This window comes from Shewanella sp. SM32, from assembly GCF_025654235.1.
Classification (GTDB): domain Bacteria; phylum Pseudomonadota; class Gammaproteobacteria; order Enterobacterales; family Shewanellaceae; genus Shewanella; species Shewanella oncorhynchi.
On the sequence record NZ_JAKKRO010000019.1, the window covers coordinates 1 to 57,671 of the forward strand.

Below are 57,671 nucleotides of genomic sequence, written 5' to 3' on the forward strand. Positions count from 1 at the left end.
GTCGCCGCGGGAATTGTTGGGATAACGCACCAATGGAGCGTTTCTTTAGAAGTTTGAAATCTGAGTGGATACCCGCTAGTGGTTATGGGAATTTTACAGAAGCAGATAAAGAGATCACAAATTACATCACTGGATACTACAGTGAGACCAGACCCCATCAATATAATGGTGGGTTAACGCCAAATGAGTCAGAACGTTTATATTGGAATGACTCTAAAACCGTGGCCAATTTTACTTGACCACTACATTAACGCCAAATGAGTCAGAACGTTTATATTGGAATGACTCTAAAACCGTGGCCAATTTTACTTGACCACTACACTCTTAACTAACATCATCAATGAGATAGAGTGAGATAGAGAGGAGATAGAGAGAGAGATAGAGAGGACAGCCATATCTTTTTGTGTTTTCTTGCCCTCTAGACTAGGCTTTAAGTTATCCTAATTTAGCCAGTACGGTGACTTGTGATGACTTCGGCTAGAAGACAATTAATTGATGCCAATGCAACGCCTTTCTATCATGTGATAAATCGCTGTGTTAGAAGGGCTTTTTTGTGTGGTGAGGATAAACTCACTGGTCGCAGTTACGAGCATCGACGTGGCTGGATTGTTGATAAAATCAAAGTCTTGTCCGCTATTTTTTGTATTGATATTTGTGCCTATGCGGTGATGAGTAATCACTATCATTTAGTGCTTAAAATTGATGTCGACAAGGCGAAATCGCTAACGCAAAAAGATATTATTCGCCGCTGGTGTCAAATCACTAAAGGCCATGCTGTCGCCACTAAGTATATGAATGGTGATGCTTTAATCGACGGTGAAGCGATGTTACTTGATGCATTTCTCGCCGAGTGGCATGAGCGACTGAGCAGTATCTCTTGGTTTATGCGCTGTTTAAATGAAGAAATTGCCCGTAAGGCCAATCGTGAAGATGAGTGTAAAGGTGCTTTTTGGGAAGGCCGTTTTAAGTCACAAGCCTTGTTAGATGAGCAAGCACTGCTGGCGTGCATGATGTATGTCGATTTAAATCCTATTCGAGCAGGGATTGCCGACTCTTTGCAATCCTCTGATTTTACATCGATTCAGGAGCGCGTGAATGCGCTTAATCCTCATAGCAACGCGCCCCAACTGGCCAAAACTACCGCAGATAACCTACAGCAAATACCACATAAAGCCCTCGCAAAATTTGATGGTTCAACACTTCAGAATCAGCAAACGGGTATTCCGTTTCATTTTGCTGATTATCTTGAGTTAATAGATTGGACGGGACGAGCCATTCGCCTTGATAAAAAAGGTTATATTGATAATCAGCTGCCAAAACTGCTCGATGAATTAGGCATTTCGTCCGATGCATGGCTCACTTCAGCCAAAGAGTTTCGCCGTCAATACAGTGGCATAAGTGGTCGATGGGATAGTATGTGCGAGTTTAAAAAGCAGCACAACAGCGGCAAATGGTGTAAAGGTAAAGCCTCAAGCCAAGCGTTACATCCTTAAGTTCATCGCTGCCCACGATTCAGCGCTTAGAATTATTTTTGTTTATCCGGAATGCAGAGAATTCCGTGCAAAACATAGCTCATTTCTGCCCAATAGAGTGGTGTCTATAATCGTTAAGATTAGATCTAGCCTTTAAAACCAACAGGTTACGCAAGCACTCGAAAGGCGTGCCATGATGATTAGCGAGACGACCGTCCGCCCCATGGACGGGGCGGTCGAGCATCCACGGATGGACTGGCTGCGAGTCGGTGAGTGAATGCCATGACAAGCCATTATGAATGGCTTGCAGCAACAGCTAAACATACAAAAGACTAAATTAACTGGTCATCCAACTCAATTTTCATAAAAAAACCAAATAAAAAGGCGGCCAGCGAAATTCGCCTTGCCGCCCCTATCCTTTATTACTTTCTAGCTTCAAGATGGCTTCTCAAAGTCTTTTATATTGCTAGAGATTTCAAGGCTATTCACTTCGAAAGGCATAACTAAACTTAAAGCCGTCTTGCCTCGATCACACTATCGACTTGGGTCAGTTTAGATAACACTCGCGATAAACCATCGAGGTTATAAAGCTCCAGTTCCAACTCAATCGCGGCGGTCTGATTTTTAGTGTCAGATGACGAGCTCATGGCTAATACATTGGATTTTTCGGCCGCCAGCACTGAGGTTAAGTCACGCAATAAACCACTGCGATCGTGGGCCAATACCCGCAAACGCATCCGATAACCGCCGGAGTAATTTTCGCCCCAGACCACATCGACACCGCGCTCTGGGTGAACCCGCATTAACTCTTTAACTTGTTCACAATCAGCGCGATGCACAGAAATGCCACGGCCTTTAGTGATAAAACCTAAGATTTCATCTCCGGGAACTGGCTGACAACAACGGGCGATATGGTTAAGCAAGTTACCCACACCGTTGACTTCAACCTGACCACGGCCACTGGAGGTCGGCTTATGTTGGCCTTTCTTAACTAATTCTTCGACCGCATCTTCTTCTGACACTTCGTCGAGTCGCAGACGGCTTTGAATATGGTTAACCACTTGATGCAGACGCACATCACCGCCGCCAATGGCCGCCAGTAAGTCATCCATGCTCGCCATATTAAAGCGCTCGACCGCGATGGCCGCGTCTTTAATTTTAAGGCTCACCCGCGCGAGTTCGGATTCAAGCATTTCTTTGCCGGCGACAATATTCTTGTCTCTGTCCTGCTGCTTAAACCAATGCTGGATTTTCGAACGCGCCCGCGAGGTACGGATATAACCTAAGTTAGGGTTAAGCCAGTCACGCTTAGGGTTGGGCTGTTTCGAGGTGATGATCTCGATACGCTCACCCGTTTCAACCTGATAGGTGAACGGCACAATACGGCCATCAACCTTAGCACCAATACATTTATGCCCCACTTGAGAGTGAATGTAATAGGCAAAGTCGAGCACGGTTGAGCCCAGTGGCAAGTCGACGACTTCACCGCTTGGGGTGAACACATAGACTCTATCTTCAAACACTTGGCTGCGCACTTCTTCGACCAAGTTGCCACTTTCGACCACGTCTTCCTGCCATTGCAGAATTTTACGCAGCCAGTTAATTTTTTCTTCGTAGCCGCTTTGCTTACCGGAATGATTGCCTTCTTTGTATTTCCAGTGGGCGGCCACACCCAGCTCTGCATCTTCATGCATGTCTTGGGTACGAATTTGAATTTCAACGGTTTTGCCCTCAGGCCCCACCACCACCGTATGAATCGATTGATAACCGTTAGGTTTTGGGTTAGCGACATAGTCGTCAAATTCCCGAGGAATATGGTGCCAAAGCGTATGCACCACACCTAACGCGCCATAACAATCCTGCAGACGTTCAGTCACGATACGCACGGCGCGCACGTCAAACAACTCATCAAATTTAAGGTGCTTGCCCTTCATCTTGCGCCAAATACTGTAGATATGTTTCGGCCGGCCGTAGACCTTAGCGCGAATTTGATCTTCATCTAATCTTTGTTGCAACTGACTGACAAACTTGTCGATAAAAACTTCACGATCCAGTCGTTTGCCATCTAATTGCCTAGCAATGTCTTTATAGGTATCAGGATGCAGATAGCGGAAAGAAATATCTTCCAGCTCCCACTTTAATTGACCAATACCCAAACGGTTAGCCAGCGGCGCGTAAATATCGGCAATTTCACGGGCCAGCAGCACGCGAGTTTCTTCGTCGGCATTTTTCACCGCCCGTAGTAAACACACACGCTCGGCAAGCTTAATCACCACAGCGCGCACATCTTCAACCATAGCCAATAACATGCGGCGGATATTGTCGATTTGCGGCTCGGTTGAACGACTATTAGGATTGATTTTCAAGGCGCCAATCGCGTTCATGGTCACGACACTCGCGACTAAACGCGCCAGCGGCTCACCAAATTTCTCTTGGATGGCTTCTTCGGTCAGTAACCCAGCATCGAGCACCACAAACAAAATTGCCGCTTGCAGGGTTTCAATGTCCATGTTTAGCGGTGCGAGGATTTCAATCATCTCTCGAGCACGTTCGAGCAGTTCTCTCTTCGCCGCAGGACTCTTGGCGGGTAAGGCGTCAATCTGCCCTATCAAAGAGAGTAGCATCTGCGCTTCATCGGCATGACCAACATAGCGAGCTACCCAATCTTCTAAGTGAAAATCGGGATCATTAAAGTGCGCTTCGCGAACAGAGACCATCTAATTTATTTCCTTATCCGTGCTCAGAGAGAAAGTGGGCACCACTTCAGCTCTCCTATCTTCAGCATTGGCGCGAACTTGTCAAACCCAACCGACGTAATAATCACATTTTTTACGTTATTCAAACGCTTTGCTTACTTTGCCAGCGCAAATTACTTGGTTAATTCAAACAGTGCCATGGCTTCGATATGGTGTGTTTGTGGGAACATGTCGATAAGTCCCAATTGCTGTAATCGGTAACCGCGCTCTAACAGTACTGCGCTATCGCGGGCCAAGCTTGCAGGATTACAAGATACATACACGACTTTGCGCGGCTTCATCTTCTTAAGCCATTGCAAGCTTTCAAATGCCCCCGCACGAGCGGGATCGAGCAGTAATTTATCAATCTTGCCCATCCAAGGCTCAAGGGATAAATCCGCACTTAAATCGCCGTGGTAAAAGGTCAGTTTATCCAGATTGTTAGCTTTCGCGTTCACCCGTGCCTGAGTCACCATTTCGGCAACCCCTTCGACGCCAATCACATCCGCGCCCATTTTCGCTAAGGGCAAACTGAAATTACCCATGCCGCAGAACAAATCCAAAATGCGCTCATCTGGCGCTGGCGCTAACCAATCCATCGCTTGAGCGACCATGGCCTTGTTAATCTGTCCGTTCACTTGCACAAAGTTACCGGGTGTGAAACTTAAGCTCACCGCATCCGACTGCGCATTTTCATCTAACAGTTGATAAACAGGTAACACTAACTCAGCGCCGACGCCTTGGAATAGCCCTTCGTTGTCCTGCAGACAAATATGGATCTGATGCAGCTCAGCAAAGGCTGACAACTTTGCGAGATCTTTATCGTTTAACGCCTTAGTGATCCGCAGCACAGCGAAGTGACCATTATCGGCGGCAATCAACTCAAGATGGCCTAAGCTGGCTTTAGCCGACAATTGGTTCAGTAACTTAGCAAAGGGTACGATCAAGTCCGATAACGGCTTAGCTAACACCAGACATTGACTGATTGGCACCACACTACTGCTACTGGCGGCGCGAAAGCCTAAACTTAAGTGCTTGGTATTTTTATCAAATAAAGTTGCAAGACGGGCGCGGCGACGATAATGCCAACCTTCACCCGTTAATGCGGGTGATAACGTGCCGCCTTCGGCACCGGCAAACTTAGCCATAATATCCAGCAACGCGGCTTCTTTATGCTCACGCTGACCCGATAATGACATATGCTGTAAGTCGCAGCCGCCGCAGGTGTGGTAGTGTGGACACTCAGGCTCAACGCGCTCAGGACTTGATGAATCGACTTTAATCAACTTGGCACGGGCATAATTTTTCTTTTGCTCGGTGAGCTGTACCGTTACGGTTTCATCGGGCAAAGCGCCAGGGATAAACACGACTTTACCTTGATGTTGTGCTATACCAGCACCTAAGTGATCGAGCTGTTCTACGCTCAGCGATAACTTAGCCGACAACTGTTTGGAACTATTTGGTTTTGCTTTAAAAAATTGCGCCATTTCGGCCTCTAAATCAATAAAATACTGGCAAAGACCGCCCTCTTTCTGGCAGTCTTATAAAATTATCTTAGTCTCTGTCACAGGAAACACCGCCGCTGCTATGAACCCTGTCAACAACATGACCAAATACAGCCTACGTTCTTGGGTTCTTGTGCTGGCGCTCGCGCCAACAATCTTGGTCGGTATCCTTCTGGGCAGCTACTTTACCATAAACCGTTTTTATGAGCTCGAAGATACGCTCGTCGAACAGGGCAGCAATATTATCGAGCCACTGTCGATTGCCAGTGAGATCGGCTTAGTGGCGAATGATCGCGAGGCGACCAAACGCTTACTCGCGGCGGCACAGCTCAACAAATCCACCTTAGTAAAATCCATCGCGATTTTCGATGCTAATAATCAACTCTTTGTGACCTCCCACTATCACAAAGACTTTGAGATTATGCGCTACAAAGAAGCACTCAACACGCTGCATAAAACCGAAATTGAACATGTGGACGACAGCCTTATTTTACGGACGCCCATTTTTGCCACAGGCCCCATTGCTGCTCCCGCTAATTACGATATCCAGACAGACGATGGTCATCTTTTAGGTTATATCTCGATAATAATCAATAAAGAACGCGCCTTGTTAGAGCAACATAGAGCCGCAGTCGCCGCCTTTATTATCGTGTTGATCGGCGTGCAGTTAAACCTGCTATTTACTTTCCGGCTAGTGAAAAACGTCACTCAGCCCATTACTGAAATGGTGCGCGTCGTCGCTAAAATCCGTGAAGGTAAATTGGACGCCCGCTTAGATGGCAACTTGATTGGTGAGCTGGACTTACTCAAACGCGGCATCAATGCCATGGCAGGTTCGTTGTCAGAATACCATGATGAGATGCAGCAAAATATCGACCAAGCGACGTCGGATCTGCGGGAAACCTTAGAGCAGATTGAAATCCAAAACGTCGAGCTGGATTTAGCTAAAAAACGCGCCCTAGAAGCCAGCCGAATTAAATCTGAATTCTTAGCGAATATGTCCCACGAGTTACGTACGCCGCTCAATGGCGTTATCGGTTTTGCTCGGCAATTAGTCAAAACACCATTGCATTCGAGCCAAGTCGATTACATCAAGACCATAGAACGCAGCGCCACTAACCTGCTGGGTATCATCAACGACATTCTCGACTTTTCTAAACTCGAAGCCGGTAAAATGGTGTTAGAAAACATGCCCTTCGGCCTTAGGGAAACCATAAGCGATACGATTACCTTGATCTCCGGCAGCGCCCAGGCCAAAGGCCTAGAACTCGTCGTCGATATCGCCCCCAACGTGCCCGACAATGTCAATGGCGATGCTATGCGCGTATGCCAAATCATCAATAACTTGGTTGGTAACGCGATTAAATTCACTGACTCTGGCAGCGTGATGGTCAAAATCGAACTGCAGAGCCAATCGGATGAACAAGTGGTACTGCGCTGTGATGTGGTCGACACAGGTATCGGCATCGATGAAAGCCAGCAGGACTTTTTATTTCAAGCCTTTGGCCAAGCAGACTCGTCGATTTCGCGCCGCTTTGGTGGCACCGGCTTAGGTTTAGTGATCACTAAACGTTTAGTGAATCAAATGGGTGGCCAAATCGGCTTTACTTCATCCCCAGAAAAAGGCTCAAACTTCTGGTTCAGTTTGCCGCTCGGCTTAGGTCAATTCCAAATCGGTGACTCACTGCCGCTCGAAAAACTCAAAGACAAAACCATACTGTTTTACGAACCGCGGGTACTCACCCACGCAGTATTAAGCCGCCAATTGAATCAATGGGATACAAAAGTCACCCATCATCAGCATATTCCAAGCTTGTTGACTACGCTCACCACGGCCGAAGCGCCATACGACTATGTTCTCTTGAGTTGCCATGGGTTTAGCGATTCAGCACAACTGGTAAGTACACTAAACTTAGCGAAGACCAAAACAGATTGCCTTATAGTGCTATACGATTGCCAAGAACAGGATGCCTTAACCCAATTTATTCGCCCGAATGCCGATGTGGTGTTGTCTCTGCCAGTCAGTGAGCATCAGCTTGCGCGCAACTTACTCTATCCACCGATGGAGTACGACATCATAGCCCCTGCGACAATATCAACGCCGGTTGCGCGCCAATCTTTAACCGTGCTCGCGGTAGATGATAACTTTGCCAACTTAAAACTGATTGATACTTTACTCAGCGAATTAGTGACGACTGTGGTTGCCGTCAACAGTGGTGATGAGGCAGTTAAACAGGCGAAGACTCGCACCTTCGACTTGATCTTTATGGATATCCAAATGCCTGGCACAGATGGCATTAGTGCCACGAAGCAAATTCGCCAAGGCTCGATGAACCGCAACACGCCGATAATTGCCGTGACAGCCCATGCCATTGCCGAAGAACGCGAACTGATTTTAGGCAGTGGTATGGACGGATATTTACCGAAACCTATTGATGAAGCGGCGCTCAAAGACATTATTCATCGCTGGATCACTCGACCTAAGTTCACCCATTTTGACCTGCATACGCTGAACTGGGATTTATGCTTAACCCAAGCCAATCACAAGGCCGATCTCGCCTTAGATATGCTCAGAATGTTGCTCGACTCATTGCCGCAAACCGTGGCGACGATTCAAACGGCGCTAAGTCAAAACGATCACCCTGTCATGCTCAGTACTATCCATAAGCTGCATGGTGCGAGCTGCTACTGCGGCGTGCCCACCACACAAAGGTTATGCCAAGAAATTGAATCAGCACTAAAACGTGAAACATCGGTTGAAGATCTCGAACCCGAAATACTAGAGTTACTTGATGAGTTAACTAAGGTAGAATCTGCGGCAAATCAAGTGATATCACAGCTATCAGCGGAAATAACAGATGACCAAAAAAACGGGCTTCTTTAAACGTCTCAAGGCGTTAACACTGCCACAAAAACAACTCTTTGCCACTGCACTTTGCCAACGTATGTTGCCCAACTATCAACTGTTTTCCGAAGTTTGTGAGTTTGGCGATCCTACTGTGTTGAGTACCGCATTAGAACTATTGTGGCAATCCCAGTACGACTCCAAGCTCAAATTCAATGTCGATGTGCATCTGCAACGCTTGGAAGATAACACCCCAGATCCTGCTGATTTTGAAGCCTATGGCGTCTACCCTGCTATGGATGCAGTGGTCGCCATATCGACCTTACTGGGTGCGATTCAAGGCAAAATTGAAGAAGACATAGTCAATATCAGCAAATTGTCATCCAGCACAGTGGCTAACTACATCGAAGCGATCAGCGATGTCGATTTGGTGGATGAAGCATTAGATGATTTCGTTTTCGCCCATGAAGTCATGGAAGAAGAGAAAGAATTACAAAATTCTCTGCTGGAAATTATTGAAGAAAATCCGAAGATCACTGCAGAACTGGTCAAAGGTTTACGCAAAGACATTATCGAAGCTGGCGTATCAAATATCGGTATCAGCGTCGCTTAATTGATAGGGGTGCTTGGGGTTACTCAAGCACCTATTATCCATGCAGAATAAGAAAGGGATCATCGTTTTACACCCTCACCAACGAATCCCGTCAAAGATATCCAGTTGCTATAAATAGCATCAATAAAGATTGAGTTATTCCAATGAGAAAGATTGTTTATCAAGGATTTATCTTAACCAATAGCGAAGGACGCACCGACAGTTGGAAACTGACCATCAAAGATCAACAGCGTATCGGTTCTTTATTTGAACTACGGCGTTTAGTGGGATACTTCTTAGAACTCGGCATACTGCCCGCGACACGCTCCAGCCTGCAAGACGCAAAACAAACGCAAAACACCATGAGCAAAAACACCGTAAAACCTAAAAGACGCTAAAAATCAGTTCCCTTATTAAAGAATAACTCGGTTAAATCAACGCATAGAGAATAACTCTGGCGCCTTTGACTGCATAAACTCAATAAAGACTCTTACCTTTAGCGGCTGCTGGCTGCGCTGATGATATAAAATCGAAATTCGCCTCTGTTCGCCAATCCATTCAGGCAGTAATACTTTGAGTTTTCCCTCTTTAATCTGCTGTTTTACAAATAGTTCAGGACCATACAAGATCCCGCCATGGCCTAAGGTCGCCTGAATCGCTCCGTGTAAATCCGTGAGGGTGAGCTTAGTCGGGCCATTAAAATAAAAAGACTCGCCGCTTGGATGCTTTAAATGCCAATTAAACAGCGGCCAGACTTTTATCAGTTGATGGGCTTCAAGATCATCGGGATGCTCAAGTTTAGGTGCCTGAGCCAAATATTCTGGTGTGGCAAACAGGCAATAGTCGAGCTCGCCTAAGGTACTCGACACCCAAGAAGAATCAGGCTGAGCACCGCCAACAATCGCCACATCTATGCCTTTGTCGATCAAATCGACTAACTCATTGCTCTGGGAAATGTGCAAACGGATATCTGGATACAAACGGCCAAACTCATTCAATGCCTGAATAAACACAATGGAAATAATCGAAATCGGCGCGGCGATGCGTAAGGTTCCCTCGGGTTTATCACTGCCTAAACCACTTAGTTCATCAAATTGAGCAACCACACTCTGGTAGCGTTGAAAGAGCGCCAGCCCTTCCTCTGTCAATCGTAACTTGCGGGTGCTGCGCATAAAGAGCTGTTTATCGAGCTTCTCTTCCAACTTCGCTAACTTGCGGCTCACAGTGGCGATGGGCATATCGAGCTCCTTCGCCGCCTGCGAAAAACTGCCCGCATTGACTAAATGCACAAAAAGATAGACAAGTTGTAGTTCAGCGCCTAAATCATCACTCATTGCATATCCTAATTTCACATATTGGGTATTGACGTTAAAACGCTAAATTCACTAAGTGATTGTGTTTTAAATCATTGAATTATTCACTTATACGACCATAGCGCAATAGCCTTAGATTGAAATGGTATGTTATTTTGTGGCGAGTTTTACTGCGCTGGCGCTAAATCTGGCTCTAAAGTGACATAAAAAGAAGCAAGTGCTGTAACTCTGTCCACCAAGAATCATAGCGACAGTAAAATGACGACGGTGGGCGAGTTTATTCAAATTTAATCGTAAGGATGAGTGAGGGAAATGACCATTTTAACCCCTCTGTTTGCCGTCTTCGGGATCATGTTGCTCGGTACACTAGTGCAAAAACTAAAACTCTTGCCCGTCGATACGGATCAAGTGCTAAACCAATATGTCTACTATATTGCGTTCCCTGCAATCATGCTTATCGCCCTCGCCCAGCAGCCGATTGACGAGATTTTGCAATGGGGATTTATTGCGGGCTACAGCACAGCTATGGTAATCACTTATCTTGTCTGCCTTGGGCTATCGCTGATCGCTAACCCTAAACAGCATGCGGTTGCCGCTATTCGAGCCCTCAATGCCACCTTTGGTAATACGGCATTTATTGGTATTCCACTGCTCATCATCCTCTTTCCGCAGCAACAAAGTGCCTTAGTCGCCGCCGCGATTGCCAGCTTATTATCCGTGCTGATGTTTGCCGTCGCCTTAGTCTCGATGGAACTGGCCACTAACACCCAAAGACAACACCACGCCTTAGTCATAATGGCGATGGCGGTCGGTAAAAACCCTATCGTTATTGGTAGCTTAATTGGCGTCGGCATTTCGGCGCTAGAGATAAAACTGCCGTCAGGGCTGGCGCTAATGATCCAGCAAATAGGCAATACCTCAAGCCCCTGCGCCCTATTTGCTATCGGCATGGTACTCGCCAAAGCGATGCGCTACCAGAAAGATAGCAGCGTATTTAGCCCCAAGAATTTTATCGAACTGAGCCTTATCAACCTCTTCAAGCTGGCTATCCAACCTGCACTCGTCTACTTTATGCTTAACCGTTTTGGAGTAAGTGGTGACTACCTGATCATGGGCGTGATCTTGAGCGCACTGCCCACCGCGGCTAGCGTGTACTTACTTGCCCAGCGTTATAACACTCAGGCTTCAACCAGTGCTCAAGGCATTCTATTTGGCACCTTAGTCACTTTCTTCAGTTTACCTATCTTAGAAAGCTTAGTAAGAACCTATGCATAATCAGTTAATTAAAAATATTTACTACCGATAATGCCGATTATTTACCCAAGCCACTTTACTGTATATAAAATCAGTATATACTGTTTATCAATACAGTGGTTTGGTATGTTTTTCGACAGGAATTCACTATGCTTTGCCAACTCAGCATTAATAACTTCGCTATCGTCCGTTTTTTAGAACTGGATTTTCGCCCCGGTATGACCAGCATCACAGGTGAAACTGGTGCGGGTAAATCGATTGCCATCGATGCGCTAGGCCTATGCCTAGGCAATCGCGCCGATGCCAGCAGTGTTCGTCCCGGAGCCAATAAAACCGAGGTCAGCGCCCGCTTTTCCTTGGATGATATTCCATTGGCGAAACGTTGGTTAGAAGATAACGATCTTGAACTCGATGATGAATGCATACTACGTCGGACCATTGGTAGCGATGGCCGTTCACGCGCCTACATCAATGGGAATCCAGTGCCGCTGACGCAACTCAAATTACTGGGTCAGTTGCTCATCGGTATTCACGGCCAACATGCGCACCATGCGATGTTAAAAAGTGAACATCAACTCACCCTGCTCGACAGTTATGCCAACCACAGATTACTTATCGATACGGTTGCCGCCAGCTTTCAACGCTGCAAGCAAATTGAGGCTGACCTAAAACAACTCGAAGCCTCACAGCATGAACGTATTGCCCGTAAGCAATTAGTGCAATATCAAGTAGAAGAACTCGATGAGTTTGATCTTAAAGTTGATGAGTTCGATGAAATTGAGCAAGAGCACAAACGCTTAGCCAATGGCACTGAGTTGATTGACACCTGTCAAGCGAGCTTAGATATACTCACTGAAGGCGAAGAGAACAACATAGAGTCGTTGCTCAATCGAGTCGTTTCCCTCGCCGAAGATCTGCAAAGCTACGATCCTGCATTAAGCAATATCAACACAATGCTCAATGATGCCTTAATCCAAGTGCAAGAAAGTGCCGGCGAATTACAGCACTATTTGAGTAAGCTTGAACTCGATCCAACCCACTTTGCCTATTTAGAAGAACGGCTATCAAAAGCCATGCAACTGGCGCGTAAGCATCATGTTAGCCCGAATAAACTGGCCGAGCATCATTTAGCATTAAAGGCTGAGCTAAGCACCTTAGACAGTGATGAAAGTAAACTTGAAGAAATTCAGCTTCAAGTCGAGGCAAGTAGAGCCGCTTATCTTAGCAATGCGCAAAAGCTCAGCCAAAGCCGTGCCCGCTATGCTAAAGAACTCGACAAACTGGTGACTCAGTCAATCCACGAACTGAATATGCCTAAGGGTAAATTTACGATCGAAGTCAATTTCCACCCCGAGCAAATGTCAGCCAATGGCAGTGACAATATCGAATTTATGGTAACCACTAACCCTGGCCAACCTTTGCAACCGATTTCGAAAGTCGCGTCTGGCGGTGAGCTCTCACGGATAGGGCTAGGGATCCAAGTGATTACCGCGAAGAAAGTTGCCACACCGACATTAATTTTCGATGAGGTGGATGTCGGGATTTCCGGCCCCACCGCAGCAGTGGTGGGCCGCATGTTACGCAGCTTAGGGGAATCGACCCAAGTACTGTGCGTGACTCACTTGCCGCAAGTTGCGGGCAATGGTCATCAACACATGTTTGTCGATAAATTTAATAAGGCAGGCAGTACTGAGACCACAATGAAATCGCTCGATCGTGAGCAGCGTATCCAAGAGCTTGCAAGACTGTTAGGTGGCGATACTATCACCAGCAATACCCTCGCGAACGCAAGGGAACTGCTGCAATAGTAGTATGAATCAGATAACGAATGAGATCGCTAACCGCTTGAATCTACACACTCTATATCACAAGCTAAGGGGCTATATCAAAGCTAAGAATTAGTTGTTGGTCATGCTAACTAACATGTCAGGTTAACTATCATGTTAGGTTAGCGATAATGTTAGCTAACACACCAGACTAGCCCTTGCAGACAAATAAACGAAAACACGCCCGCTAAGACATCGTCAATCATAATGCCAAAGCCACCATGAACTTTGGCATCGAGCCATCGAATAGGCCAAGGCTTGATGATGTCGAAAAAGCGAAATAGACCAAAGCCGACTAACAACCAACCCCAACCTGCTGGTGCCGCTATCATAGTGATCAGTAGCCCAACCACTTCATCCCACACAATCGCACCGTGATCGTGAACACCCATATCTTGAGCGGCTTTACCGCAGATATAAAATCCCGCAAATGCGCTCAATAAGGTTAAGCCGATATACCAAGTGAGCGGTAATGGCGCCATCAATAAATAGAGGGGAACTGCGGCCAAAGTACCGAAGGTGCCAGGCGCTTTAGCGGCGAGCCCGCTACCGAAACCGAGTGCCAAAAAGTGGACAGGATTTTTTAATGACAGGCGCGTTAGCACCTGATCCTTTGACAACCATTTCATTAACATGCTCTTCGCTTAAAAGTGCTCGAAACCGTGATACGGCGGCGTAAACGGCTCACCATCAAGTTGCAACTTGAGCTTACTACCTGCACAAATTTGTCCAACGCGAACAAACTTTGCTCCTGCATGGCTCAACGCTGTCTCAAGCGCACCTTTTTGCGCTTCAGGAACGGTGAACAGCAGTTCATAATCTTCGCCCCCCGTAAGCGCATAACCTAAGGCATGCTCCTCGCTGACGGTATCTTGCATCGCGCGTGAAAGCGGGATGCAATTAACATCCACCACAGCACCAACTGCCGAAGCCTTAAGCACATGACCGATATCCGAGATAAACCCGTCGGAAAGATCGATTGCACTGGAGGCAAGCGAACGCAAAGCTTGACCCGCTAAGACTCTTGGTGTTGGACGATAATGGCGATTAATCAGGAATTCTTTATGCTCGGCTCTGGCCTGTTGCGCGCCGCGAATGATATCCAGACCTAAGGCCGAATCTCCGAGCGTGCCCGTGACATAAATCCAATCACCCGCTTTAGCACCATGACGCGTGAGTGCCTTACCCTGTGGGACTTGGCCGTGCACTGTGATATTAATAGCCCGTGGACCACGAGTCGTATCGCCGCCAATTAAGGCGATGCCATAGTAATCGGCCGCTTCAAATAAACCTTCACTAAAACCACTTAGCCAAGTCTCATCGACTTCGGGTAGTGTTAAGGCAAGCGTCATCCACGCGGGTTCAGCGCCCATGGCAGCCAGATCAGATAAATTTACCGCTAAAGCTTTGTAACCTAAGGCAGCGGGAGGCATATCGGGGAAGAAATGGACATTTTCAACTAAGGTATCACAGGAGATAGCGATCGACTTGTTTTCTGCAGGTTGCACTAAAGCGCAATCGTCACCGATGCCAAGCTTCACATCACGGCGAGTGGGGCCGCGGTTGCTAAAATAACATTCAATTAATTGGAATTCTTTCACTGTACAGTTTGGCACGACTTACATCGGCCACCTTTGTTAGCAATGAAAAACGGTATCCTAAGATACCGTTTGTCTTTATTACTTGCGTGCAACCAGTTTGTCGAGCAGTCCGTTCACAAACTTATGACTCTCGTCCGCACCGAAAGCTTTTGCCAACTCAATCGCTTCGTTAATCGCGACCTTGTATGGCACATCTTTACGGAAAGTCAGCTCATAGGTCGCTAAACGAACTATGGCTTTCTCTACTGGAGACACTTCATCAATCGGGCGTTCCAGATGCGGGATGATCAGCTCATCCAATTGGGTTTTCTTCGTTGCAACGCCTGAAAATAGCTCACGAAAATAAGCTACATCAACACCGTCGAGACTTTGTTCAGTTAAAAACTCATGCTCGACATCGGCAATATTATTCCCGCTTAGTTGCCATGAATAGATGGCTTGAACGGCTAAACGGCGGGCCTTGCGGCGCTCAGAAGGCTTCATTATTTTTCCTACTATAACAACTGTTGTTCAAGTTCTTGCAGAACATTGACCATTTCAAGCAGGCTTAAAGCAGCTTCGCCGCCTTTGTTACCCGCTTTGGTACCTGAACGTTCAATCGCTTGTTCAATGGTATCAGTGGTCAAAACACCGAAAGCAACAGGCAGATCAAATTCTAAAGCAACTTGAGCTAGACCTTTATTACATTCGCCTGCAACAAAATCAAAATGAGGAGTACCACCACGGATCACCGCACCTAATGCGATAATACCGTCGAATTTACCACTGGCAGCTACGCGACGCGCAGCTAGCGGCAACTCAACCGCACCTGGTACACGGACAACAGTGATATTGTCGTCGCTGACTTGGCCAAAACGTTTCAGCGTGTCAAGTGCACCTTCAAGCAAGCTCTCAACTAAAAAGCTGTTGAAACGCGAAATTACAATCGCAACTTTGGCATTTTTCGCTTCGATATTACCTTGAACTACGTTCATTATCTTACCTAATTTAGCTAAAGCACCCAGCTCGGGGCGAAAAGTGGCGACATGATATCACAGCCAATTGCCCAGAGCCCTATGCAAATTATCAGAAATTGTTAATTTTACTTCAGTGTAACTTTGGGTTTCAGTCCGCCACATACTCAGTCACTTCAAGGCCAAAGCCTGAAAGTGAATGGTAGCGTTTAGGCGAGCTGAGCAGACGCATCTTAGTCACGCCAAGGCTAGCGAGGATTTGCGAACCCACACCCACACGGCGCGACGTCCCCTGCCATTTTGCAGAAGCAGGCGCTTGACCTTGATCTTCGGCTTCAAAGGCTTTCACCTTAGAAAGGATTTCACAGGGATGTTCTTGATTCCCGAGTAAAACCAATACGCCACCTTCTGCAGAAATACGCTCCATCGCCTTTTCGAGTGGCCAGCTGCGTTGCTGATCGCGCTCTGAGTGGAGTAAATCGTTGAAGGTATTTTGCAAATGCACGCGCACCAAACAATCTTCTTTCACCTCACCTTTGACTAAGGCAAAGTGCAGTTGATTGTCGATAGTGTCTCTGAAGGTCACCATGTCGAACTCACCGAAACGGGTCGGTAATTTGCATTTAGCTTCACGCACAACCGTGGTTTCTTTGGTGTTGCGATACTCGATTAAAGCCGCGATAGTGCCGATTTTGATGCCATGCAACTCGGAGAAAATCTCCAAATCTGGGCGACGTGCCATAGTGCCGTCTTCGTTCAAAATCTCAACGATAACGCCCGATGGCTCAAGTCCCGCAAGACGGGCTAAATCACAGCCTGCTTCAGTGTGGCCTGCGCGGGTTAATACGCCGCCGTCCTGCGCCATTAACGGGAAGATATGCCCAGGTTGCACTAAATCAGACGCTTTAGCCTCTTTAGCCACTGCCGCTTTCACCGTTACAGCGCGATCGTGGGCCGAAATACCGGTAGTCACACCCTCCGCCGCTTCAATAGAAACCGTAAAGTTAGTCGAGAACTGGGCGTTATTATTCGTCACCATTAAGGGGAGATTTAACTGCTGGCAACGGGCTTTAGTCATGGTCTGGCAAATAAGCCCACGGCCATATTTCGCCATAAAGTTAATCGCTTCTGGCGTGACCATTTCGGCCGCCATGATCAAATCACCTTCGTTTTCTCTGTCTTCGTCATCCATCAAAATAACCATTTTGCCTTGACGAATATCTTCGATGATCTCTTCTATACTGTGCAGCGCCATTGTAGGACCTTATGATTTTGCTGTTATTATGAAATTCTATACCTAAATAACCTAAGCTGCCGATAAGCTTAAGTGAAATAATCTGCTCCTGTGCACTAACGCACAAAGCCGGCACGGGCTAACATTTCCATGGTGACGCCACCGCTCTTGCTGTCCTTGCCATCATAATTCATCAAGCGTTCAAGATAACGGGCGATTAAATCCACTTCGATATTCACCTTATCGCCCGCTTGCAGGCCGATTAACGTGGTTTCACCTGCGGTATGCGGCACTATGGTCAAGCGGAATCGACTGCCGTCCACTTCGTTAACCGTCAGACTCACGCCATCAATGGTGATGGAACCTTTATGGGCAATATAACGCCCAAGCTCTGCGGGTGCGGCTAACCAAAACTCGATGGCTTGACCACGCACTAGGCGTTGCTCAACTATAGCAATACCGTCTACATGGCCGCTGACCATGTGTCCGCCTAGGCGTGTGGTTGGGGTGACGGCTTTTTCAAGATTAACCTTAGTGCCCACTTTGTAGTGAGCAAAGCCGGTTAGACTCACGGTTTCGGCAGAGACATCAGCCACATAGCCGTCGGCTAATTGCTGCACAACCGTTAAACACACACCGTTGGTGGCAATACTGTCGCCTAAACGCACATCGTTTAAATCCAGTTTGCCGCTCGCGACGGTAAGGCGAATATCATCGCCTTTACGCTCCAGTTTTCGCAGGGTGCCAACGGCTTCAATAATCCCAGTAAACATGGTTAACTCACTTAATTAAATAAAGAAGTAATAAGGCATAAGACTCAAGGTTAAACGGTTATCTTGCTCCAATTCGATTTAGATAAAGAGGTATCAAGCATAACGCTCAAAGTTAAACGGGTATCTGGCCCTAATTTGCGCTCATCTACCAAAATTAGTGCAGGAATGTGTGCCATGGTTTGATAATCGGGCAATTGCAGCAGATTACGCCCATACCCACCGAGGATTTTCATCGCTTGGTACAGCACTAACTCATCGGCAAGCCCCTGCGCTAAAAATGCGCCCGCTAAGGTTGCACCCGCTTCCACCAGCACGTGATTACAGCTTTGGCCTAAATAGCTTAATAGTTCAGGCAATGAGACGCGACCTGCAATTGCAGGTAACACGAGGCAACTCACATGGGAGGGCAATTGTGCTTGAAACTCTGCGGAATAAGCCACGGTCGAGACCAAGAGTATGGGCGATACGATAGCCAAGCAGGCGGCCGATAACGGCAAACGGGCGCGACTGTCGAGTATCACTCTTAATGGCTGCAGTAATTGCGCCTCGGTTACACTGTCTTTTAAGCTGCCAAGTTCCTGATAACGCACATTGAGTGAGGGATCGTCCGCCAGTATGGTTTCAATTCCCGTGACCAGTGCACAAGAACGTAAACGTAATCGCTGCACGTCGCGACGAGATTCTGGACCGGTTATCCATTTAGACACACCGTTAGACAGCGCGGTTTTACCATCGAGACTCGCAGCCAATTTTACTGTAACTCTGGGTAAACCCGATTCCATCCGCTTCATAAAGCCTAAATTCAAGGCATAGGCTTCATCGCGATGTAATCCCACATCCACTTCAATACCGGCGTCACGCAGCATTTGAATGCCACGACCACCTACTTGCGGATTAGGATCTTCCACCGCGACCACCACACGTTTAACGCCAATATTGATCAGCGCCAAGGCGCAGGGCGGCGTGCGGCCATAATGGCTGCAGGGCTCTAAAGTGACATAGGCCGTTGCGCCGCGGGCGCGTTCGCCAGCCATACGTAGCGCATGCACTTCGGCGTGGGGTTCACCCGCTTTTTGATGATAACCTTCACCGATGATTTGATTATCTTTAACGATAACGCAGCCCACACAGGGATTGGGTCTTGTGGTGTAAAAGCCTTTGCGCGCCAATTGAATCGCGCGGCTCATCATTTGGGTATCGAGTACGGACCAACTTATGTTCAAGCTCATGTTCAACCCTGTTGTTAAAGGTTTCGGCTTTCACCAGTCTTACAAACCTGTCTTTTAAATTTGTGCTTTCACGCCAATCGCTCGTACACGTCTGCCTTGTCGGCGACAAAACTCAATGACTACTTTTGCAGCTTGGCGATGGCTTCGCCAAATTCAGACACGTCTTCAAAGGCGCGGTACACAGAAGCGAAACGAATGTAGGCGACTTTATCTAGGCTCATCAATTGCTCCATCATTAAGTTACCCACCATTTCTGACGGCACTTCCCGCTCGCCAGTGGCGCGCAGAGTAGACTTGATTTTGCTGAGTGCTTGCTCTATTTCATCCATAGATACGGGGCGTTTTTCAACGGCGCGCAACATGCCACCTTGGAGTTTTTCTTCATCAAAGGGTTGGCGTGAACCATCGCGCTTAATCACCCTAGGCATAACTAATTCGGCGCCTTCGAAGGTGGTAAATCTTTCATGACATTCGGTGCATTCTCGGCGACGGCGCACTTGGTGGCCTTCTGCCACTAATCGGGAATCGATGACTTTAGTATCTGTCGCGCTACAAAATGGACAATGCATTGAGCCTCCTGCCAGTGAATGGTGGTAAAGCGTTAATGGCTTTACCTGTTAAATCTCAGCCAAACACAATGGATTTAAGCCTAAGATTTTACCAATAAAAATGGCCGCTAAATGCGGCCATGGGATTTTATCCTATTTATGGGCTGAGGTTAACTACCTGAGCTTAACAACCTAATGTTAATTACTTGATGTTAAGTACCTGATGCTAAATACCTGATGTGATAAGTATCAAGTCTGTCGGCGGTCAATCTCGGCCATTCATCTACTAAACGTAGATGCATAGGCAAATTAGCCGTAAACAGGGAAACGTGCGCAAAGTGCCAATACTTGGCCTTTAACACGCTCAATCACAGCAGGATTGCTTGCATCATCAAGGATGTCACAAATCCAGCCCGTCAGCTCTTTCGATTCCGCTTCTTTAAAGCCGCGGCGCGTAATGGCTGGCGTACCGATACGCACACCAGAGGTCACAAAGGGTGAACGTGGATCGTTTGGCACTGAGTTTTTGTTCACAGTAATGTTAGCGCTACCTAAGGCGGCATCGGCTTCTTTACCCGTTAAGTCACGACCAATCAGATCAACTAGCATTAAGTGGTTGCTGGTTCCGCCAGAGACGATTTTGTAACCGCGCTCAAGGAACACTTCAACCATAGCTTTAGCGTTGTTAACCACTTGCTGTTGGTAAACTTTAAATTCTGGCTCTAGGGCTTCTTTGAACGCCACCGCTTTACCGGCGATAACGTGCATCAATGGGCCACCTTGACCGCCTGGGAATACCGCAGAATTCAACTTTTTGTACAAGTCTTCATCGTCAGCAGCAGATAGGATCACGCCACCACGAGGACCCGCTAACGTTTTGTGGGTCGTAGATGTCACAACGTGCGCGTGTGGTACTGGGTTTGGATAAACGCCCGCAGCAATAAGACCGGCAACGTGCGCCATGTCGACAAATAAATAAGCACCGATTTTGTCTGCGATTTCACGCATTTTTGCCCAATCAACGATACCTGAATAGGCAGAGAAACCACCGATCATCATCTTAGGCTTGTGTTCTATGGCAATACGTTCCATTTCGTCGTAGTCGATTTTGCCAGACTCGTCGATACCGTAAGGAATGATGTTGTACAGTTTGCCAGAGAAGTTAACCGGTGAACCGTGGGTCAAGTGACCACCGTGGGCTAAGTTCATGCCCAGTACGGTATCGCCAGGTTTTAACAATGCCATGTAAACCGCGCTGTTTGCCTGTGAACCTGAATGAGGTTGTACGTTAGCGTAAGTTGCGCCAAACAGTTCTTTCGCACGTTCAATCGCTAAGGTTTCAACTACGTCCACATACTCACAACCACCATAGTAACGCTTGCCTGGATAGCCTTCAGCGTACTTATTGGTTAACTGTGAACCTTGCGCTTCCATCACGCGTGGACTGGTGTAGTTTTCAGAAGCAATCAGCTCAATATGCTCTTCTTGACGCAGAGTTTCATTCTGAATTGCCTTAAACAGTTCCGGATCATAATCTGCGATATTCATATCTTTTTTCAGCATTGCTTACTCCAGCTGCCAATTCTTATAGGTAGGGTTGCGCGGTATTCTACTCGGAACGCGGTCACAATCCCAGTATTTGAAACATGAAATTCCTGCAGATAGTGCTTGAACTTGGCTCATTGTCGAGTTGAGTTCGGCGCGCAATCGAGTAGAATTAGCCGCATCATTAGTCACTTAAGATAGAGAAAAATGGCTCAGTTTGTTTACAGCATGCTGCGGGTGGGTAAAATTGTTCCGCCTAAGAAGCAGATCCTTAAAGATATTTCTTTAAGCTTTTTCCCCGGCGCCAAAATTGGCGTACTCGGCCTCAACGGTTCAGGTAAGTCGACACTACTACGCATTATGGCGGGTATCGACACCGAAATTGAAGGTGAAGCGCGCCCAATGCCAGGATTGAAAATCGGTTACCTGCCGCAGGAACCTAAACTCGATCCGAATCAAACCGTGCGCGAAGCGATTGAAGAAGCGGTAGCAGAGGCAAAAAATGCCCTGACTCGCCTCGATGCCGTTTATGCCGCCTACGCCGAGCCGGATGCCGATTTCGACGCCCTTGCAAAAGAGCAAGGCGAACTCGAAGCCATTATTCAAGCTCAAGATGCCCATAACTTAGAGTACGTCCTTGAGCGCGCCGCCAACGCACTGCGTCTGCCAGATTGGGATGAAAAAATCGAAGTGTTATCCGGTGGTGAACGTCGCCGCGTAGCGATTTGTCGCTTGCTGCTTGAAAAACCAGAAATGCTGTTACTGGACGAACCCACTAACCACTTGGATGCTGAATCTGTGGCGTGGCTTGAGCACTTCCTGCAGGAATATGCTGGTACTGTGGTCGCGATTACCCACGACAGATACTTCCTCGACAATGCTGCTGGCTGGATTTTAGAACTCGACCGCGGTGAAGGTATTCCGTGGGAAGGTAACTATTCTTCATGGCTTGAGCAAAAAGATGCCCGTCTGAAGCAAGAATCGGCTACCGAAAGCGCTCGCCAAAAGACCATTGCCAAGGAATTGGAATGGGTACGTCAAGGCGCGAAAGGCCGCCAGTCTAAAGGCAAGGCCCGTATGGCACGCTTTGAAGAGCTGAATACTAACGATTACCAAAAACGTAACGAAACCAACGAGCTGTTTATTCCGCCCGGACCTCGTTTAGGTGACAAGGTTATTGAAGTGAATAACCTGACCAAATCTTATGGTGACCGCGTTTTGATCGACAACCTGTCGTTCTCTGTACCTAAGGGTGCGATCGTCGGTATTATCGGTGCCAACGGCGCGGGTAAATCAACCCTGTTCCGCATGTTATCCGGCGCAGAAAAACCAGACAGCGGCAGTATTGAGCTAGGTGAAACTGTGCAACTGGCCTCGGTTGAGCAGTTCCGCGATTCGATGAATGATAAGAACACCATTTGGGAAGAAATCTCCGGTGGTCAAGACATCATGCGTATCAACAACATGGAAATCCCGAGCCGCGCCTATGTGGGCCGCTTCAACTTCCGTGGTGGCGATCAGCAAAAAATCATCGGCACTCTGTCGGGCGGTGAGCGTAACCGCGTGCATTTAGCCAAACTGCTGCAAGCGGGCGGTAACGTCTTATTACTCGACGAACCCACCAACGACTTAGACGTTGAAACCCTGCGCGCACTGGAAGAAGCGATTCTGGAATTCCCAGGTTGCGCTATGGTGATTTCGCATGACCGTTGGTTCCTCGACCGTATCGCGACCCACATTCTGGATTATCGCGACGAAGGTCAAGTGAACTTCTACGAAGGTAACTACACCGAATATTCGGCATGGTTGAAAAACACCTATGGCGCCGATGTGGTTGAGCCACACCGCTTGAAATACAAGCGGATGATTAAGTAAATCTAGAATCTAGACAAGTGTAAATCTGAGGAGTTTAGCTCGAAAGGGTTAAGCTCCTTTTTTATGGCATTCAGTTACGCTATGAGTGCCGTAGACTTTGGCGCTATTTCAAAGGTGCTATTTCAAACTGACACTATTTCAATTCAAGCTGGCAAAGTAGGCCACCAGCATGTCCATCATCACCCTAAGTGCAGGTTGCATGTGTTTGCGGGATTGATACACGCCATACACACCGAGGGACTGAGGTTTAAACTCAGTTAATAAAGGCACTAGCTGACCCGAGTCTAAATAGGGTTTCGCCGCCCAAACCGGCTGCATAGCAATTCCCTCACCAGCCAGCGTGGCATTGAGCACCACCATAGAATCATTGGCGCTGAAATTACCATTCACAGGCACGTTAAATACTTGACCTTGGTTTGACTTAGGATCGGAGTTCAGCGCTTGAGCCTGTTTCGCCCCTACATCGGTTTTATAAAAGCGCCACATCACATCGCCAAAATAAGAATAGGTTAAACAGTTATGCTGAGTTAAATCCTCGGGATGCAGCACGGCGGCGCGCGCGGCAAGATAACTCGGTGCGGCGCACACCACAGACTCACACTCCCCTAAGCGCCTAGCGATAAGATTGGGATCGAGTTCATTGGTGATGCGAATAGCCAGATCAATACGCTCGGCGACTAAATCGACGGTTTGGCTGCTCACGTGGAAATTCACGCTCGCCTGCGGATAACTGGCTAAATATTGCTGTACCACGGGCGCTAAAATCTGATGCGCCAAAAACTGGGAGCAGCTAATACGCAATAAGCCTCGCGGAATCGCCACAGCGGCATGACTGACCGCCGGCACTTCGTTAGCCAGTTCGAGCAGCCGATGGCAATAGTCCAGCACTTGCTCACCCGCTGGCGTTAAGCTGAGGCTACGCGTCGAGCGATGCAACAACCTAGCACCAGACCATTCTTCCATTTCGCTCAAGTAACGGGTCACCATAGAACGCGACATATCTAAGGCATTGGCGGCGCTGATCATGCTGCCGCGTTCAACAATAGTCACAAACACCTTAGCCGCTTCGAGTCTGTCCATGATTTATCTCCACTCTCGTTCAATCACTCACTTTCAATCATTCGAAGGCTCAATGACATACTCGCGTACCCACATAACTAAGTAACTAGTAATTAAGAATGCAATAGTACACGCAGCTATTCGTCCGATTAATGCAACAAACATGGGCAGATACTCGCATTTATCTATTGATTATTGCAACCTATACTTAACTCACTTTTGCAGCAGCTGCAAATCAATGAATGCTAAATCGAACCTTTTACTCTTTCACCCTGTGACTATAAGTGAGCCCCAAATGAACACATCGACCTATGCAATACGTAACACAGTTAACGCCACATTGAAGGCCTCGTCTAAAATCAGCCTAGCCGCCACCTTGTTGCTGGCGGGACTTAGCGCGGTCAATGCTGCGCCATTACAAGTGAGTCATTTTAATCCGGGCGAAAACAGCATCTTTGCCGTGTCATCGAGCTTTATCAGCGGCGAACACGAAATGATGCTAGTCGATGCACAATTTCAAAATAACGATGCCCAAAAATTGGTCGACACCATTAAGGCCAGCGGTAAAAAGCTGACTCAGGTGTATATCAGCCATAGCGATCCTGATTTCTATTTCGGCTTAGCCGTGATTAAAAAGAATTTCCCCGATGCACAAATCGTCGCGACTCAAACCACTGTCGATGCTATTAAAGCCTCAATGGAAGGCAAACTCGCCTACTGGGGGCCGATTTTAAAAGATAATGCGCCAAGCGAATTAGTGTTACCTAAGGCGATTCACAGTGACACTTTTACTATCGACGGCGAGCAAGTGATTATCAAAGGTTTTAATGATAAACACCCTAAACACACTTTCCTGTGGGTGCCATCGGCAAAAACTATTACAGGTGGCGTGGAAGTATTTGATAAAACGCATGTTTGGATGGCTGACACTCAAACTGCCTCTGAGCGTCAGGAATGGTTAACCCATTTAGATGCAATGGAAAAACTGCTGCCGACCACAGTGATCCCAGGGCACTATTTAGGCGAAGCGCGATTTAATACCCACGCCATCGATTTTACCCGTGAATATGTAAAAGCCTTTGAAATCGCGGCAAAAGCCTCGAAAGATTCAGCCGAATTAATCCAAAAGATGCTGGCACTATACCCACAAATGCCAGCTGATGCAGGACTTGAGATCAGCGCCAAAGTTTACATGGGTGAAATGACCTGGCCTATGTAAGCCCAGCCATATCTATCTCGGCGATTAGATACAAGCATTTAAGTGCAAATAGTTAAAGACAGGCACGTGAGCGATTGCGTGCCATTTTTAGCTAAATAACGGTACCAACCTAACTATTTTAATCGATGTTCTCAAAGGGCTTAAGTCGCTAATGTCGCGACGAACTTAAGCCAAAAGGTTTAACTATGACTCAGCCAACAACCCATCCAACTAGCACAACCAGCAGCACAGCAACGGCCAAAGAGCGCACTCTGCACGCCATTATCGACCCTTTATGTGGTTGGTGTTATGCCGCAGCGCCTTTACTCGATGCCGCCGCAAAAGCAGGCTTTACCATTAAGCTCCACGGCGGCGGTATGCTCACGGGCCCAAGACGTAAACAAATCGATGCTAACTGGCGCGATTATGTTATGCCCCACGATCTGCGTATTGCCGAGCTAACCGGACAACCTTTTGGGGAAAACTATTTTGATGGTCTGCTGCGCGATACCACAATCGTACTCGACTCGGCGCCTCCGATTAAAGCCATGCTCGCAGTCGATGCTATGGGTGGCGACAGTTTGGCCTATCTACACTCAGTACAACTGGCCCATTACCGTGATGGTCACAGCGCCAGTGATGAAGGTAATCTTGCAAGGTTAGCCGCTGAACTTGGGCTCGACCCTATAGGCTTTGCGCAACATTATGCCCAAGGTGAAGACAAGCTATATGAGCATATTGTTGAATCTAGAGCATTACTGAATCTGATGGGTGCCCAAGGCTTTCCTTCAATGGCTATAGAGGATGATGACGGCAACATCACCGCCATTAATATCAACCGCTTTTATGGCCAACCCGCCCAGTGGTTAAACCATCTTGAAACACAGTTTGAGTCGTAATCATGCCAACGCTTAATGGTGTTCCAACAAGCTCTTTAGTGAGTGAGCCTGCTCAGTTAAATCTTCTCGAAACAACAAGACAGGCTGATGCGAATCTTGCACTGGTAAAAAGCACCTATGAGGGAAGTAGCTCAGCCGAGAACGCCAAAAATCTTCAGCTTGCCTTAGCGAGTGACGCACGCTGGACAGAGGCGGCAGGTTTTCCCTATGCGGGCACTTACATAGGTTTTAGTGCGATAGCCGCCAATGTGTTCACCCGCCTCGAAAAAGAATGGAATAACTATCGTGTCGATATCGAAGACTATGTCGCCCAAGGTGATAAGGTTTTTGCCTTCGGTACTTATTCAGGTACTTATGTCAAAACGGGCAAACATTTTACCGCTCGAGTCGCCCATTTATGGAAGATACACAGCGGCAAAATCGTCAGTTTCGAGCAGTTTGTTGATAGTTATACCGTCGTCAATGCCATGTAACTGCCAATACCATGTAAAGACAGTCATGCACTATAGACATGCAATGATGGAATAACTGAACAATGAGGCGGGCAAGTTTAATTTAGCCCGCCCCACGACTTGCCGATGTTAAGCCTTATCCGTATGATTTAGTGTTTTCAATAGGTTGAGCACTTGACATTAAGTACTTAAGATTAGGTACTTGCGATTAAGCGTTTGGATTAAGCGCTTGAAATTGAATTCGTCAAGCTGCACGTTCTAAGACTCATCAACTCAACTGTTTAAAATTAAAAAATGAATAACTAAAACAAGAACAAGGATGCGGTCTAATGCAAATCAATTCGATGCCAGTCGGGGCTCACCCAATCACGCTATCTATGACGCGACTTAGCCGAGCCAGCCAATGGATACTCAAGCAACAGAGAAAATTCACGCCCCTGTTATGGCTTGTCACCGCACTCCCCTTTACCTCACTTGCGTTTATCTCACTGACGGCCAATGCAAGTGAAGCCGAGCTAGAACTAAAAGTTCAAGAAAACAGCGTCACCGATGGCCCTTATGTATTTTTAGATGATGCTCAAAAAGACATAGCCTATTGGATTTGCCAAAGCGAGCTTAAACAAACAAGGATTGCGAAGGCGCAGTTAACTCGCCCTGCCAGTTGCGGTGAATTACCCCAACCGCACCTTCATACACAAACTGTCACGGTTGAGCCAGATACCTTCACCCATGTCAGCAAAATTGTCGCCCTTAGCGATGTACACGGTCAGTTTGATGTAATGATTAACTTGCTAAAAGCCCATCAGATTATCGACAAAGATAACCACTGGGCCTTTGGTGATGGTCATATGGTGATGACGGGCGACATGTTTGACCGTGGTCATCAAGTCAATGAAGTATTGTGGTTTTTATATACCTTAGACCAAGAAGCCCAAGCTGCGGGCGGACGCTTACATCTACTCATGGGCAATCACGAGCAAATGGTGTTTCGCGGCGACTTACGCTACGTCAACGAACGCTATCAAGTCTCGGCAGATTTACTCAAACGCAGCTACGATGCGCTCTACAACAAAGACACCGAAATAGGCCAATGGCTTCGCAGCAAACATACCTTAGTCAAAATCAATAATATCTTGTTTATGCACGGCGGCATCAGCCCTGAATGGGTCGAGCGTAAATTAAATATCAGCGATGCTAACCAATTATTTCGTCAGCATTTAGATGATAAAAAAGCCGATTTGAAGCAAGACGATTTACTCAACTTTTTGTTTTTTACCAATGGTCCAACTTGGTATCGTGGCTACTTTAAAGATGAACTGAAAGAGTCGGATATCGATAGCATACTGAGCTATTTCAAGGTCGATCATATCGTCGTAGGGCACACATCGCAGGAACAAGTTCTTGGGCTTTATCATAATAAAATCATTGCGATAGATAGCAGCATTAAGAATGGTAAATCCGGTGAGCTGTTACTTATCGACGCTGGAAAACTCCGCCGAGGTTTGTATCAGGGTGAGCAGGTTTCGCTATAACCTGCCTCACTACTATCTTTTGCCCCAATACGTGAATGAGCTAGCGCCTTAATCCATGAATGTGCTGGGGCAATAAGGCATGAATGAGCAAGGGTAAAACGGGCGCCCGCCATGGCTCTAAATCGGCATAACGCTCAATCGTATGGCGCTCAATATGCACTCATCTTTATATCCATAAGTTCGCCTGTTCTAATTAACTCTGACTATACTCAAGCCAAGTGCGACTCACCTAAGTGCTGGAGTAGAAATGGGGAAGAAATTACTCACATTATCTAGCTTTTGCTTGTTTCTATTCAGCTTCTATCCCCCTCTGCATTTGCGGGCAGGGAACTCCAATTAGTCGCCACTAACTATCCTCCTTTTTATGCCGATGCTTTACCTGAACAGGGCGGCGTTGCGCAAGTCGTCAAAGAAGCTTTTAAACGCAAAGGTTACACTGCCAGCCTCAAGTTTTATCCCTTCGCCCGCGCGGCTTTACTCGTTAAAACTGGCCAAGCTGATGGCATCATTGGGCTCTGGTATCGTAAAGAGCGCGAGCAATGGGCCCAATATTCTGCGCCTATCCAACCCGTACAAATTGTGTTTTATAAACGTAAAGATTCACCGCTGAGTTTCAGTCAACTTTCAGATCTTAAACCTTTCACTATCGGTATAGGTCGCGGTTACGCTAATCCGCCAGAAATCTTCGCCGCGGGGCTCACCACAGAGGAAGGAAATTCGGATGAGATGAATCTCAAAAAGCTATTTTTAAAGCGTATTGACTTAGTCTTGATTGGCCATAACTTAGCGAGGTATTTAATTAAAAAAGGACCAAGTGAATATGAGGGTGCCTTTGAGCAAGTCGGCCAACCCATAGCGACTGAGGTATTTCATTTAGGGATCTCTTTGGCTGTGGCGGATCATCCGCAGTTAGTGACGGATTTTAATCAAGGTTTAGAGAGTATGCGCCGCGAGGGACGATTAGCGGCAATTTTAAGCCAATACCCTCAGGTTGAAACGACTCAAGCGCCGATTGAAAAACGCGAACTGAAGTCCATCCCTAAAGTCCGTCCAGCTTTTAAAAAGCAATAACAGCACAAAAAAACAGCACAATTCTCGTTGAATTGTGCTCAATGCTCAAAAAACACAATTTCTTTCATTTTCGTTCGCTTACCTTTACAAACTTTTACCCAACTGGCGTACGTTATTCACTAGAATAGCGCCATTAGAGCGATTACCTTTTTAAACTGCCTTTGCGCGAGATAATAATTACAATGAAAAAAACCATTTTTGCCATTGCCCTGCTTGCGATTATCGCCACAGCGGTCAGTTTTAGTGATGTCCTTCAAGCGGCTAAACCCGAGAACGCGCCACATCTTATGCGTACCGTTCCTGTGGTCACGGGTGAAGTGATTGAATATCCATTAGCGCAATCTATCTCTCTTATCGGCAAACTCGCGGCTGAACGTGCAGTGATCATTGCACCGCAAGTCACAGGTAAGATTAAACAAGTCGCAGTGACCTCAAACCAAGCGGTGAAAAAAGGCCAATTACTGATCGAACTCGATGATATGAAAGCCCAAGCCGCCGTCGCCGAGGCCAATGCTTTCCTCAATGATGAAAAACGTAAACTCAAAGAATTTGAAAAACTGATCAGCCGTAACGCCATTACCCAAACCGAGATTGACGCACAAAAAGCCAGTGTTGATATCGCCCAAGCACGCTTATCCTCCGCCCAAGCAGATTTACATTACCACTCGCTGATAGCGCCTTTTGCAGGTAATACTGGCCTGATTAATTTCAGCGAAGGCAAGATGGTCAGCATGGGCACTGAGCTGATGTCGCTAGATGATTTGTCCAGCATGCGCCTCGACTTACAAGTGCCTGAGCATTTCCTATCGCAACTGAGTATTGGCATGCAAGTATCAGCCACCAGTCGCGCTTGGCCGAATGAAATCTTTACTGGCAAAATGGTAGCTATCGATCCCCGCGTCAATGAGGAAACCTTAAACCTCAAAGTACGAGTGCTATTCGATAATCCGAAGAAACGCTTAAAACCGGGCATGATGATGTCGTCAACCATCACTTTCCCAGCGATTTCAGCACCTATGGTGCCAGTACAAGCTCTTGAATATTCAGGAACTAAACGTTACGTATACGTAGTTAGCGCCGACCACATTGCCCACCGCACAGAAGTGACACTCGGGGCACGTATCGATAACCAAGTCTTAATCGAAAGCGGTTTAAACATAGGTGACAAAGTCGTGGTACAGGGCTTAGTCAATATGCGCGATGGCCTGCAAATCAATGAAGTCACGCTCGATGATAAAGCCTCAGCCCGTGCGACAGAGCTTTCAGGTCCTAAAGCAACGGAGACGAAATAATGTGGTTATCCGATGTTTCGGTTAAACGCCCTGTCGTTGCCATCGTTTTAAGCTTACTGCTATGTGTATTCGGCATAGTGTCGTTCACTAAACTGTCGATACGAGAAATGCCCGACGTCGAAAGCCCTGTGGTCACCATCAGCACCAGTTACTCGGGTGCGTCGGCGGCGATTATGGAAAGCCAGATCACTAAGACTTTAGAAGATGAGCTAACAGGGATCAGTGGTATTGACGAAATCACCTCGACCACACGTAACGGTAGCTCGCGTATCACAGTTAAATTCCTCCTCGGTTGGAACTTAACCGAAGGGGTCAGCGATGTGCGTGATGCCGTGGCCCGCGCCCAACGCAGACTCCCAGAAGATGCAAAAGACCCCGTCGTCTCAAAAGACAACGGCTCCGGCGAACCCTCAGTCTATGTGAACTTAAGCTCGAGTGTGATGGACCGTACTCAATTAACGGACTACGCCCAGCGAGTACTCGAGGACAAATTCAGCTTAATCAGCGGCGTGAGTTCTATCAGCATTTCCGGCGGCTTGTATAAGGTCATGTACGTCAAGCTCAGACCCGAACAAATGGCAGGACGTAATGTTACCGCCACGGATATTATCAACGCCCTGCGTAAAGAGAATATCGAAACGCCCGGCGGCCAAGTGCGCAACGACACCACAGTGATGTCGGTGCGTACCAAACGCTTGTACTACACGCCGAAGGATTTTGACTATCTTGTGGTGCGTACCGCCAGCGATGGCACGGCTATCTACTTAAAAGATGTGGCGGATGTGGCTGTTGGGGCACAAAACGAAAACTCGACCTTCAAAAGCGACGGCATAGTTAACATCAGTTTAGGCATTATTGCCCAGTCCGATGCCAACCCTCTGCTCGTTGCCAAAGAAGTGCATAAAGAAGTTGATCGCGTACAAGACTTCCTGCCCGAAGGCACTAGCCTAGTGGTCGACTTCGACTCGACCGTATTTATCGACCGCTCGATTAACGAAGTGTATAGCACACTTTATGTCACGGGCGCCTTGGTCGTACTCGTGCTGTATATCTTCATTGGACAAGCGCGGGCGACACTCATCCCTGCGGTAACGGTTCCGGTATCGTTAATCTCGGCATTTATCGCCGCTAACATGCTAGGTTATTCGATTAACCTACTGACATTAATGGCGTTAATTCTCTCCATCGGTCTAGTGGTGGATGATGCGATTGTGGTGGTTGAAAACATTTTCCACCATATCGAAAAAGGTGAAGAGCCCTTACTCGCCGCCTATAAAGGTACTCGAGAAGTGGGCTTTGCCGTTATCGCCACTACGGCGGTACTGGTGATGGTATTCCTCCCAATTTCATTTATGGAGGGCATGGTCGGACTACTATTTACCGAGTTCTCCGTGATGCTGGCGGTGTCAGTGCTGTTCTCCTCCTTAGTGGCACTCACACTTACGCCTGTACTGAGCAGTAAATTACTCAAAGCCAACGTCAAACCGAATCGCTTTAATCGTTGGGTCGACAGCGGCTTTGCTCGCATGGAAAGCGTTTATCGCGTCGCAGTGACTCGAGCGATTAAACTCCGTTTACTCGCGCCCTTAGTTATCCTCGCTTGTATCGGCGGCAGCGCTTGGTTAATGCAACAAGTGCCGTCACAGCTGGCGCCGCAGGAAGACCGCGGTGTGTTGTTCGCCTTTGTTAAAGGCGCCGAAGGCACCAGTTATAACCGTATGACAGCCAACATGGACATAGTCGAAGACAGACTCATGCCCTTGCTGGGTCAAGGTGTGCTGCGCTCCTTCAGCGTGCAAGCCCCCGCGTTTGGTGGCCGTGCGGGCGATCAAACGGGCTTTGTGATCATGCAGCTTGAAGATTGGGGTACACGCACCGAATCCGCACAGCAAGCGCTTGGGATTATTAGCAAAGCATTGAAGGACATTCCCGATGTGATGGTTCGCCCTATGATGCCAGGCTTTAGGGGCCAATCGAGTGAACCGGTGCAATTTGTGCTTGGTGGTTCCGACTATGCCGAACTGTTTAAGTGGGCGCAGGTGCTCAAAGAAGAAGCCAATGCCAGCCCTATGATGGAAGGTGCCGACTTAGACTACGCCGAAACCACGCCTGAGCTTATCGTGACGGTTGATAAAGAACGCGCAGCGGAGCTTGGGATCAGTGTCGATGACGTCTCGCAAACCTTAGAAGTGATGCTCGGCGGTCGCACCGAAACCACCTATGTGGATCGCGGCGAAGAATACGATGTGTACTTGCGCGGTGATGAAAACAGTTTTAACAACGTTGGCGATCTTAGCCAAATCTACATGCGTTCCGGTAAAGGCGAATTAGTGACGCTTGATACTGTCACCCATATAGAAGAAATTGCCTCGGCACAAAGATTAAGCCACACCAATAAGCAAAAATCGATCACCCTCAAGGCTAACGTCAGTGAAGGTTACACCTTAGGTGAAGGCTTAAAGTTCCTTGACGCTAAAGCCATTGAATTATTACCTAAAGATATTTCGATTGGTTACACGGGCGAATCCAAAGATTTTAAAGAAAACCAAAGCAGTATCTTTATCGTATTTGGTTTGGCTTTACTGGTTGCCTACTTAGTATTAGCCGCACAGTTTGAGAGCTTTATCAACCCGTTAGTGGTGATGTTTACTGTGCCTATGGGTGTATTCGGTGGTTTCTTAGGACTACTGATCACCAGCCAAGGGATCAACATCTACAGCCAGATAGGCATGATCATGTTAATTGGTATGGTGACTAAAAACGGTATCCTCATCGTGGAATTTGCCAACCAATTGCGTGACCGCGGCTTTGAACTCGATAAAGCTATTATCGATGCGTCATCCCGTCGTTTACGGCCAATCCTAATGACAGCCTTCACCACCTTAGTGGGCGCTGTACCGCTAATTTTCTCGACGGGCGCAGGCTCAGAAAGCCGTATCGCTGTAGGTACTGTAGTGTTCTTCGGAATGGCGTTTGCTACCTTTGTGACCTTACTGGTGATCCCCGCCATGTATCGATTAATCTCGGCCACGACCCATTCACCGGGTTATGTTGAAGCTAAGCTCGAAGCGGCGATTAAAGCACAAGAGTTAGCGGCACAAGAGGCGGCGGCAAAACAGCAAGAACTCGCACCTAAAGCCTAGCGCTAATAATAACTGCAGAAGATCACAGAACAAAAAGCCAAGACACTCAGTGTCTTGGCTTTTTTATTGGCGTCTTAATCAAGTTTCCTTGCCCTACATAGGATATTGGGAATTTATCTATCCAATCACAACACAATTTCGGCCAGCGGATTTAGCGCTATACAACGCACTGTCTACCCGGAAAAGTGCGCTGCGCAGACTCTCATTATCTTGAACACAGATACAGCCAAAACTCATAGTCAAATTCAGTTGTTTATCTTGATAGAAAAAATCCGTCGACGCTAAATCTAAACGTAATTGCTCTGCAATTTGATATGTTTCATCTAAGGAGTAACCTTGTAAAACAATCAAGAATTCTTCACCTCCCCAACGTGCAATACAAGCAGCGGATTGCTGTAGCCCTTCAAGTAACCTTGCAACTTGTACTAAGACATCATCCCCACATAAATGACCAAACGTGTCATTAATGGCTTTGAAATAATCGACATCGCACATTAATAAGCAAAGGTCAGAGCCATTTGTGGTACTTAAGGCATTCTCCAACACTGCTTCCGCTTTACGGCGATTAGCGAGGCCAGTCAACACATCGGTATTAGACAAAGTTTGATTTTCATCAATAAGCAATTGTAAATCATGGATATCTCTCATCGTTACTATATGCAAGTCCGATTGATTCTCTGTGGTAATTTGTGCCGTGATCAAAAACCAACGGTACTCACCGTTACGACAAAGAATGCGAGCCTGCATTTCAGCCGTATCGATTCCTGCATTGATACTGCTTTCAACAATTTTTGCCCATCCTTCAACCATAGCTTGGCGCACTAAAGGATCTGGATACACAGTATTAAACCAAGCATCCATATCGGGAATATCGACTAATGTGTAGCCAATCTGTTCGATAAAGGCATGATTAACAAAACGATGGATCCGCTGTATACGGCCAGACATCTCATTCATGCGTGATTCTGAAAGCAGGATTGGAATAGGAATGAAATCTAAGCTTTTAAAGAGAATTACCTCACTGGTATTGCGTGCTGTCATTAACCTTCTCCGCTCAAATTCCAGACAAAGATCTGTTATCACATCCCAAACCTAATTGGGGCTAAAAGATGATAGATAAAATATAATTTAACGTTTGAATTTATTCAGAATTCAATCAAATACAACACGGTTACGGCCATCATTTTTAGCTTTATATAAAACGCTATCAACCCGAAATAATAGACTATGCAAGCTTTCAGCAACTTGATGCCCGACACACCCAAAACTCATGGTCAAATGCATATGCTGGCCATAGGATTGGTAATCCGTGGATTCAATATCACAACGCAACTTCTCGGCAAGCTCTATAGCGACTTCAAGTTCAGTGTTTTCCAGCACGATCAGAAACTCTTCCCCTCCCCAACGTGCGACACAGGAGGCAGAGGGGACATAGCGCTTAAGCTGATCCGCTACTAATTTAAGCACATCATCCCCACACAAATGACCAAAGTTATCATTGATACTCTTAAAAAAATCGATATCACACATCACTAAACAGAGTGAACCTTGTGCATCAGCACTGTGTTCTATGGCTAAAGCGAGGAGCTGTTCCACTTGACGACGATTGGCAAGTCCCGTCAGTAAATCGGTATTAGACTGTCGCTTGTTATCCTCAATCAGTAACTGCAACTGATGAACATCTCTCATAGTGACTATGTTTAAGTTTGATTGATTTTCTGTGGTAATTTGAGCTGTGATTAAAAACCAACGATATTCACCATTGCCACAGCGAAGGTAAGTTTGAAAACCTGCGGTACTCAGCCCCTGTTTTTCACTTACATACACAGCCCTATCCCAATCAAACATCGCTTTATCTCGAAGGATTGGCTCGGGATAAACAGTATTAAACCAAGATTCAATATCGGGTATGTCCGACATGGTATAACCCAATTGCTCAATAAATGCATGATTCATAAATCTATGCACCCTATGAGTGCTTGGGCGACGTCCTTCAACGTCCAAGGCCTCAGATAATAGAACTGGGATAGGTATATAATTTAAACTTTTGAATAATAAGACTTCACTATCTTCTGAAAAAAGTCGACGCATCCGTATCTCCCCATACAACGAATAACATAGAGATAACATTTAGTGTGATAGAACCACATATGATTTGTGAGGACAAGAACTCACTTAGGCTGTCGTCGATATAAAAACGCTACAATCGCACATCGTAAAATCAGAAAGTGACTTTGAGTACATCTAAAATGATGGAATCACAATTACTTAAGGAAAGCCTAATGAAAAGTGTTTGTTTGAAAAGACATTGATTCCCTTTGTTCGGATGCTCGTTTTTCGTACTACTCAGTAGTAACAATATTCAATAGAAGCTTTGAGATGATGGGATTTAGCGGAAGAATAGATGCGTAAACGTCACCATTCATAACTCTCTGCTTATGAATAGACTGTGGTCTACTCAATGATGAAGTTAATTTTACTTCCTGCCATGCCTCGATTGATTTCGACAGCACCCAAGAGGCAGCAAAGCAGCAGGAACTCGCACCTAAAACCTAGCTTTTCACGTCTATACAAAATGTAGAAATTACATAGAAAAGCCAAAGTACTTAGTATCTTGGCTTTTCATTTGCGTCTTAAGCGTTTTTTGCTTTATTGGCTAAGCCTAAAAGTAAACCTAAGCCAACGCAAAGCAGTGCACTTAACGTAATCACAATACCTAAATGGTGGATGATTCCCGCGCCGCCTAAACCTAATCCCAACAGAATATAATAAAATAGTCCAAAGAGTGCGCCAGCAGAGCCCGCATAGGTGCGGTAGTTTGCCAGAGCAGAGCTTAGTATGTTCGGAATTGCGATACCGTAAGCCATCACAATCAATAGCATAGGGGCTAGAAAGTAAACATTATTCAGCCCAATAAAGGTCGATTGAAGGAGCCAAATGCCCAGTCCACCGACAAGTGCAATAGCACTGGCTAAGCGAACGAGTTGTGCGCTGGTGTGGCCTCGACCCAGCATTATTTTATTAACATAACTACCAAGGAAAGCACCAAAGCCTAACAGTAAGCCACTAGTACCAAACGCGAGTGTCGATAAGCCTTGCGCCTCAAACATAAATGGCGCCAGTGAAAAGTAGCTAAACCACATTAGGTTAAACGCCGCCACCAACAAGCTGCTCTTAATAATCTCGCTGTCGGTAAGCATCTTAATCGCTAACTCGCCTATCGCGATTTTCTGGGTATGTGTGGGTTTGGTTTCGGGTAAAGATTTTACCGACAAAAACAGCAGCACAATTGCAGAGACCATGAGTGCGGCAAACACACCTTGATATCCCCAATACGCACTGAGGATACTGCCCAATAGCAATCCGATGACAGGGCTTATCCCAAGTGACATTCCCATCACAGAAAAGACTTTGGCTAATTCTTCGCCGCTATAACTGTCACGCATCATAGTTTGGGTAATCACAGAACCCACTGCCGCGCCAAAAGCCGACAATATGCGGGCCAGCAACAACAGGCTAAAATCGCTCACCATCAAGGCTAACGCAGAGCCAATGGCATAACATACTAATCCCGCGAGCATAGCTTTACGGCGACCAATAATGTCGGCTAAGCGGCCCCAGCAAAATACGCCGATAGCAAAAGCAATAAAGTACACAGATAAGGTTTGCGATGCGCCAGCAATCGACACTGCAAAGTGTTCTGCAATATTAGGCAACGCTGGGCTATAGATTGTTTCCATAATTTGCGGAAACATCATTAGCAGCACAGCGAGCCCTAAAGGGGGTTTTATATTCATGATTTTTAGTCCATTTCAGCACTCCAACAAATGAGTTGGTTTACCGAAATGTCACTCCATACTTGTCAAAGATGGCGCAGTATAGATAAAATCCAAATGTGACAATTAACAACACTTAGACAAAAAACATCAAAAATAGGACAAGATGGCCTTTATTCAACCCGAACAACTATTTAATCCAGATCTGCTGGATAATCTGGTTATTGGCATTGCCGCCAATATGGGCGAACACGACTCGGGAATGCATCACCACAGGAAGGCACAACTGCTTTATGCTCCAGCAGGATGCATGACATTCACCCTAACCCAGACTCAGGTGGTATTACCGCCGACGCGAGCCGCTTGGCTGCCAGCAGGTGTCGAGCACAGCGTCAGAATGCATAATGTCGTCGCCTATCGCTCACTCTACTTTGAGCCAGAAACCGTCAGCTCATTGCCCGATAAGGTCACTATTTTCCATGTAAACCCACTACTCAAAGCCTTAATCGACACTATGTCGTTTTGGCCTTGGGACAAACCAAGAAGCAGTCAACACAATGCTTTTTCGCTGCTCTGCGAAGAATTGGGCAATGCCATGGAAGAAAATCTGGCTTTACCCCTCCCACAGGATAAACGTTTAACAACCTGGCTTGCGCAACTACTGCAACATCAGAAACCGCCAGCCAATCTTAAGGATATGGCAGTAGAAATCGGAGCCAGTGAACGCACAATTAGCCGCATTTTTAGCGCACAAACGGGCATGGCTTATCAAGCCTGGCGCCAGCAATGGCGCTTACTTGCGGCCATAGAACAATTAGCAACGGGAACCTCGGTGGCGCAGGTGGGCTTTAATTTACAATTTTCCAGCGACAGTGCCTTTATCAGCTTTTTTAAGCAATATACCGGCACTACTCCAGCACAATATTTCAAATAAGTACTGGCTCGACTGACTTACAATCGTCGAATCGAGCCTTGCCTCATATGCACTTTCATGACGCTAGCTGCGACGTTAGGCTTTCAAAGCTGGCGTGGCAGAAGACTTAAACCAAGCAAGCGGTTTTTGACGGCGCGTTAACATGTTTCCGAGCGCGACCAGCAAAAGTCCCGCGCTTGAATACCAAGTCCACTGATAATCCTCAAACACGCTCGATACGCTCAGTGCCACCACAGGGGTAATCACCAACAGATACGCAGCGGCATTAGCGCCAATTCGCTCAACCAAGATCAAATAAGCGGTAAAGCCAACCACAGAGGCGATAACGGCTAAGTAGAACAAGCTGCCAAGATAGCTGGTTGTCAGCGGTAAACTAAAACTTAAATCTTTAAACCAAATGATGAGCAATAACGCCGCACTGCCATAGCACATGGCATATGCTGTCGAGGTAAAGGGCGACATATTATCGCGCGAGTTGCGCATACTGATCATGTTACCAATCGAGAAAAACCACGTACCTAGCAGCGAAAACAATAAGCCCCACACTAAATTTTGTGACCACTGAGTCGCGAGCAAATCGGCACCAAAGAGTAAGCTAATGCCCCCCAGACCGACACCGACGCCTAACCAAAAATTACGACTGGTGGGCGTACCGTAAAAAATGCGGCCATGTATCGCATTAAAAATAGGGGCAGTGGCCATAATCACCGCCGTTAAACCGCTGGCGATATAATGGGTTGCGGTATAAAACGCGATAAAGTTCAAACAAAATAGACACACGCCTTGTAGCGCAAACCAAGGATGCTGCCTAAGCTTTACCGCTTGCAGCTTGTTAAAGGCAAAGCCAATGGTGAACATCAAGAGACTCGCAATCGCAAACCGATAGAAAATCGAGACTTCCGTCGCCACCTCACCGTGCTGCCACTTAATGGCAATCCACGAAAAACCCCACACAAAAATCATCAGCAAATACATCACAGCAGCCATAATGAGTCTCCTACACCTTCATAAAATGCTTAATGAGGCAAACTATACAGCGATGGCTTTCGTCCTTATGTCACCATCTTGTTGGCCATAACACGATATTGCGGTTTTAATCGCGAGCGGACGTTGAGCCACGCCCATAAGTGCGATAATTTGGAAAGACAAAATGCTTAGCCAGTGAGATCACTAGGAACCCATGGAGCCCAAATACATCAGTTTTGATAAATCCGCCAAAACCTGTATTCGTAAACAAGCGATTACGGAGGATTTATCTTGGGCTCATTATCAAAATGCGAGCGAGCGTCTGTATTACCAAAACGATGCACAACATACGCTGAGCATGTATCTGGATGGCGGCTACGAAACCCACAGAACCGATATCAAGGCCGACTATGGCGCGCCCAGTAAGTTTTGTCTTATGCCCCAAGGTAGCGAGAGTCGTTGGCAACTGGGACAACCGCAGCAGTTTATGCATTTGTATTTTAGCGATGAACATCTTAAAAAATTGGCGGTGCGAGTCTTTGATAAAGATCCACGCCAAGTGCGTTTACCTGAGTTGACCTTTGTCGATAATCCGAGATTAGAGGCGCTGTTTCGGCACCAAGTTGCGGGGCTCGATTGGCAGACGAGGGATCACCATCTGATGATGGAACAAGTAACCGACACTGTACTGGTGACTTTGCTGCAAAGTTCAGGCTTTAATTTGTCGGTGGGGCCAATTAAGGGTGGGCTCGCACCTAAAGTGGCTAAAGCGATCAAAGAGTTTATTCATTGCCATTCCCATCGGCAGATTTACTTGTCTGAGTTGGCCGAGCTTGCCCAACTGAGTGAGTACCATTTTTGTCGCATGTTTAAATGCCAATTTGCGATGACGCCGCAGGAGTATTTGCTGCAAGTGCGCATTGAAAAGGTCAAACAAAGCTTGAGTCATTCAACGCAATCATTGACCGAGATCGCCCTCAATAATGGCTTTGCCAATCAAAGTCATATGGGGCGTTACTTTAAAAAACTCAGCGGCATGTCACCGGGCGAATATCAAAAATACCATAGAAGCTAACATACGCTTTGGGTTCACCATATCAACGGCTGAACCCAACACTCTAACATCCTTGAAAACCCCATTGCCTCGATATGCTATAGTGCCCTTACTCCCCTAGCCGTTGGAAAACGCCTTGAAGAAAATCGCTTTATTTGTCGATGTACAAAACATCTATTACACCTGCCGAGAAGCCTATGGTCGCCAATTTAATTATCGTAAACTGTGGCAACACTTAGGTTACGAAGGTGACATAGCCTTGGCCGTGGCTTATGCCATCCATAAGGGCGACGATGGGCAATTGAAATTCCAAGACGCACTAAAGCACATAGGTTTTGAGGTGAAGTTAAAACCGTTTATTCAGCGCAGCGATGGCTCAGCCAAAGGCGATTGGGACGTGGGGATCACCATAGATATTATGGAAGCAGCGAGTGAAGTGGATACAGTGATCTTATTGTCTGGTGATGGCGATTTCGATTTATTACTGCAAAAAATTCATCAAAAATATGGCGTTGAAACCCAAGTGTATGGAGTCCCTACCCTAACGGCTAAATCCTTAAGGGATGCAGCCTCTCAATTTCATCCCATAGATGAGGCGTTATTGCTCTAGTCACAAGACAAAAATGAGGCGATTCATCACACTAACCGCATCAAACACCTTAGCCATATTTAAAGGCCACTTTTTGATAATACAAACAACACACTAGTGATAGGTAATGTCCGTATACATAGGGGCGAGACGTTTTAGAAAGGCATTACGGGTCGATAGCGGAATATGTTGCTCTTTCATCGATTCAATCAAATGGCCGACTAAGGCATCGAAATCCGCTTGAGTAATATTCAAGCCTCTATGACTGTGCTGCATACTTTCGCCGTGATACACGCAGCCGCCATCGGCAACCAGACAAAAATGTTCGATGGCGCGCGCCCGAAACAGGGCAATATCTGTCTCTTGGAAGTGATGCACTATGCGTGGATCTGTGGCGATACGTGCCAGCAAGCCATCGACTATCGCCGATATGCCGGCTTCACCACCGAGCTCTTGATATAAGGTTTGCTGGCTTGCGGTTTGGCGACTCGAGTGAGTTTGTGATGCTGAGGTTTCGGTCGTTTGCACCGCACAGCCAGTGAAAAAAAACACTGCGACCAAAGGTATTAGCTTCACCCGTAAACGCCTCATAACGCTCCCTCCACCGACAGGTACCAACCCCGTTGCTCTTCAAATCCTGCAATACTGCCCAAATTCGCATAGGCCGTAACCACGGAAAGATGCTTATTGATAAACCAAGCTAAAAACACATCTTGCCAATCATCCTCACGGGCAAAAGCTAACTCATCGGGTTTCTGGCGATATTCGATACCCAGTGCCACATTATCCGTCAGCAATACCGCGGCAGAGGCTTCGAACACAAACTGGTAATCATGATTGGCTTGGGTACCAAAACCCAATAAACCCGTTTGATTCGCCTTGGTCGCGCGCACGGTCCCATTGAGTAATACATTTCGTCCCGCTACCGCATCAAAAAATACTTTGCTGGCAGCAACATACACATCTAAACCCCAATCATCCCGCGCCCCAACCGCCTGAGGAATCGCAAAGTCATCGACTCTTTTATACTGGGCACCTAAGGTAATTTGCGGCATAGCCGTATAAAGTAGCTCTCCGGCAAGCTTGTATTTTACGCCGAAGATATCTTGGCCTAACTCGCCGCCCATAGTATCTAAATCAAAGGTTTGCCGCGCAACGCTCAGCTCGAATCGATTATCAAAACTCAAAGAAGCGCCGATCACTTTCAGCGTAAAATCATCGACATAGACACCCGTCGCCATCGCCGTTGCCGACCATTCACCGCTACTACCATAACCGTTGATCACGGCCCATGGCACTATGCCACCGCCAGCACTGCCTTCAATCATCGTCCCGCCGCCAGTCGCGACCACACGGCTACCTTCAGCAAACGTAGGAACAGTGCCCAATAGTAAAAATAGGCAAGACAAAGCCTTAACATAAGTCCAAGTTAATGAATTCAACTTCAATGCATTTATGGAAATGTTCACTTGATGCTCCGCTCTAATTCTGTCGACGATGAATCGTTAGTCTAGCGTCTTTGCATATTGACTTGAGTAAACGCGCTTATGCATCAGCGGTATTTGGATGGTTAAACGCCTCGAACCACAGATCAAATTCAGCCGTTTTTAAGGGTTTCGAAAACACATAACCTTGAATGATATCGCAATCAAGATTACGCAATATCTCAACACCTTCTTGTTCTTCAACGCCTTCGGCTACTACGGTAAAACCTAAGCCGTGGATCAATTTAATACTCGTATCGACTATCATCACATCTTGGCTATCCGTGAGCATGTCTTTGATAAAGCTGCGATCAATTTTCACTTCATTAACGGGTAAAATTTTCAAATAAGCTAATGATGAATGACCTGTGCCAAAATCATCAATGGCAACAGACACGCCCATGTCACGGAATCGCTGTAATACACTCACCACTGTCTGTGCATCTTTCATCACGGCGCCTTCAGTGACTTCGATACAGAGTGCACCGCTTGGCAGATTATTATCTTTCAGTAAAATGGCGATTTGATTTGGTAAGCGAGTATCGACTAAATCATGGGCCGACAGGTTAATAGCCAGTTTTAGCACTATACCCCGCCGCTGCCATGTCACTAATTGCTGGATAGCCTGCTTCAATACCCACTGGCTAACAATATCAATGTTGCCTGAATTTTCAGCCAGTTGGATAAATTCATCGGGCGGAATAAACCCTAGCGTAGGATGTTGCCAGCGGATCAATGCTTCGGCGCCAGTGCACTGGTTTAGGCGTAAATCCACTTTAGGTTGGAACACTAAATACAATTGGTTTTGCGCTAAACCTATAGGCAAATCACGGATAATCGTCAGCTCACGCTGGTATTTCTCATCGGCGCCTTGACGATAACTGACGATGCGTTGCTCTTCGAGACAGGCTTGATTGAGGGCAATTTCGGCGCGGCGCACCAATACATCGATATCAGCACCATTACCATCGATTTCAAGTAATCCCGCACGCACGGTAAGAGAAATATTTGAGCCTTGGATTGGAAAGGGAGACTCCAGCATATCCAATGACTTCAGTAAATGTTCGGGGCGAATACCTTGACTATACAGAAGTAAAAATGAGTCACCGTCTAAACGCGCCAGTAAATCCGGTGTCGGTGCTAATTGCTCTAGGCGACGAGCAAAAAGCAGTAATAAAGTATCGGCGTTGGCAAAACCAATAATATCGTTGATATGGCGGAAATGTTTAATATCTAACAACACCATAGCACCGGATAATTTATCGTTAAGATCCGCCAAATGCTGTTTTGCGGCAAAACGATTGAGTAAACCTGTCAAGCTATCGTGGCGAGATTGGTAGACTAAATCCTTTTCCCGCGCTTCAATATCATCGCGCATTAAGGACAAACTCTTGGCCAACACCCTCAGCTCTGCTGGCGCACCTTGAATATTGGCAGGCTGCTTACCTTGACCGATTTTGCGGGCATAATTCACTAGTTGATGCACGGGTTCAGTCAAACTGCCCGACAACCAAATCGCAATCGCAATCGCCAGTGCTAAGGTCAAAGCAAAAATCAGCAGCATATTATTGCGTAGTTGCTGATAACTTTGCTGCCACTTGAGGTTTGATTGATGTAGTAGCGCTAATTGGCTGCCGTTATGATCATAAAGTTTGATCGCCATGGATAGATAATCCACGGGAATGTTCTCACTGGGCATTTTCAGTAGGCTGGGGAATAGGCTCGCCTGCTCTACCACACTGCGTTTTTCATCGTCGGATAAAGTTGACGCGATTTCGGTACGACCCGTGGCTTGATTGACAAAGCTGACATCGATACCGGTAATGGCTTTAGCTTGTTGGGCGACTTTCTCATCCAATAGGAACCCCATTCCGACCCAAGCAATCAAGGTCGGCGCCTTCACCGGCTGCAGCACAAACTGATAGCTAGCATGATCAAAATTAAGGATAGCTAACGCATTATGATTGCTGGTGGTCATATTAAATAAGGATTGAATATCATCCTGAGTGAGTCCGGGCAAACTCGAGGTCAAGAGATCCCCTTTAGGTGATAGCAATACAGCGGCGTCGGCACCAATACGAGAGCCGTGATTAGATAACACTGATTCAATGGTTTCTTGCTCACCAGTAGCAATCGCGCGCTTAAAACCAAAATCGGCACTGAGTACGGACAAACTTTGACTAAGCTGAATACCGCGATTCGATAACACTTCGAGAAACACATTCGCGCCAATATCGAGGCTTTTCTGTTGCTGTAAAAAGTTATCTTTTTCGGTCGCTGTCAACACAGAAAATGCCGTGGCAAATTGCACTAACGTCAGCACAATAAAGAAAACTAAAATCAGCCGAGCGCGAAAACTATTTAGCATGTAATGGCTTACCTTCAGAATCGTAGTGACCAAATCCCGACGGCGGAGCCGATGGTTTAGCTTGACGCTCAATGTCTAAGGACAGACTGAGTTGATTAGGACCATTAGCAATCAGTAAATCCGTTGGCTCTGATGCCGCCTTCTGCCATGGATGCCAGCGCTTAACTTTATATTGACCGGCGGTAAGTCCCTTAAACTGGATCTCACCTTTTTCGTCCGTCACAGCGACAATAGGGCTATCTGCCACATAGATAAATGCCTGCATATAATCGTGAATATTACAGCCAAGCGCGACCAAACCGGGTTTATCGAACTGAATCGGCGCTTCGGCCTGACCCACATACAATTTAAGTTCGAAAGGTTTAGCTTCTGAAAAAGAATACACATGGTGGCGAGTACGATCTAAGTTGGGAAAATCCACCTTTGCACCTTTAGGCACCGCCAGCACAAAGGGGATAAAGGTTCGATTTTTTTGCGACATTTCATAATGCTCGACAGGTATTGCATTATCGGGCATCACTGCAGGGATTAGCTCCACAACAGCATCGGCAATGGCCTGTTGTTGCAGATCTACTACATTAATATTGAGTTCAGCAGCCATGACTTGAGGCGTGAAATAGATCAAAACGCAAAGTACTAACGCATATAAAACGCGATATAGGATCATCCGTTACCTCGGGCATAGTGATGCAAGGCCAACAAGTACCTTAGCTGAGTTCTGCGTAAAAAAACGATCTAGATTCATCTAGCATTGTACGTTACTAATATATTGAATAATCATCAAATTATATAGAAAAGTCGTAAAACAGTAACCATTCTACTCATTCTGTGATAATGACGCGCTCAAGTGGCAATAAGTTATAAGCTAACAGAATGGTCTGGTAATAGTTATTCATTGTTTCTTATTGATGATCCAGAAAATACCAACGATATTCCTCATTTCTGGTTTTAGTTTTAACCTAGTGAGCAATACCATCACTAAGCATCAATTGACCTAATGTTATTTAACCCCAGCTAAAGATAGTCAAATCTAATCGCTCTCGCCGTGAATAAACAAAAAAGGCCTACTCAATGTAGACCTTTCATGTATTTTTCAACTAGAAAACAAGCTTAACCGACTGTTATCTCTTTATGCTCATCGGCTTTTTTACCGCCTCTCTTTGCTAAGGCATAGTAAAACAGCGGCGTTAGGATAAGACCAAATACAGTCACCCCAATCATACCAGCGAATACTGCCACGCCCATGGCTTGGCGCATCTCGGCGCCCGCGCCAGTGGAGAACACCATAGGTACCACTCCCATGATAAAGGCGATAGATGTCATCAAGATAGGACGTAAACGTAATCTTGCTGCCTCTAATATCGCCTCCATAGGTGCCATACCATGGTCTTGTTTCTCCTTTGCAAACTCGACAATCAAGATAGCGTTTTTAGTCGCCAGCCCCACCAGCACTATCAGGCCAATTTGGGTGAAGATATTATTATCGCCACCGTAAATCAGCACACCACTGAGGGCTGAAAGTAAGGTCATTGGGATGATTAAGATAATCGCCAATGGCAAGCTTAAGCTCTCGTACTGGGCGGCTAGCACCATAAACACTAAGATGATCACCAGCGGGAAAACCAAAAGACCCGTATTGCCCGCGAGAATTTGCTGATAGGTCAGCTCGGTCCACTCATAAGTCATACCATTAGGTAAGGTTTCAGCCAAAATTTTCTCAATCGCCGCCTGCGCTTGGCCGGTACTCACACCAGCTGCTGGACCACCGTTGATTTCAGCGGTCGTGAAACCGTTATAGTGCATCACTCTGTCTGGGCCTGAACTTTGGCTGACGTTGATGAACGAACCTAGCGGGATCATGTCACCATTCAGATTCGGCACCTTTAGCTGACTTATCTGCTGCGGACTTTGACGGAACGCCTCGTCGGCTTGCATATTCACCTGATAGGTTCGACCGAAACGATTGAAGTCGTTGACATAGGTCGAGCCCATATAGGTTTGTAATGTCTGGAAAATTTGATCGAGCGACACTGCCTGCTGTTTCGCTTTAGTCCGATCGATATCCAGTTCAAGTTGTGGCACGTTCACTTGATAGCTAGAGAAAACGCCAGCTAACTGAGGATCGGCCCACGCCTTGTACATCACTTGTTGGGTCACCTGATACAAGGCCTCATAACCAAGGTTGGCTCTGTCTTGAATTTGCAGACGGAACCCTCCTATGGTACCGAGGCCTTGCACAGGTGGCGGCGGGAAGATGGCAATAAACGCGTCTTGAATAGCAGCAAATTGCTGATTCAATTGTCCTGCAATGGCATTCGCCGACAGTTCAGGACTGGTACGCGAGTCAAAATCATCGAGCGCAACAAACACCACGCCTGAGTTAGGACTATTGGTAAAACCGTTGATGCTAAGGCCAGGGAAGGCAATCGAGTGCGCTACTCCGGGGTGATTTAGCGCAATCTCAGACATCTTCTTGATCACACTATCCGTACGTTCAAGGGATGCCGCATCGGGCAACTGGGCAAAGGCCACTAAATACTGTTTATCTTGGCCGGGCACATAACCCGTTGGTGTATTGGCAAATTGCACTCCCGTTAACGCCACCATGCCTAAATACACTAGGCCGATAATGCCGCCAAAACGGATCACCTTACGCACTAACCAGCCATAACCATCGGATGCACGGTTAAATAAGCGATTAAAAGGCACAAATAACCAAGCACCAAACAACTTATCCATTAGACGGGTTAAGCCGTCCTTAGGTGCATCATGGCTCTTGAGTAACAGCGCCGATAATGCCGGACTCAAAGTGAGTGAGTTAATCGCCGAGATAAAGGTCGAGATAGTAATAGTCAAGGCAAACTGTTTATAGAACTGCCCGGTTAAACCGCTCATAAAGGCCGTTGGAATAAACACCGCCGCCAGCACTAAGGTGGTTGCCACAATCGGGCCAGTCACTTCCTTCATCGCCTTTTGCGTTGCCTCTACTGGGCTTAATCCTGCAGCAATATTACGCTCGACGTTTTCGACCACGACGATGGCATCGTCAACCACGATACCAATAGCGAGCACCAGCCCAAATAGCGACAAGGCGTTTAACGAGAAACCGAGCAGATGCATAAAGGCAAAGGTACCGACCAAAGACACAGGCACGGCCACCAGCGGAATAATCGATGCGCGCCAAGTTTGCAGGAATAGCACCACCACTAACACCACCAGCAACACGGCCTCGAGCAGGGTTTTTACCACAGCTTCAATCGAGCCACGCACGAACACTGTTGGGTCGTAAACGATTTCGTATTCGAGTCCTTCAGGGAATCCTTTAGACAGCTCTGCCATTTTGGCGCGTACATCATCGGAAATCTGAATCGCGTTAGAGCCCGATGCTTGGAATACAGGAATAGCGACCGCGTCCTTATTATCGAGTAAAGAGCGCAGCGCATAACTCGTTGCACCCAACTCGATGCGGGCAACATCTTTTAGTCGGATCACCTCAGCATTCTGACCAACTTTGATAATGATATCTTCAAATTCAGACAGTTCAGTTAAACGACCTTTAACGTTAATCAAAAGTTGAAAGTCAGCACTGCCACTGGGCTGCGCGCCTAAACTGCCCGCTGCTGCCTGTTGGTTTTGCTCACGTACGGCGGCAATAATGTCCGCTGGCGATAAACCCAGCGCCGAGACTTTATTGGGATCAAGCCAAATTCGCAGGCTGTATTCGCCGGCGCCAAACAAACGTACCGCGCCCACACCGTTAATCCGTGCGAGCTCGTCTTTGACGTTTAGCGCCGCATAGTTAGACAAATACAGCATGTCGTAACGGTTATCCGGCGATAACAAATGCACCACCATGGTGAGATCCGGCGATGATTTTTCAGTAACAATACCTAAGCGTTGTACTTCCTGCGGCAGACGGGGCATAGCCCTATCCACTCGGCTCTGCACTTGGGTTTGAGCCTTATCCACATCCGTGCCAATCGCAAAGGTGATGGTCAAGGTCATGCGTCCATCGGACGTCGCCTGCGATGACATATACAACATGTCTTCGACGCCGTTAATTTCCTGCTCCAGCGGCGAAGCCACAGTTTCGGCAATCACTTTAGGGTTAGCGCCAGGATAGTTAGCGGTGACCACTACGGTTGGCGGTACCACCTCGGGATATTCGGTAATAGGCAACTGCCAAACGGCAATCGCCCCAGTGATAAAAAACAGCAATGACAGTACGGCTGCAAATATCGGTCTTTTAATGAAAAATTGCGACAACATAGTGTGTTATTCCTTAACCGCGGCTCGCCGTTTCGACCGCTTGCGCCGTCAAATGCTCTTGGTTTTTATCGAGTATTAACTGGGCTTGGCGTAGCGCCTCGAGCTTGTCGCTGTCGACCATGTCCACTATGTTTGGCTCAATTTGCATCTTAGGACGTACGCGTTGCATACCGTTGACGACGATCTTGTCATCGGCCATCAAGCCTTGGGTCACGATGCGCAGTCCTTGGACTTTTTCGCCTAAGGTCACGCCGCGATATTCGACCGTGCCATCATGACCGACGACCAGCACAAACTTATTATTGAGATCTGTGCCAACCGCTTTATCGTCAATCAAGATCCCCTCATAGGCGCCACTGCCCGCAGTACGAAGACGCGCAAACAAGCCTGGCAATAGGTTATTGTCTTCATTGTTAAAAGTCGCACGAACTCGAATAGTACCCGTCTGCTTATCCATCGCATTATCCACAAAGTCGACCATGCCAATATGGTGATAATCGCGCTCATTGGCTAAAGCCATGTAAACAGGATTATCGCCAGCACGGGGATCGTTACGTTTGTTCTGCGCAGTTAACTTCACGTATTTAAGGTAGGTTTGCTCGTCCACATCAAAATAGGCATACATGCTGGCGGTAGAGACTAAGCTGGTCAGCACACTCTGCCCTGCGGTGACATAGTTACCCGCAGTGACGTTAGCGTAGGATACGCGGCCATCAATCGGCGCTTGCACTTGGGTATAAGCTAAATCAAGCTCGGCGCGCATGAGTGCCGCTTTCACCGAAGCGACGGCCGCCGCAGTCTGACGTTTGTTCGACTCACGGGTATCGAGTAACTCGGCCGAGACCGCCTTTTGGTCAAATAATTTATGTGCCCGTTCAAAGTCATTAGTGGCCAGTTGCTCTGCAGAGAGTGCGCTAGCAAGATCTGCTTTTAACCGGGCCACTTCCACTTCAAACACGCTTGGATCGATGCGAAATAACACCTCGCCTTTTTTCACTAAGGCGCCTTCTTTAAAATTTACTGAGTCGATATAACCCGACACCCGCGGGATAAGGGTGACACTTTCTGGCGCCTGTAAACGACCGGTAAACTCATCCCATTCGGTGACTCGCTCATGCAATACCTGAGCGACATCCACCTTAGGCGCACTCGGTGCAGGTCCCTGCTGCGCTGTTTGCTCACCACAAGCTGAAAGGACGAAAGCAGCCACAGCCGTTAACATCATTATTCGTAAAGGTTTGTTACTCATCATATTACTATCCTCAAAGTGGCGGGCATTTCACGCTGTTCGAACCACACACATGCAGTTGTGTTACAAACCAAACCAATTAAATACCGACTGGTAAAAAATATTATGTACTGGACGGTAATATATAGCGTAAAATGATGCTGTCAACAAATTTATGTACCGAACGGTATTTAATTAAAAGTGTGCACTTACCCTAGGCAGGCAATGCGTCCAGAGGCAAAAGGCTACGAGTTTGAACTGCAAAGCATTTTGATGAATATTGAAGCAAACACTGACTAACGCAGATAACATGCTGAACTTAGGTGACACCTTGAATGACTAAGTAGACATATCCCCCTAAGTCCGTCATCGGTGGCAAGTGTGGCTGGACAGGGACTAAACCCATGTCTATCCTAGGGGCAATTGAGAATTGAGGAGCCTAATGATGTCAACCGTCACCCAGACGCCCTGTGTTGGTCGCCCACGAGCTTTTGACACTGACGATGCATTAGCAAAAGCCTTAGAAGTCTTCTGGCTCAAAGGTTTTGAAGGTACATCGTTAACCGATCTCACCCAAGCTATGGGCATTAATAAACCTAGCCTTTATGCCGCTTTCGGTAATAAAGAACAGTTATTTCTCAAAGCGATAGAATTGTATGAACAGCGCCCCTGTGCGTTTTTCTACCCGGCACTGGAACAAAAAACCGCCTATCAGGTTATCGAGTCAATGCTACTAGGTGCGGCAAGCTCTTTGGTGGATAAAAGCCATCCACAGGGATGTTTGATTGTTCAAGGGGCACTCACCTGTAGTGAAGCAGGGCAAGCGATTAAAGACACTTTGATTAATCGTCGCCGTGACGGTGAAATAGCCCTGTGCGAACGCCTGCAACGCGCCAAAGATGAAGGTGATTTGCCCGCTGACGCCGATCCCTTGCTGCTTGCCCGTTATATAGGCACTGTATTACAAGGTATGGCCGTACAAGCGACCAGTGGAATTTGCCCGAATGAACTGCGCAAAGTGGCCGAGCTAGTGCTGGCTAACTTTCCGCGTAATGATGAATCCTGATTCACAAATCCTGATCTACAAAAACTAAACCCCAGTAGAGTACTCACTTAACTGGGGTTTTATTTATGCTTTGCTTTATTTCTGTCCAACCATTTATTTCTGTCCAACTAAGAGTTCTCTAAACAGTTGTCTGAGTCGTTTCAATAATGGCAGGCTACTTTTATCTTGATGCTGGATCACATCGACGTTTGCATACCAGCCTATCTGCTCAAATTCTATGGGGACGCGAGTTAAATTACCCGATAAAACTGAACTGGACGCCATGTGCTCGGGCAACAGACACCAACCATGGCCCTGTAATGCGAGCTCCAATAACACGTAATAGTTATCGGCATACCAAACATCAGGACTGAACGCCTGCTGAAAACTACTGGTTTTAGTATTCCGTGAGCGGATGAGTAATTGTCGATACAGTCGCAATGAGTCCATGTTCGGTGCAACTGATTTTGCTAAGGGATGCGAACTCGCCACATAAAGATCGAATTGAATCACCCCAACACTCTCAAAATCTATACTACTTGGCATAGATAATTCACTAAAAATCAATCCTGTAGATGCTCTTCCCGAATGCACCATGTCGATAATATCTATGCTTGAGGCACTGAGAAACTCGAGTTCAATATTAGGGAAATCACCTTCTAACAACCGAATAATTTCAGATATTCTCTGTATCGGAATGCCTTCATCCATCGCAAGGCACACTTCTGAAGATTGACTACTGAAGAGCGATAAGGCGGTATATTTGAGCCTACGATGTTGAAGAATCGTCGCTCTTGCGTAGGGCAGTAATTTACTACCTTCGGCCGTTAATACCGGATAACGACCCGAACGGTCAAATAACTCAACCCCACAGTCAATTTCAAGATTCATCACATGCTGGCTAATCACGGATTGTGCTTTCTTAAGTTGCCTTGCAGCATTTGAAAATGAACCAGATTCTACGGTTTCCATAAAGGCTTCGAGTTGTTCGAGACTAAACATATCGCTTTTACCGATACTACCTAACTATAACTTATCCCCATACTAGATAAAATTATGGCCATAGTCACATTAAATGAATGGGAAATAGCCATGAAAACGACAGAACGTATCTTTAACGCCTTACTCTTTGAAGCGATTGCACTCGCTATTATTATCCCCGTTTCTGCCCTTATATCAGGCAAAGGAACCAGTGAACTTGTCATAGTTGGTATCGCTTTGAGTCTTTATACCGTGGTATGGAACTACTTCTACAACCTAGGATTCGACAGGGTATTTGGCGCAAATCGAGAGCAACGCACTTTAAAAACCCGAATACTGCATACCTTTGGATTTGAAGGGGGACTTATTTTCATTAGCATACCGACCATCGCCTGGTTTTTACAAATAGGCTGGTTGGCAGCCATGGGCTTAGAAGCGGTTTTTTTGCTCTTTTTCTTCTTCTACAGCACCCTATTCCATTGGTGCTATGACAAGTATCAGCCCTATAAGACTTGGTTTACTATGCAAGCCACTAAGGTCAAATAGCGCAGCTAAGATCAACACACATCACCATCAAACGAACCTCACTAAACAATTTAGCGATTCGTTTGATGGCAACATTGAAACTTATCCATTTCAATTTCTTCTACTTATACCAATCACATTAAATATCTAATCAGTTCAGAGCCTCACAGGCATCTCAATCCAAGGCGCATTGACGCAGAAATGGTTATTCCCTTTTAAGTCAATGCAACACGGGAGTGGGATGCCTGTGAGGCTCCCGAAGGGCGGGTTTTAACGCGCTTTATACTGCGTTCAAGGCTTTCGACAGAGCACCACTATGCCTTCAAGCCTTCGCCTTGTCTAAAGCGCGTTGAACTCCCGCTGAATGAACAGATATTTAGTACGATTGGTATTAGCAAGAAAGCTAAGCCAGTTCATGTGTTACCCAGCGTAAAATTCCCCTTAAACACAGTACATAAAAATAATAAACCCGCACACAGTAAACTGAGGTTGTTAAAATATCCTATTAACATCACAAAAGGACTAACTATCAGTAATTAATATTCAAATCATTAGTCTAGATATAATTCTTTATGCTATAAAAGCCATATATTAAGCGGGGAGATGGAAGCAAAATGCGTGCAGGGAACAGAATGAGGCTCAGGATGCAGCAGGCATTAAATTTGCCGTCAGCATTGATACTTAGCATCGTTTTATTGCTCGTATCCATTATTTGCAACATGGCACTCGCTAAAGAAAGCAATGCAATACCAGCAGAATCGCAACCTCAAGCCATAACCTTAGCCGCAGAAGACAGTTGGCCACCTTTCGCCAATCAGTTTGGTCAAGGTATTTCCCATCGTTTAATCCAAGCCGCATTTAAACAGTCGCATATTGAAGTGAATAGCTTAGTTGTGCCCTACTCCCGCGCCTTAATGATGGCGGAAAAAGGTGCAGTTGATGGGGTGTTTAACGTCACCCGCGAGAACAGTACTGAGCAACGCTTCATCTTTGGAAACACCCCATTATTTATCGCCACGGCTTCTTTTTATCAAAAGAAACAAAAACCTATTCTTGCAGACAATAAATGGGCGCTACCTAAAGGCACCGTTATCGGCGTGATTAAAAGCTATGAATATGGCGATGAATTTCCCAAATTAGTTAAACAGCAACAGCTCAATATCGTCACCGTCGCCAACCAACAACAGCTGATCAATTTATTATTGATTGGTCGCATAGATGCCGCCTTGATGTTCGACTTAGTCGCCAAGGAAAACCTGAAAAAAATGGGGGTAGATGATGAGATTATTCCTGCATTTGCTAACCACAGCAGCGATATTTTTTTGGCCTTCTCGAAAGGAAATCCGCAAGCACAAACCTTAGCAAGCCAACTCGACGCTGGCTTATCACAGCTAAAAGCCACAGGCCAATACGACAAACTGCTCTTAGTCGCTGACTAATCGCCTATTACTACGAGCGAATGATAGATTACCGCTGCGAGCGAATGATCTCTTGATTCACCCAATATAACAGCTGCTTAATAGCCTTCGACAGGATCTGATTCTGGCGCACAATATAACCTAAACTCGTTGTAGGGAATTGCGGTAGAGGAGTGACTTTAGTGGTGAGATTCGCCTTAGTGTAAACCGAAAACTCCGGTACGATAGCCACACCAAATCCCGCCTCAGCCCAATCGATTTGCGCGTCAACACTACCGACTTCCATTATTCTGTAATTCGATAAGTTCAGCGACGGCAATGCGGGATCGAGCAATTCGCGGGTTCGCGTATCGTGTCCTAATAAAATCAACGTCGGTTGCTCGGCTAAGGGCGTATCCACAGAGGGTTTTGCCTGCTGCCATTGCTGTAAATTATCTCCGATTGCACACCATTTAATCTGTTGTAGCTCAGTAAAATGCAGTGGCTGACTTTCCTTCTGCGCAATCACAAACCCTAAATCTGCCTCGGCATTTTTCACCAATTCAGAGGCTTGTGATGAGGTTGTGTTGAGCAGTGAGAAATCTATTCCCGGAAACTCCGCCTTAAAAAGCTGAAACGGCTGGATCAACAATAACCGCGAGATAATGTCGCTGGCGGCAATGGTCAAGGTGCCTTGGCTAAGGTCATTAATCGCATTGAGATCCGCCTGACAAATTTGCAGCTCCATTAACGTCTTCTGACTGCTCTCTAACAGGCGAAATCCCGCTTGCGTTAATCGAAAGGGATTACGGTCAATCAACTTGACTCGAGTGCTTTGCTCTAACTGCTTAATATGCAAGCTAACATTGGGCTGCGTCATGTGCAGCGCTGTGGCCGCTTTCCCAAAATGCTTGTATTCAGCTAAAGTCACGAAGGTCTTTAACCAATGGATATCGAGCATAACGTCACCTTTTGCAAAGTATTAGAGTTAATGATAGCCAATGATATATGAAATTCTTATTGGGATGATAACCATAATTAATTTCTCTTATTTAAATGACGGGTCTAGCATAGCGTCTTAATCAATGAGGAGATGTTGTTATGCCGTCGATCGTGGTTGTGGGTGCAAATTGGGGTGATGAAGGCAAAGGCCGCATCGTAGATTATTTAGCCGCGGATGCCGCTGCCAGTATTCGCTTTCAAGGTGGTAACAACGCTGGCCATACCGTCGTCAACGACTATGGCACCTTTAAATTACACCAATTACCGAGTGGCATTTTCAACCCTAACTGCGTTGCAGTTTTAGGCCCTGGCATGGTGATCAGCCCTGAAAAACTCAGTGTAGAAATTGCTGAAGTGCAAGCGGCTGGCATTGAAGTCAAATTATGCATTTCTGACCGTGCTACCCTGTGCTTACCTCTACATGCATTAGAAGATACCTTAGAAGAACAACGTCTTGGCGACCTCGCCTATGGTTCAACCCGTCAAGGGATTGCGCCAGCCTATGGCGATCGCGTGATGAAAAAAGGCATTTTAGTCGGTTGGTTAAACCAACCTGAAGTGCTGCAAGAGCGCATTCAATTTATGCTCGACTGGAAATTGCCACAGTTAAAAGCACTTTATCCAAGTTGCGATTTTAATCAAACCGCCGCCGAAATGACCGCATGGTTATTAGAAGTGACGGCACCTTGGCGTCCGTTTATTTGTAATGTGACTGGGCCATTAAAAGCATTACAAAAACAAGATGCGAGCTTACTGTTTGAAGCGCAATTAGGTGCTGGCCGCGACTTAGTCTACGGCGAATATCCTTATACCACATCTTCAAACGTGACTGCTGCTTACGCGGGTATCGGCAGCGGTTTACCAGCTCTGCGTCCAGAGCGCGTAATTGCTGTCGCGAAAGCCTTTAGCTCATCAGTCGGCACAGGCACGTTAGTGACCGCAATGGAAGAGCAAGACGCCTTCCGCGAAAATGCCAACGAGTTTGGTGCAACGACAGGCCGTCCACGTGACATGGGATATTTTGATGCTGTTGCCACCCGTAATGGTGTTGAGCTACAAGCAGCAACCGAAATTGCCCTGACTAAGATTGATTGTCTTTCTGGCATGAAAGATCTGAAAATCTGTGTTGCCTATGCTGGTGAACACACTGAGAACCCAATTTGGCCACAAACTGCTGCGTTAAGCCCAGTGTATGAGCAAATGCCAAGCTGGAGCGAAGATATTACTGGTTGTCGCACCTTCGAAAGCCTACCAGTCGCCGCACAACAATATGTTGAACGTATTGAAGAGTTAATGGGTGTACGCGTTAGCATGGTTTCTGTTGGACCAGAGCGCGATCAAATGATCATCCGCTAGTAAACAACATTTACCCTACAAAAAAGCCATATTCGCCTCGGTGAATATGGCTTTTTACTTTGATATGGCTTGTCATTGAAGAATCACTCAAGACGTTGATAGCGATGACTCGAATACCCCATATTCAAATATCGCCACTAAATGAAATGGCATTACTCTTCGAATACGTATTTATCTATCATACCGACCATACGACCAATTTCTGGTTTAGTAATGGTATCGTTAGCACCTAATGCCATCGCCTTTGCGCGGTTATCTTCACTCATTAAAGAGGAAAACATCACAATTGGCATTTGTCGATACGCCTTGGATTCTCTTAAGCGTTTCACCAAATGCATGCCATCCATGCGAGGCATCTCAACATCCGTAATAATGGCGCTGACAAAATCAGAGATCGAAGCATTATCTTGGTCAGCAAGATTCTCAAATTCCATTAGCATTTCAAGGGCATCACCACCATCTTTGGCTGTGATAATGTTGTAACCTGCGCTGCGAAGGGTATTTTCGATCATCTTACGAATAAAAGCGGAATCATCGACAATTAAAATCGTTTTCGCTTCACGTTTCGCCAGCATTTTATCATTGATCAGTACACTTCTATCGAGCGTGACATCGTACTTATCCATACTCAGTTCAGGATTGATATCGGCAATAATCTTCTCAAAATCCAATATCATAATGAGCATGCCATCACGGCGCACTACGGCAACGACACAATCATTTTCACCCGCTTCTAAAAATTGACTCGGCG

Annotated in this window: 48 protein-coding genes (1 of these 48 running past the window's edge); 22 read left to right on the forward strand and 26 right to left on the reverse strand. The window is 46.6% G+C overall.

Annotated features, from left to right (window positions below; translation table 11 throughout):
* On the forward strand, positions 1-239 hold a 239-nt coding region (locus tag L5M10_RS09870; RefSeq protein WP_263146819.1), incomplete at its 5' end, for an integrase core domain-containing protein.
* A 228-nt stretch (positions 240-467) separates the two neighbouring features.
* A complete protein-coding gene (locus L5M10_RS09875; RefSeq protein ID WP_263147011.1) occupies positions 468-1,493 on the forward strand; it encodes a transposase in 1,026 nt (341 codons plus the stop codon).
* 488 nt (positions 1,494-1,981) lie between these two features.
* On the opposite strand, the gene relA is transcribed toward L5M10_RS09875, so the two are convergent.
* A complete protein-coding gene (relA, locus tag L5M10_RS09880) occupies positions 1,982-4,189 on the reverse strand; it encodes a GTP diphosphokinase (RefSeq protein WP_263147008.1) in 2,208 nt (735 codons plus the stop codon).
* A 152-nt stretch (positions 4,190-4,341) separates the two neighbouring features.
* Positions 4,342-5,694 carry a 23S rRNA (uracil(1939)-C(5))-methyltransferase RlmD gene (gene rlmD / locus L5M10_RS09885; RefSeq protein WP_263147004.1) on the reverse strand — a complete coding sequence of 451 codons (1,353 nt, stop codon included), beginning with the start codon at positions 5,692-5,694 and terminating at the stop codon, positions 4,342-4,344.
* 100 nt (positions 5,695-5,794) lie between these two features.
* Here rlmD and barA point away from each other — a divergent pair, with 100 nt between their 5' ends.
* From barA to L5M10_RS09900, 3 genes are all read left to right on the forward strand, one after another.
* Positions 5,795-8,596 (forward strand): two-component sensor histidine kinase BarA, encoded by a 2,802-nt coding sequence (gene barA, locus L5M10_RS09890; RefSeq protein WP_105251754.1) that lies wholly within the window; start codon positions 5,795-5,797, stop codon positions 8,594-8,596.
* Positions 8,571-9,170 carry a YjaG family protein gene (locus L5M10_RS09895; protein WP_028761381.1) on the forward strand — a complete coding sequence of 200 codons (600 nt, stop codon included), beginning with the start codon at positions 8,571-8,573 and terminating at the stop codon, positions 9,168-9,170. The genes barA and L5M10_RS09895 overlap by 26 nt, the downstream gene beginning before the upstream one ends.
* A 143-nt stretch (positions 9,171-9,313) precedes the next feature.
* Complete coding sequence (locus tag L5M10_RS09900) at positions 9,314-9,547, forward strand: DUF3319 domain-containing protein (RefSeq protein WP_131523583.1); 234 nt, start codon at positions 9,314-9,316, stop codon at positions 9,545-9,547.
* Between the two features lie 36 nt (positions 9,548-9,583).
* Here L5M10_RS09900 and lldR read toward each other — a convergent pair whose 3' ends face one another.
* Positions 9,584-10,483, reverse strand: a complete 900-nt coding sequence (lldR, locus tag L5M10_RS09905) for a LysR family transcriptional regulator LldR (RefSeq protein ID WP_105251752.1) — start codon at positions 10,481-10,483, stop codon at positions 9,584-9,586.
* Positions 10,484-10,774: 291 nt separating this feature from the next.
* Here lldR and L5M10_RS09910 point away from each other — a divergent pair, with 291 nt between their 5' ends.
* On the forward strand, positions 10,775-11,737 hold the full coding sequence (locus L5M10_RS09910; protein WP_263146999.1) for an AEC family transporter: 963 nt from the start codon (positions 10,775-10,777) through the stop codon (positions 11,735-11,737).
* A gap of 128 nt (positions 11,738-11,865) precedes the next feature.
* A complete protein-coding gene (gene recN / locus L5M10_RS09915) occupies positions 11,866-13,524 on the forward strand; it encodes a DNA repair protein RecN (RefSeq protein ID WP_131523581.1) in 1,659 nt (552 codons plus the stop codon).
* A 152-nt stretch (positions 13,525-13,676) separates the two neighbouring features.
* On the opposite strand, the gene L5M10_RS09920 is transcribed toward recN, so the two are convergent.
* The 9 genes from L5M10_RS09920 to glyA all read right to left on the reverse strand — a co-directional run bounded on the left by L5M10_RS09920 (position 13,677) and on the right by glyA (position 21,443).
* Positions 13,677-14,171, reverse strand: a complete 495-nt coding sequence (locus L5M10_RS09920; RefSeq protein WP_263146996.1) for a phosphatidylglycerophosphatase A — start codon at positions 14,169-14,171, stop codon at positions 13,677-13,679.
* Between the two features lie 15 nt (positions 14,172-14,186).
* Positions 14,187-15,143 (reverse strand): thiamine-phosphate kinase, encoded by a 957-nt coding sequence (gene thiL / locus L5M10_RS09925; RefSeq protein ID WP_263255224.1) that lies wholly within the window; start codon positions 15,141-15,143, stop codon positions 14,187-14,189.
* 78 nt (positions 15,144-15,221) lie between these two features.
* Positions 15,222-15,626: a transcription antitermination factor NusB gene (gene nusB, locus L5M10_RS09930; protein ID WP_006082638.1), complete on the reverse strand. Its 405-nt coding sequence runs from the start codon at positions 15,624-15,626 to the stop codon at positions 15,222-15,224.
* An 11-nt stretch (positions 15,627-15,637) separates the two neighbouring features.
* Positions 15,638-16,117 (reverse strand): 6,7-dimethyl-8-ribityllumazine synthase, encoded by a 480-nt coding sequence (gene ribE, locus L5M10_RS09935; protein ID WP_006082639.1) that lies wholly within the window; start codon positions 16,115-16,117, stop codon positions 15,638-15,640.
* Between the two features lie 130 nt (positions 16,118-16,247).
* Entirely contained in the window at positions 16,248-17,351 is a 1,104-nt protein-coding gene (gene ribBA / locus L5M10_RS09940) for a bifunctional 3,4-dihydroxy-2-butanone-4-phosphate synthase/GTP cyclohydrolase II (protein WP_028761388.1), read from the reverse strand.
* A 95-nt stretch (positions 17,352-17,446) separates the two neighbouring features.
* Positions 17,447-18,103 carry a riboflavin synthase gene (locus L5M10_RS09945; protein ID WP_263146994.1) on the reverse strand — a complete coding sequence of 219 codons (657 nt, stop codon included), beginning with the start codon at positions 18,101-18,103 and terminating at the stop codon, positions 17,447-17,449.
* 50 nt (positions 18,104-18,153) lie between these two features.
* Complete coding sequence (gene ribD / locus L5M10_RS09950) at positions 18,154-19,332, reverse strand: bifunctional diaminohydroxyphosphoribosylaminopyrimidine deaminase/5-amino-6-(5-phosphoribosylamino)uracil reductase RibD (RefSeq protein WP_263146993.1); 1,179 nt, start codon at positions 19,330-19,332, stop codon at positions 18,154-18,156.
* 119 nt (positions 19,333-19,451) lie between these two features.
* Positions 19,452-19,901, reverse strand: a complete 450-nt coding sequence (gene nrdR, locus L5M10_RS09955) for a transcriptional regulator NrdR (protein WP_006082643.1) — start codon at positions 19,899-19,901, stop codon at positions 19,452-19,454.
* Positions 19,902-20,189: 288 nt separating this feature from the next.
* Positions 20,190-21,443, reverse strand: a complete 1,254-nt coding sequence (gene glyA, locus L5M10_RS09960; protein WP_263255216.1) for a serine hydroxymethyltransferase — start codon at positions 21,441-21,443, stop codon at positions 20,190-20,192.
* 189 nt (positions 21,444-21,632) lie between these two features.
* On the opposite strand from glyA, the gene ettA reads away from it, so the two are divergent.
* The gene (gene ettA, locus L5M10_RS09965; RefSeq protein ID WP_263140202.1) at positions 21,633-23,300 is read left to right on the forward strand and encodes an energy-dependent translational throttle protein EttA; all 1,668 of its coding nucleotides are present in this window, start codon (positions 21,633-21,635) and stop codon (positions 23,298-23,300) included.
* 138 nt (positions 23,301-23,438) lie between these two features.
* Here the strand turns inward: ettA and L5M10_RS09970 are convergent, their stop codons facing one another.
* Complete coding sequence (locus L5M10_RS09970; RefSeq protein WP_263235812.1) at positions 23,439-24,380, reverse strand: LysR family transcriptional regulator; 942 nt, start codon at positions 24,378-24,380, stop codon at positions 23,439-23,441.
* Positions 24,381-24,654: 274 nt separating this feature from the next.
* Here L5M10_RS09970 and L5M10_RS09975 point away from each other — a divergent pair, with 274 nt between their 5' ends.
* From L5M10_RS09975 to L5M10_RS10005, 7 genes are all read left to right on the forward strand, one after another.
* Positions 24,655-25,578 carry an MBL fold metallo-hydrolase gene (locus tag L5M10_RS09975; protein WP_263235814.1) on the forward strand — a complete coding sequence of 308 codons (924 nt, stop codon included), beginning with the start codon at positions 24,655-24,657 and terminating at the stop codon, positions 25,576-25,578.
* 185 nt (positions 25,579-25,763) lie between these two features.
* A complete protein-coding gene (locus L5M10_RS09980; RefSeq protein ID WP_263235815.1) occupies positions 25,764-26,456 on the forward strand; it encodes a DsbA family protein in 693 nt (230 codons plus the stop codon).
* A 2-nt stretch (positions 26,457-26,458) separates the two neighbouring features.
* Positions 26,459-26,929 (forward strand): nuclear transport factor 2 family protein, encoded by a 471-nt coding sequence (locus L5M10_RS09985; protein ID WP_263235816.1) that lies wholly within the window; start codon positions 26,459-26,461, stop codon positions 26,927-26,929.
* A 308-nt stretch (positions 26,930-27,237) separates the two neighbouring features.
* A complete protein-coding gene (locus L5M10_RS09990) occupies positions 27,238-28,440 on the forward strand; it encodes a metallophosphoesterase (RefSeq protein WP_263235817.1) in 1,203 nt (400 codons plus the stop codon).
* Between the two features lie 279 nt (positions 28,441-28,719).
* The gene (locus L5M10_RS09995) at positions 28,720-29,511 is read left to right on the forward strand and encodes a substrate-binding periplasmic protein (RefSeq protein WP_263208855.1); all 792 of its coding nucleotides are present in this window, start codon (positions 28,720-28,722) and stop codon (positions 29,509-29,511) included.
* A 182-nt stretch (positions 29,512-29,693) separates the two neighbouring features.
* Positions 29,694-30,803, forward strand: a complete 1,110-nt coding sequence (locus L5M10_RS10000) for an efflux RND transporter periplasmic adaptor subunit (RefSeq protein WP_263181193.1) — start codon at positions 29,694-29,696, stop codon at positions 30,801-30,803.
* Positions 30,803-33,946 (forward strand): multidrug efflux RND transporter permease subunit, encoded by a 3,144-nt coding sequence (locus L5M10_RS10005; protein ID WP_263255217.1) that lies wholly within the window; start codon positions 30,803-30,805, stop codon positions 33,944-33,946. Before L5M10_RS10000 ends, L5M10_RS10005 begins: the two co-directional genes overlap by 1 nt.
* Positions 33,947-34,063: 117 nt before the next feature.
* Here the strand turns inward: L5M10_RS10005 and L5M10_RS10010 are convergent, their stop codons facing one another.
* The 3 genes from L5M10_RS10010 to L5M10_RS10020 all read right to left on the reverse strand — a co-directional run bounded on the left by L5M10_RS10010 (position 34,064) and on the right by L5M10_RS10020 (position 37,743).
* Positions 34,064-34,987 (reverse strand): GGDEF domain-containing protein, encoded by a 924-nt coding sequence (locus tag L5M10_RS10010; protein ID WP_219254128.1) that lies wholly within the window; start codon positions 34,985-34,987, stop codon positions 34,064-34,066.
* 111 nt (positions 34,988-35,098) lie between these two features.
* A complete protein-coding gene (locus L5M10_RS10015) occupies positions 35,099-35,902 on the reverse strand; it encodes a sensor domain-containing diguanylate cyclase (protein ID WP_197018086.1) in 804 nt (267 codons plus the stop codon).
* Positions 35,903-36,579: 677 nt separating this feature from the next.
* Positions 36,580-37,743: a multidrug effflux MFS transporter gene (locus L5M10_RS10020; protein WP_263146970.1), complete on the reverse strand. Its 1,164-nt coding sequence runs from the start codon at positions 37,741-37,743 to the stop codon at positions 36,580-36,582.
* Positions 37,744-37,888: 145 nt separating this feature from the next.
* Between L5M10_RS10020 and L5M10_RS10025 the strand changes: the two genes are divergently transcribed.
* Positions 37,889-38,656, forward strand: coding sequence for an AraC family transcriptional regulator (locus tag L5M10_RS10025; protein ID WP_131523569.1), 768 nt, complete (start codon positions 37,889-37,891; stop codon positions 38,654-38,656).
* 75 nt (positions 38,657-38,731) lie between these two features.
* Here the strand turns inward: L5M10_RS10025 and L5M10_RS10030 are convergent, their stop codons facing one another.
* A complete protein-coding gene (locus L5M10_RS10030) occupies positions 38,732-39,643 on the reverse strand; it encodes a DMT family transporter (RefSeq protein WP_263146966.1) in 912 nt (303 codons plus the stop codon).
* A gap of 193 nt (positions 39,644-39,836) precedes the next feature.
* On the opposite strand from L5M10_RS10030, the gene L5M10_RS10035 reads away from it, so the two are divergent.
* Entirely contained in the window at positions 39,837-40,697 is an 861-nt protein-coding gene (locus L5M10_RS10035) for a helix-turn-helix transcriptional regulator (RefSeq protein WP_168822879.1), read from the forward strand.
* A 115-nt stretch (positions 40,698-40,812) separates the two neighbouring features.
* Positions 40,813-41,286: an NYN domain-containing protein gene (locus L5M10_RS10040; protein WP_006082658.1), complete on the forward strand. Its 474-nt coding sequence runs from the start codon at positions 40,813-40,815 to the stop codon at positions 41,284-41,286.
* 93 nt (positions 41,287-41,379) lie between these two features.
* On the opposite strand, the gene L5M10_RS10045 is transcribed toward L5M10_RS10040, so the two are convergent.
* The 6 genes from L5M10_RS10045 to L5M10_RS10070 all read right to left on the reverse strand — a co-directional run bounded on the left by L5M10_RS10045 (position 41,380) and on the right by L5M10_RS10070 (position 50,638).
* Positions 41,380-41,856 (reverse strand): group I truncated hemoglobin, encoded by a 477-nt coding sequence (locus tag L5M10_RS10045; RefSeq protein ID WP_263255218.1) that lies wholly within the window; start codon positions 41,854-41,856, stop codon positions 41,380-41,382.
* The gene (locus L5M10_RS10050; RefSeq protein WP_263255219.1) at positions 41,853-42,734 is read right to left on the reverse strand and encodes a DUF3034 family protein; all 882 of its coding nucleotides are present in this window, start codon (positions 42,732-42,734) and stop codon (positions 41,853-41,855) included. The genes L5M10_RS10045 and L5M10_RS10050 overlap by 4 nt, the downstream gene beginning before the upstream one ends.
* Positions 42,735-42,810: 76 nt before the next feature.
* Positions 42,811-45,117 (reverse strand): EAL domain-containing protein, encoded by a 2,307-nt coding sequence (locus tag L5M10_RS10055; protein WP_263255220.1) that lies wholly within the window; start codon positions 45,115-45,117, stop codon positions 42,811-42,813.
* Positions 45,107-45,784: a methylamine utilization protein gene (locus L5M10_RS10060; RefSeq protein WP_263255221.1), complete on the reverse strand. Its 678-nt coding sequence runs from the start codon at positions 45,782-45,784 to the stop codon at positions 45,107-45,109. The genes L5M10_RS10055 and L5M10_RS10060 overlap by 11 nt, the downstream gene beginning before the upstream one ends.
* Before the next feature lie 443 nt (positions 45,785-46,227).
* Entirely contained in the window at positions 46,228-49,386 is a 3,159-nt protein-coding gene (locus L5M10_RS10065) for an efflux RND transporter permease subunit (RefSeq protein WP_263255223.1), read from the reverse strand.
* A 13-nt stretch (positions 49,387-49,399) separates the two neighbouring features.
* Entirely contained in the window at positions 49,400-50,638 is a 1,239-nt protein-coding gene (locus tag L5M10_RS10070; RefSeq protein WP_263178742.1) for an efflux RND transporter periplasmic adaptor subunit, read from the reverse strand.
* Positions 50,639-51,056: 418 nt separating this feature from the next.
* On the opposite strand from L5M10_RS10070, the gene L5M10_RS10075 reads away from it, so the two are divergent.
* The gene (locus tag L5M10_RS10075; RefSeq protein ID WP_028761413.1) at positions 51,057-51,680 is read left to right on the forward strand and encodes a TetR/AcrR family transcriptional regulator; all 624 of its coding nucleotides are present in this window, start codon (positions 51,057-51,059) and stop codon (positions 51,678-51,680) included.
* A 93-nt stretch (positions 51,681-51,773) separates the two neighbouring features.
* On the opposite strand, the gene L5M10_RS10080 is transcribed toward L5M10_RS10075, so the two are convergent.
* Positions 51,774-52,661 carry a LysR family transcriptional regulator gene (locus tag L5M10_RS10080; RefSeq protein WP_263235828.1) on the reverse strand — a complete coding sequence of 296 codons (888 nt, stop codon included), beginning with the start codon at positions 52,659-52,661 and terminating at the stop codon, positions 51,774-51,776.
* Positions 52,662-52,751: 90 nt separating this feature from the next.
* On the opposite strand from L5M10_RS10080, the gene L5M10_RS10085 reads away from it, so the two are divergent.
* Together L5M10_RS10085 and L5M10_RS10090 are read left to right on the forward strand one after the other, a co-directional pair.
* Positions 52,752-53,186, forward strand: coding sequence for a PACE efflux transporter (locus L5M10_RS10085; protein WP_263146943.1), 435 nt, complete (start codon positions 52,752-52,754; stop codon positions 53,184-53,186).
* A 593-nt stretch (positions 53,187-53,779) separates the two neighbouring features.
* Positions 53,780-54,604 carry a substrate-binding periplasmic protein gene (locus tag L5M10_RS10090; RefSeq protein WP_263140160.1) on the forward strand — a complete coding sequence of 275 codons (825 nt, stop codon included), beginning with the start codon at positions 53,780-53,782 and terminating at the stop codon, positions 54,602-54,604.
* A gap of 28 nt (positions 54,605-54,632) precedes the next feature.
* Here L5M10_RS10090 and L5M10_RS10095 read toward each other — a convergent pair whose 3' ends face one another.
* The gene (locus L5M10_RS10095; protein WP_028761417.1) at positions 54,633-55,523 is read right to left on the reverse strand and encodes a LysR family transcriptional regulator; all 891 of its coding nucleotides are present in this window, start codon (positions 55,521-55,523) and stop codon (positions 54,633-54,635) included.
* 140 nt (positions 55,524-55,663) lie between these two features.
* On the opposite strand from L5M10_RS10095, the gene L5M10_RS10100 reads away from it, so the two are divergent.
* Entirely contained in the window at positions 55,664-56,920 is a 1,257-nt protein-coding gene (locus tag L5M10_RS10100) for an adenylosuccinate synthase (RefSeq protein WP_263146941.1), read from the forward strand.
* 152 nt (positions 56,921-57,072) lie between these two features.
* On the opposite strand, the gene L5M10_RS10105 is transcribed toward L5M10_RS10100, so the two are convergent.
* Positions 57,073-57,671, reverse strand: partial view of a chemotaxis protein gene (locus tag L5M10_RS10105; RefSeq protein ID WP_028761419.1) — the 3' portion only. Its footprint extends 382 nt past the window's final position; the window shows 599 of its 981 coding nt (coding positions 383-981); its start codon lies beyond the right edge, outside the window — the gene reads right to left on this strand; its stop codon occupies positions 57,073-57,075.

Excerpts from the sequence above, each read along its gene's own strand:
- L5M10_RS10100 (WP_263146941.1), top strand. The coding sequence starts at position 55,664 with ATGCCGTCGATCGTGGTTGTGGGTGCAAATTGGGGTGATGAAGGCAAA.
- nrdR (WP_006082643.1), bottom strand. The coding sequence starts at position 19,901 with ATGCATTGTCCATTTTGTAGCGCGACAGATACTAAAGTCATCGATTCC.
- L5M10_RS10090 (WP_263140160.1), top strand. The coding sequence starts at position 53,780 with ATGCGTGCAGGGAACAGAATGAGGCTCAGGATGCAGCAGGCATTAAAT.
- ribBA (WP_028761388.1), bottom strand. The coding sequence starts at position 17,351 with ATGGCGCTGCACAGTATAGAAGAGATCATCGAAGATATTCGTCAAGGC.
- L5M10_RS10025 (WP_131523569.1), top strand. The coding sequence starts at position 37,889 with ATGGCCTTTATTCAACCCGAACAACTATTTAATCCAGATCTGCTGGAT.
- L5M10_RS10030 (WP_263146966.1), bottom strand. The coding sequence starts at position 39,643 with ATGGCTGCTGTGATGTATTTGCTGATGATTTTTGTGTGGGGTTTTTCG.
- L5M10_RS10010 (WP_219254128.1), bottom strand. The coding sequence starts at position 34,987 with ATGACAGCACGCAATACCAGTGAGGTAATTCTCTTTAAAAGCTTAGAT.
- L5M10_RS09920 (WP_263146996.1), bottom strand. The coding sequence starts at position 14,171 with ATGAAATGGTTGTCAAAGGATCAGGTGCTAACGCGCCTGTCATTAAAA.
- barA (WP_105251754.1), top strand. The coding sequence starts at position 5,795 with ATGAACCCTGTCAACAACATGACCAAATACAGCCTACGTTCTTGGGTT.
- L5M10_RS10075 (WP_028761413.1), top strand. The coding sequence starts at position 51,057 with ATGATGTCAACCGTCACCCAGACGCCCTGTGTTGGTCGCCCACGAGCT.
- L5M10_RS09975 (WP_263235814.1), top strand. The coding sequence starts at position 24,655 with ATGAACACATCGACCTATGCAATACGTAACACAGTTAACGCCACATTG.
- L5M10_RS09970 (WP_263235812.1), bottom strand. The coding sequence starts at position 24,380 with ATGGACAGACTCGAAGCGGCTAAGGTGTTTGTGACTATTGTTGAACGC.
- L5M10_RS10085 (WP_263146943.1), top strand. The coding sequence starts at position 52,752 with ATGAAAACGACAGAACGTATCTTTAACGCCTTACTCTTTGAAGCGATT.
- ribE (WP_006082639.1), bottom strand. The coding sequence starts at position 16,117 with ATGAACGTAGTTCAAGGTAATATCGAAGCGAAAAATGCCAAAGTTGCG.
- L5M10_RS10020 (WP_263146970.1), bottom strand. The coding sequence starts at position 37,743 with ATGAATATAAAACCCCCTTTAGGGCTCGCTGTGCTGCTAATGATGTTT.
- lldR (WP_105251752.1), bottom strand. The coding sequence starts at position 10,483 with ATGAGTGATGATTTAGGCGCTGAACTACAACTTGTCTATCTTTTTGTG.
- L5M10_RS10015 (WP_197018086.1), bottom strand. The coding sequence starts at position 35,902 with ATGAATCATGCATTTATTGAGCAATTGGGTTATACCATGTCGGACATA.
- L5M10_RS10070 (WP_263178742.1), bottom strand. The coding sequence starts at position 50,638 with ATGATGAGTAACAAACCTTTACGAATAATGATGTTAACGGCTGTGGCT.
- nusB (WP_006082638.1), bottom strand. The coding sequence starts at position 15,626 with ATGAAGCCTTCTGAGCGCCGCAAGGCCCGCCGTTTAGCCGTTCAAGCC.
- L5M10_RS10000 (WP_263181193.1), top strand. The coding sequence starts at position 29,694 with ATGAAAAAAACCATTTTTGCCATTGCCCTGCTTGCGATTATCGCCACA.
- L5M10_RS10095 (WP_028761417.1), bottom strand. The coding sequence starts at position 55,523 with ATGCTCGATATCCATTGGTTAAAGACCTTCGTGACTTTAGCTGAATAC.
- L5M10_RS09875 (WP_263147011.1), top strand. The coding sequence starts at position 468 with ATGACTTCGGCTAGAAGACAATTAATTGATGCCAATGCAACGCCTTTC.
- rlmD (WP_263147004.1), bottom strand. The coding sequence starts at position 5,694 with ATGGCGCAATTTTTTAAAGCAAAACCAAATAGTTCCAAACAGTTGTCG.
- L5M10_RS10035 (WP_168822879.1), top strand. The coding sequence starts at position 39,837 with ATGGAGCCCAAATACATCAGTTTTGATAAATCCGCCAAAACCTGTATT.
- L5M10_RS10045 (WP_263255218.1), bottom strand. The coding sequence starts at position 41,856 with ATGAGGCGTTTACGGGTGAAGCTAATACCTTTGGTCGCAGTGTTTTTT.
- L5M10_RS10080 (WP_263235828.1), bottom strand. The coding sequence starts at position 52,661 with ATGTTTAGTCTCGAACAACTCGAAGCCTTTATGGAAACCGTAGAATCT.
- recN (WP_131523581.1), top strand. The coding sequence starts at position 11,866 with ATGCTTTGCCAACTCAGCATTAATAACTTCGCTATCGTCCGTTTTTTA.
- ettA (WP_263140202.1), top strand. The coding sequence starts at position 21,633 with ATGGCTCAGTTTGTTTACAGCATGCTGCGGGTGGGTAAAATTGTTCCG.
- ribD (WP_263146993.1), bottom strand. The coding sequence starts at position 19,332 with ATGAGCTTGAACATAAGTTGGTCCGTACTCGATACCCAAATGATGAGC.
- L5M10_RS09895 (WP_028761381.1), top strand. The coding sequence starts at position 8,571 with ATGACCAAAAAAACGGGCTTCTTTAAACGTCTCAAGGCGTTAACACTG.
- L5M10_RS09910 (WP_263146999.1), top strand. The coding sequence starts at position 10,775 with ATGACCATTTTAACCCCTCTGTTTGCCGTCTTCGGGATCATGTTGCTC.
- L5M10_RS09990 (WP_263235817.1), top strand. The coding sequence starts at position 27,238 with ATGCAAATCAATTCGATGCCAGTCGGGGCTCACCCAATCACGCTATCT.
- L5M10_RS09980 (WP_263235815.1), top strand. The coding sequence starts at position 25,764 with ATGACTCAGCCAACAACCCATCCAACTAGCACAACCAGCAGCACAGCA.
- L5M10_RS09900 (WP_131523583.1), top strand. The coding sequence starts at position 9,314 with ATGAGAAAGATTGTTTATCAAGGATTTATCTTAACCAATAGCGAAGGA.
- relA (WP_263147008.1), bottom strand. The coding sequence starts at position 4,189 with ATGGTCTCTGTTCGCGAAGCGCACTTTAATGATCCCGATTTTCACTTA.
- L5M10_RS10055 (WP_263255220.1), bottom strand. The coding sequence starts at position 45,117 with ATGCTAAATAGTTTTCGCGCTCGGCTGATTTTAGTTTTCTTTATTGTG.
- glyA (WP_263255216.1), bottom strand. The coding sequence starts at position 21,443 with ATGCTGAAAAAAGATATGAATATCGCAGATTATGATCCGGAACTGTTT.
- L5M10_RS10005 (WP_263255217.1), top strand. The coding sequence starts at position 30,803 with ATGTGGTTATCCGATGTTTCGGTTAAACGCCCTGTCGTTGCCATCGTT.
- L5M10_RS09945 (WP_263146994.1), bottom strand. The coding sequence starts at position 18,103 with ATGTTTACTGGGATTATTGAAGCCGTTGGCACCCTGCGAAAACTGGAG.
- L5M10_RS10060 (WP_263255221.1), bottom strand. The coding sequence starts at position 45,784 with ATGATCCTATATCGCGTTTTATATGCGTTAGTACTTTGCGTTTTGATC.
- L5M10_RS09985 (WP_263235816.1), top strand. The coding sequence starts at position 26,459 with ATGCCAACGCTTAATGGTGTTCCAACAAGCTCTTTAGTGAGTGAGCCT.
- L5M10_RS10065 (WP_263255223.1), bottom strand. The coding sequence starts at position 49,386 with ATGTTGTCGCAATTTTTCATTAAAAGACCGATATTTGCAGCCGTACTG.